The 57,671-nt window shown below is 61.3% G+C and carries 48 protein-coding genes and 1 riboswitch (2 of these 49 running past the window's edge); of the genes, 19 read left to right on the forward strand and 29 right to left on the reverse strand.

What is annotated here, in order from left to right; all coding sequences use genetic code 11:
- Both HY696_02475 and HY696_02480 read left to right on the forward strand, forming a co-directional pair.
- Nucleotides 1–8,690 carry the 3' portion of a hypothetical protein gene (locus HY696_02475; protein MBI4237269.1) on the forward strand. The gene continues 655 nt to the left of window position 1, outside the view, so 8,690 of the gene's 9,345 nt are visible here — the last part of the coding sequence; its start codon lies beyond the left edge, outside the window; the stop codon is at nt 8,688–8,690.
- 16 nt (nt 8,691–8,706) lie between these two features.
- A complete protein-coding gene (locus HY696_02480) occupies nt 8,707–9,375 on the forward strand; it encodes a hypothetical protein (GenBank protein ID MBI4237270.1) in 669 nt (222 codons plus the stop codon).
- A 19-nt stretch (nt 9,376–9,394) separates the two neighbouring features.
- Here the strand turns inward: HY696_02480 and HY696_02485 are convergent, their stop codons facing one another.
- The 3 genes from HY696_02485 to HY696_02495 all read right to left on the reverse strand — a co-directional run bounded on the left by HY696_02485 (nt 9,395) and on the right by HY696_02495 (nt 11,410).
- On the reverse strand, nt 9,395–10,147 hold the full coding sequence (locus HY696_02485) for a TerC family protein (protein ID MBI4237271.1): 753 nt from the start codon (nt 10,145–10,147) through the stop codon (nt 9,395–9,397).
- Nucleotides 10,148–10,160: 13 nt separating this feature from the next.
- Nucleotides 10,161–10,493, reverse strand: coding sequence for a hypothetical protein (locus tag HY696_02490; GenBank protein ID MBI4237272.1), 333 nt, complete (start codon nt 10,491–10,493; stop codon nt 10,161–10,163).
- A 74-nt stretch (nt 10,494–10,567) separates the two neighbouring features.
- The gene (locus HY696_02495; GenBank protein ID MBI4237273.1) at nt 10,568–11,410 is read right to left on the reverse strand and encodes a hypothetical protein; all 843 of its coding nucleotides are present in this window, start codon (nt 11,408–11,410) and stop codon (nt 10,568–10,570) included.
- A gap of 199 nt (nt 11,411–11,609) precedes the next feature.
- Between HY696_02495 and HY696_02500 the strand changes: the two genes are divergently transcribed.
- The gene (locus tag HY696_02500) at nt 11,610–12,242 is read left to right on the forward strand and encodes a biotin--[acetyl-CoA-carboxylase] ligase (protein ID MBI4237274.1); all 633 of its coding nucleotides are present in this window, start codon (nt 11,610–11,612) and stop codon (nt 12,240–12,242) included.
- Nucleotides 12,239–13,033: a type III pantothenate kinase gene (locus HY696_02505; GenBank protein MBI4237275.1), complete on the forward strand. Its 795-nt coding sequence runs from the start codon at nt 12,239–12,241 to the stop codon at nt 13,031–13,033. The genes HY696_02500 and HY696_02505 overlap by 4 nt, the downstream gene beginning before the upstream one ends.
- 14 nt (nt 13,034–13,047) lie before the next feature.
- Here HY696_02505 and HY696_02510 read toward each other — a convergent pair whose 3' ends face one another.
- The 3 genes from HY696_02510 to HY696_02520 form a co-directional block, all read right to left on the reverse strand.
- Nucleotides 13,048–14,733, reverse strand: a complete 1,686-nt coding sequence (locus HY696_02510; protein MBI4237276.1) for a sensor histidine kinase — start codon at nt 14,731–14,733, stop codon at nt 13,048–13,050.
- A 479-nt stretch (nt 14,734–15,212) separates the two neighbouring features.
- Nucleotides 15,213–16,625 carry an insulinase family protein gene (locus HY696_02515; protein MBI4237277.1) on the reverse strand — a complete coding sequence of 471 codons (1,413 nt, stop codon included), beginning with the start codon at nt 16,623–16,625 and terminating at the stop codon, nt 15,213–15,215.
- Between the two features lie 83 nt (nt 16,626–16,708).
- Nucleotides 16,709–18,217 carry an insulinase family protein gene (locus tag HY696_02520; GenBank protein ID MBI4237278.1) on the reverse strand — a complete coding sequence of 503 codons (1,509 nt, stop codon included), beginning with the start codon at nt 18,215–18,217 and terminating at the stop codon, nt 16,709–16,711.
- Nucleotides 18,218–18,312: 95 nt separating this feature from the next.
- Between HY696_02520 and HY696_02525 the strand changes: the two genes are divergently transcribed.
- A complete protein-coding gene (locus HY696_02525; GenBank protein MBI4237279.1) occupies nt 18,313–18,516 on the forward strand; it encodes a hypothetical protein in 204 nt (67 codons plus the stop codon).
- 245 nt (nt 18,517–18,761) lie between these two features.
- Here the strand turns inward: HY696_02525 and speB are convergent, their stop codons facing one another.
- The 14 genes from speB to HY696_02595 all read right to left on the reverse strand — a co-directional run bounded on the left by speB (nt 18,762) and on the right by HY696_02595 (nt 35,348).
- Nucleotides 18,762–19,649 carry an agmatinase gene (gene speB, locus HY696_02530; protein ID MBI4237280.1) on the reverse strand — a complete coding sequence of 296 codons (888 nt, stop codon included), beginning with the start codon at nt 19,647–19,649 and terminating at the stop codon, nt 18,762–18,764.
- Entirely contained in the window at nt 19,646–20,194 is a 549-nt protein-coding gene (locus HY696_02535; GenBank protein ID MBI4237281.1) for an arginine decarboxylase, pyruvoyl-dependent, read from the reverse strand. The genes speB and HY696_02535 overlap by 4 nt, the downstream gene beginning before the upstream one ends.
- Nucleotides 20,195–20,273: 79 nt before the next feature.
- Nucleotides 20,274–20,846 (reverse strand): hypothetical protein, encoded by a 573-nt coding sequence (locus HY696_02540; protein MBI4237282.1) that lies wholly within the window; start codon nt 20,844–20,846, stop codon nt 20,274–20,276.
- 243 nt (nt 20,847–21,089) lie between these two features.
- Nucleotides 21,090–23,930, reverse strand: coding sequence for a bifunctional metallophosphatase/5'-nucleotidase (locus tag HY696_02545; protein ID MBI4237283.1), 2,841 nt, complete (start codon nt 23,928–23,930; stop codon nt 21,090–21,092).
- An 8-nt stretch (nt 23,931–23,938) separates the two neighbouring features.
- A complete protein-coding gene (locus tag HY696_02550) occupies nt 23,939–25,417 on the reverse strand; it encodes a hypothetical protein (protein MBI4237284.1) in 1,479 nt (492 codons plus the stop codon).
- Nucleotides 25,418–25,600: 183 nt separating this feature from the next.
- Nucleotides 25,601–26,185, reverse strand: coding sequence for an aminodeoxychorismate/anthranilate synthase component II (locus HY696_02555; protein ID MBI4237285.1), 585 nt, complete (start codon nt 26,183–26,185; stop codon nt 25,601–25,603).
- Nucleotides 26,186–26,199: 14 nt separating this feature from the next.
- A complete protein-coding gene (locus tag HY696_02560; GenBank protein ID MBI4237286.1) occupies nt 26,200–26,664 on the reverse strand; it encodes a hypothetical protein in 465 nt (154 codons plus the stop codon).
- A 340-nt stretch (nt 26,665–27,004) separates the two neighbouring features.
- Nucleotides 27,005–28,492 (reverse strand): SpoVR family protein, encoded by a 1,488-nt coding sequence (locus tag HY696_02565; protein MBI4237287.1) that lies wholly within the window; start codon nt 28,490–28,492, stop codon nt 27,005–27,007.
- Nucleotides 28,493–28,497: 5 nt separating this feature from the next.
- A complete protein-coding gene (locus tag HY696_02570) occupies nt 28,498–29,601 on the reverse strand; it encodes a DUF444 family protein (protein MBI4237288.1) in 1,104 nt (367 codons plus the stop codon).
- A gap of 4 nt (nt 29,602–29,605) precedes the next feature.
- Nucleotides 29,606–31,720, reverse strand: a complete 2,115-nt coding sequence (locus tag HY696_02575; GenBank protein ID MBI4237289.1) for a serine protein kinase — start codon at nt 31,718–31,720, stop codon at nt 29,606–29,608.
- Nucleotides 31,721–31,838: 118 nt separating this feature from the next.
- Nucleotides 31,839–32,732 carry an MCE family protein gene (locus HY696_02580; GenBank protein ID MBI4237290.1) on the reverse strand — a complete coding sequence of 298 codons (894 nt, stop codon included), beginning with the start codon at nt 32,730–32,732 and terminating at the stop codon, nt 31,839–31,841.
- Nucleotides 32,725–33,510: an ABC transporter ATP-binding protein gene (locus tag HY696_02585; GenBank protein ID MBI4237291.1), complete on the reverse strand. Its 786-nt coding sequence runs from the start codon at nt 33,508–33,510 to the stop codon at nt 32,725–32,727. Before HY696_02585 ends, HY696_02580 begins: the two co-directional genes overlap by 8 nt.
- On the reverse strand, nt 33,507–34,310 hold the full coding sequence (locus tag HY696_02590) for an ABC transporter permease (protein MBI4237292.1): 804 nt from the start codon (nt 34,308–34,310) through the stop codon (nt 33,507–33,509). The genes HY696_02585 and HY696_02590 overlap by 4 nt, the downstream gene beginning before the upstream one ends.
- 504 nt (nt 34,311–34,814) lie before the next feature.
- Nucleotides 34,815–35,348 (reverse strand): hypothetical protein, encoded by a 534-nt coding sequence (locus HY696_02595; GenBank protein MBI4237293.1) that lies wholly within the window; start codon nt 35,346–35,348, stop codon nt 34,815–34,817.
- Nucleotides 35,349–35,708: 360 nt separating this feature from the next.
- Here HY696_02595 and HY696_02600 point away from each other — a divergent pair, with 360 nt between their 5' ends.
- The 6 genes from HY696_02600 to HY696_02625 all read left to right on the forward strand — a co-directional run bounded on the left by HY696_02600 (nt 35,709) and on the right by HY696_02625 (nt 42,416).
- Nucleotides 35,709–36,398, forward strand: coding sequence for a YggS family pyridoxal phosphate-dependent enzyme (locus tag HY696_02600; GenBank protein ID MBI4237294.1), 690 nt, complete (start codon nt 35,709–35,711; stop codon nt 36,396–36,398).
- Between the two features lie 140 nt (nt 36,399–36,538).
- Complete coding sequence (locus HY696_02605; GenBank protein MBI4237295.1) at nt 36,539–37,426, forward strand: hypothetical protein; 888 nt, start codon at nt 36,539–36,541, stop codon at nt 37,424–37,426.
- 36 nt (nt 37,427–37,462) lie between these two features.
- Entirely contained in the window at nt 37,463–37,774 is a 312-nt protein-coding gene (locus HY696_02610; protein ID MBI4237296.1) for a YggT family protein, read from the forward strand.
- Between the two features lie 88 nt (nt 37,775–37,862).
- Entirely contained in the window at nt 37,863–38,447 is a 585-nt protein-coding gene (locus HY696_02615; GenBank protein ID MBI4237297.1) for a hypothetical protein, read from the forward strand.
- A 3-nt stretch (nt 38,448–38,450) separates the two neighbouring features.
- Entirely contained in the window at nt 38,451–40,964 is a 2,514-nt protein-coding gene (locus HY696_02620; GenBank protein MBI4237298.1) for a serine/threonine protein kinase, read from the forward strand.
- 36 nt (nt 40,965–41,000) lie between these two features.
- Nucleotides 41,001–42,416, forward strand: coding sequence for a sigma 54-interacting transcriptional regulator (locus HY696_02625; protein ID MBI4237299.1), 1,416 nt, complete (start codon nt 41,001–41,003; stop codon nt 42,414–42,416).
- A gap of 206 nt (nt 42,417–42,622) precedes the next feature.
- Here the strand turns inward: HY696_02625 and HY696_02630 are convergent, their stop codons facing one another.
- On the reverse strand, nt 42,623–42,754 hold the full coding sequence (locus tag HY696_02630; GenBank protein ID MBI4237300.1) for a type II toxin-antitoxin system YoeB family toxin: 132 nt from the start codon (nt 42,752–42,754) through the stop codon (nt 42,623–42,625).
- Between the two features lie 22 nt (nt 42,755–42,776).
- Nucleotides 42,777–42,892: riboswitch (TPP riboswitch) on the forward strand.
- Here HY696_02630 and thiS point away from each other — a divergent pair.
- From thiS to HY696_02655, 5 genes are all read left to right on the forward strand, one after another.
- Nucleotides 42,880–43,083: a sulfur carrier protein ThiS gene (gene thiS, locus HY696_02635; GenBank protein ID MBI4237301.1), complete on the forward strand. Its 204-nt coding sequence runs from the start codon at nt 42,880–42,882 to the stop codon at nt 43,081–43,083. It overlaps the preceding riboswitch by 13 nt.
- A 73-nt stretch (nt 43,084–43,156) precedes the next feature.
- Nucleotides 43,157–43,927 carry a thiazole synthase gene (locus HY696_02640; protein ID MBI4237302.1) on the forward strand — a complete coding sequence of 257 codons (771 nt, stop codon included), beginning with the start codon at nt 43,157–43,159 and terminating at the stop codon, nt 43,925–43,927.
- Between the two features lie 19 nt (nt 43,928–43,946).
- On the forward strand, nt 43,947–45,287 hold the full coding sequence (gene thiC / locus HY696_02645) for a phosphomethylpyrimidine synthase ThiC (GenBank protein ID MBI4237303.1): 1,341 nt from the start codon (nt 43,947–43,949) through the stop codon (nt 45,285–45,287).
- A 15-nt stretch (nt 45,288–45,302) separates the two neighbouring features.
- On the forward strand, nt 45,303–46,268 hold the full coding sequence (locus HY696_02650; GenBank protein MBI4237304.1) for an NAD-dependent epimerase/dehydratase family protein: 966 nt from the start codon (nt 45,303–45,305) through the stop codon (nt 46,266–46,268).
- Complete coding sequence (locus HY696_02655; GenBank protein MBI4237305.1) at nt 46,258–47,133, forward strand: acyltransferase family protein; 876 nt, start codon at nt 46,258–46,260, stop codon at nt 47,131–47,133. The genes HY696_02650 and HY696_02655 overlap by 11 nt, the downstream gene beginning before the upstream one ends.
- Here HY696_02655 and HY696_02660 read toward each other — a convergent pair.
- On the reverse strand, nt 47,122–48,435 hold the full coding sequence (locus HY696_02660) for a glucose-6-phosphate isomerase (GenBank protein MBI4237306.1): 1,314 nt from the start codon (nt 48,433–48,435) through the stop codon (nt 47,122–47,124). The two genes, HY696_02655 and HY696_02660, sit on opposite strands and share 12 nt — an antisense overlap.
- Before the next feature lie 98 nt (nt 48,436–48,533).
- Here HY696_02660 and HY696_02665 point away from each other — a divergent pair, with 98 nt between their 5' ends.
- Both HY696_02665 and HY696_02670 read left to right on the forward strand, forming a co-directional pair.
- A complete protein-coding gene (locus HY696_02665) occupies nt 48,534–48,833 on the forward strand; it encodes a type II toxin-antitoxin system prevent-host-death family antitoxin (protein ID MBI4237307.1) in 300 nt (99 codons plus the stop codon).
- 12 nt (nt 48,834–48,845) lie between these two features.
- Nucleotides 48,846–49,256 carry a type II toxin-antitoxin system VapC family toxin gene (locus tag HY696_02670; protein MBI4237308.1) on the forward strand — a complete coding sequence of 137 codons (411 nt, stop codon included), beginning with the start codon at nt 48,846–48,848 and terminating at the stop codon, nt 49,254–49,256.
- Here the strand turns inward: HY696_02670 and HY696_02675 are convergent.
- From HY696_02675 to HY696_02700, 6 genes are all read right to left on the reverse strand, one after another.
- Entirely contained in the window at nt 49,242–50,633 is a 1,392-nt protein-coding gene (locus HY696_02675; protein MBI4237309.1) for an amidophosphoribosyltransferase, read from the reverse strand. The genes HY696_02670 and HY696_02675 overlap by 15 nt on opposite strands.
- 2 nt (nt 50,634–50,635) lie before the next feature.
- On the reverse strand, nt 50,636–52,849 hold the full coding sequence (gene purL, locus HY696_02680) for a phosphoribosylformylglycinamidine synthase subunit PurL (GenBank protein ID MBI4237310.1): 2,214 nt from the start codon (nt 52,847–52,849) through the stop codon (nt 50,636–50,638).
- 12 nt (nt 52,850–52,861) lie between these two features.
- Complete coding sequence (gene purQ, locus HY696_02685; GenBank protein MBI4237311.1) at nt 52,862–53,566, reverse strand: phosphoribosylformylglycinamidine synthase subunit PurQ; 705 nt, start codon at nt 53,564–53,566, stop codon at nt 52,862–52,864.
- A gap of 11 nt (nt 53,567–53,577) precedes the next feature.
- Entirely contained in the window at nt 53,578–53,817 is a 240-nt protein-coding gene (gene purS / locus HY696_02690; GenBank protein ID MBI4237312.1) for a phosphoribosylformylglycinamidine synthase subunit PurS, read from the reverse strand.
- A gap of 110 nt (nt 53,818–53,927) precedes the next feature.
- Entirely contained in the window at nt 53,928–54,656 is a 729-nt protein-coding gene (locus HY696_02695) for a phosphoribosylaminoimidazolesuccinocarboxamide synthase (protein ID MBI4237313.1), read from the reverse strand.
- A 12-nt stretch (nt 54,657–54,668) separates the two neighbouring features.
- The gene (locus HY696_02700; protein MBI4237314.1) at nt 54,669–55,967 is read right to left on the reverse strand and encodes an adenylosuccinate lyase; all 1,299 of its coding nucleotides are present in this window, start codon (nt 55,965–55,967) and stop codon (nt 54,669–54,671) included.
- 144 nt (nt 55,968–56,111) lie between these two features.
- Here HY696_02700 and HY696_02705 point away from each other — a divergent pair, with 144 nt between their 5' ends.
- Complete coding sequence (locus tag HY696_02705; protein MBI4237315.1) at nt 56,112–56,996, forward strand: hypothetical protein; 885 nt, start codon at nt 56,112–56,114, stop codon at nt 56,994–56,996.
- A 100-nt stretch (nt 56,997–57,096) separates the two neighbouring features.
- On the opposite strand, the gene HY696_02710 is transcribed toward HY696_02705, so the two are convergent.
- On the reverse strand, nt 57,097–57,671 hold the 3' portion of the coding sequence (locus HY696_02710) for a DUF4412 domain-containing protein (protein MBI4237316.1). 247 nt of this gene lie beyond the right edge of the window; only the last 575 of its 822 coding nucleotides appear in the window; the start codon falls outside the window, past its right edge — the gene reads right to left on this strand; the stop codon is at nt 57,097–57,099.

The following is a 57,671-nucleotide window of genomic DNA, read 5'->3' on the forward strand; positions in this document are numbered from 1 at the left end:
ACGCGGCACAATGGGAACGCCTGTGTGCGATATTGATGGACCCCGCAGTGGTGCGCGCCGTCGGCGCGACGCCGATCGTATTGCAATATGGATTTGTTCTGGAGTCGGCGGATGACGCCATGCATGCCCATGCCCGCGATGCAGTGGGGACGCTGGTTTCGAGTGGTTACGTGCAGGTGACGGCGGCGAATGCGGAAGGGGCCACGCTGCTGCGAGTTCAGCCGTGGATGATCTATGCACAACCGGTGCCTCTCGCGGTTGCTGCACCCGAACGCCATCGTTATCCGGAGGCGGTGGGGCGAGTGTTGCGGAGCGAGGAAGATGACGGCTCCGCGGAGTCGCCGCTTCCGGATCAACCCCATCGGGTCTTGGATGAACGCGGCGCGAGGGAGTACGAGGTGGCACAAGTGCGCGCGCTGTTGGAGCCAATTGATCCCGCCGTTCCAGTCGAGCTGACGTGTCCGCGCTCTTCACAACATCTCTATCCGCCCGCGCCTTTCTTAGGGATGCGTCGCCAGGCTGCCGTGACACTGGATGCGCGGGAATCGCCAAACGGATTTGGTGTGCATCGGATGGTATTGCACTTCGATCCGGCGCACGAGGGTGAGTTAGTGCGTGCCGACGTGACAGTGGCATTTGATGAATTACTCGAACAATCGGAACATCTAAAATTATCTCACTTAGATCCCAGTGCACGTACTTATCATTCCCTGGCCGTCGGCGCGCCGCCGGTGCCGGTCGTGATTAAGATTGTGAGTCGGCCGTCGTTGTCGTTGCAAGCGGTGTGGTCTGCGGCGCAGCTCTATTGCCGGCGGGCGCGGCAAGCGCGGATGTCGGATGTGACGATCGTCTACGGCGATCGCGTCATTACCGGCACCATCCCGGGGCGTATCTGGCGCAGCGGGGTGCCTCAACTGCCGGCCGTGGCGGCGGCTGCACCGTCGACTGATTCGGCGGATGTTGCCGCAACGGCGGCTGCCGAACACGTGCCGCCGGTCGCGGCGAGCGAAGGCCTGTCCGCAGATGCCGATGCGGAGCCACAATCCGGGGACGGCGCGTCGTTACTTCCGCCGCCTCCGCCGCCCCTACCGCCCGACGATGGTGGACCGGCGTCGCAACCGGAACCGCCGCGCGGTACTCCCGAAGTGCCTCGAGCCGTGCCGGTGACCACGGCCATTCCGCAACCTCCGCTGCGCACGGCGGTCATTGCGCAGCGCGGGATGCCGGATCCGATCACGATGCCGGAAGCCGTCCAAGAGGGCGGATTGGCGGCAGTCGTCGTGTGGCTGCAAGTGCAGACGGTGCGGCCGCAAGGTGTCATCACGATGTGGGCGCGGCGGACGGACGCCAACCTAGCACTACTGGCGGCCACTGCGGATCGCGGGATGCCGGTTACACTGATCGATCCGATCACAGCGGGCTATTTTCATCACGAACCGTCGATCGGATTCGACGTGGAAGTGAATCCGGATCGACTCGGCCATGTGGTGCGCGCGCTCTGCGCGGCTGCGGACGGAGACTTCGCTCCACTGCGTACGGATCCGCTGATGTTGACGTTGGCGCGGGTCGACGACCTGCCGGAGGCGGCGTTGCAACAATGGGTGACGCGTGCAGTCGCGCGGCTCCGCGACGCCGGATATGCCCAAGTGGTCGTGCGGACGGCGAGTGGCGCGGTGTTGGCGGCGAGTGATGCAATCACCGCAGTGATACCGGAGTCGAGTGACGATCCCTGGACTACCAACGGTGACGCTACAGATTCCACAACTCTGCAGACCATGATTGACGGAGATCTACGTAGTTCCCTCCCAGGCACGAGACTTATCCAATTCCACGGTACGACCGTGCCGGAGTGGTTGCGTGCCCGATTCGCCGCATACGAAACGGCGTTTGATGTGGCGGGATCCCAGAGGGGGCTGCTCATTGAAACCGATACGGAGCGCTACGAGTTTGGTTGTTCGGAACGGCTTCGACTCTGGACGTATCAGGTGCAGGCTGTGGCCCAACGGCACGGTCGGACCCTCACGAAAGCCGAAGCTGAACTGGTCGCCGAGGTCTTGTTGGCGCGCTATTGCATCGTTCCGCAATCGCCCGCCGCCGTCGCCGCAGCCAATCATTATCGCACCAGTCCGCTGGATGCCGCCGCGATGCAATCCTTTCGGGCGGAGGCCTTCCACTTTGCGACGCCGCATGTAGTGATGGCGACCCCGGTAATCCTGCGCCTGACTGCCGATCTCGTGCCGGCCGTTGCGACGCAAGATGCAGCCGCAGAACCGGCACCACCAACGCCTGACACCGTGTTGCCACCGCCAGCGCCTACTGCTGATGATGCCACGGCCGCGTCCACCCCCAGTCACCAGCCACTAGTCACCAGCCACCCCTCCGCAGTCACCAGCCCCCAGCCCCCAGTCACCCCTCCGCAGCCACTTCCGCTTGTGCAAACCCTTTGGGCCCGCATCGGCGCGACGGCACGGCCGGAACTTGCGTCGTTACTGGAACGCCTCTGGGTGATGGAACAGGCACGGCCCGGCGTGCCGTCGTGGGAGATCGCGGCCGACGGGGTGTTGACCGTGGCGCAAGCCGCCCAAGCGGTGCGCGTCAGCATCGCCGCAGCGACCGCGCACGATTGTGCGATGACCGATCCCGCGAGCCTGCGCTGGTTGCTCGATGATGTGATGCCGTCGCCGGAGATGTTCGGCGATCCGGCGACCATGGGGATGGACCAGTGGCCGACGATATGTATTACGCCGGCGGATTTTCGCGATTTGGTTGAGGCGGCTGTTAGCGCGGTCAAGGCCGTGTTGGCGGCGCCGCCGCCGGCAGATGCAGACGCGGCGCCTGGTCCCACGGCCCCCGCGCCAGATCCAACCGCGGCCGCGTCGGCCCCAAGCGCCGCGGCCTCGTCGCACTCCCACGGTTTCCAGCGCCGCGCACTGGTCCGTTATCGTCTCGGTATATTGCGGACCATTCAGCCGCCGGTCGTCGACGCGTCCGTGTTGACGGCGCTCGAACGACTGCCTCCCGATATCGCGTTCAGTCTGCTGAGTCACAACGACGCCGCCATGATGGCCGGCTTCCTGCGCGACCAACTTCCGCGTCCCGATCGGGACGGGGTCCCGCGCCTGGTCAAGCTGTTGTGGGCGTATTTAGGCTGTTACCAAACCGGCTATGCCGCCACGTTGGCAAAATGGTGGCGGACATTTGTGGCCGAGCAGATCGCACGCGATGCCACGCTGCAAGCCCGGCTGGAACAGCTCCGAACCTACGAGGCGGCCGATACGGTCAGCTTCAACGATCTCGATCCGGAATTGTTGCACGCTGCCGTGATGGTCGGCTTCACGGTGGCTGTGACCGCGGCGTTGCATCGCACCGGCGATACCAATCTGCTCCATATTCAGACCGCGTTGGAATCGATTCGCGACGTGAACTCCGCCCGCACCTGGGAGTCCGTGGCGGGCTTGTCGTTCGATGCGGTGCTGGCATCCGTCTCCGCGCTGGAACCGCCCGAAGAAAGCGATCGCGAGGCGTTCATCACGCTCTCCGGCGATTGGCCGCAACCGTTCCTCGTGACCGACGCCGCGCAGACGGCCCAACAGCGCCTCACTGCCAATGCCCCACGGATCAAGGCGCTGGTCGAAGCGATGGTCGCGGGCCATCCGGTGTACCACGGCGATATTCGTGCGCTTGATATCACGAAGCCGCCCGAGGAATCGGTGGCGCCGATCCAGCGGCGTTTCAAAACGAGTGATGGGCGACAAAAAATCGGGAATCGCCATTTGACGCTGGCCGCGCTGGCGGAAATCTACTGGGACTTGGTTACCGCGCCTGGCTGTCCCGGCGCGCATCTGCCGGAGCTGTTCGAGCCGACGCTCGCGGTGAAGCTCGATTGTCTCGTGGAACACCTCTTTGATCAGATCCGGTATGGCCGCACCCGCTTTACCCGGATGAGCCGCGCGGCCTTTGCGGCCAAGGCGAAGGAGTGGGACATTAATCGACTCCTCCCGGTGTTGCGCGGCGACAGCAATGCCGTTGCCAAGTTGCTCGGGACCAAACTCTTCTCCGATCACTGGCGGATCCTCTCGCCATTGGAACGCAAACGGTTCGTCGAAGGGTTTGCCCAGTTGCCGCTGGCCCAAGGCCCCGGGCCGACCGGCCGGCCAGCGCGCACGCGTGTGAGCCTGCACGAATTGGCGGAACAAGAGCGGGTCTTGATCGACTTCCTGCGCGCGCGGAACCTGCGTCTACAAGGACTTGGCGGCGAGGATATTTTTCATCTCTATGAAATTTACCGTTTCGTCACCCACGTCCGTTTCGGCCGCGACTATTCCACAGCGATGCACGAGCTCGCGTATCGATTAGGCGAACGACCCGACCCGAATCCGGATCCGGCCGCACGGATCACGGCGGAGACCGATCCGGTGCTGTTGGCCGTGTTGCGCCAGGCCTACAATTATTATCAGCGCCGGGAACAATTCGGTGCGCTGCCGGCGCGACTCCGGCCCGAGACGTTGAACTTGGCCCAATGGATCGGCGCGCAGTGGTTGACGGAGCGCAGTCCGGTCCCGACCGACGATCCGCAATTCCCGATCGATCCGCATGTGAAATTCCTGCTCGACGGCGCTCGTCTTGGCAAGACGCGCCAAATGTTCGCCGCGTGGCAACAGCTCATCGCGCGGGGCGAGGTTGAGGCCGATGGCGCCGTCCTCTATGTGACGCGTTCCACGAACATGGACGAAGTCGCGAAGGAGTTGCAACTGATCTGCAACGACGGCCAGGCCCCGTCGGTCGGGATGTTGCGCTGGGAAGAGGGACAGAAGGGCGTTGCGGTGACGGAAGTGGCCGGCAAACAAGTCCGGATCGTGCATTATCAGAATTTGTGGCGTCTCAATCCGTACGAATGGGAACGCGAGATCGCGAAGCGGCGGGCCCGAGCCGCGAAATTGCGTGCTTCCGTGGCGGATGCTGATCCGCGAGAGGCGAAGGGCGCACGTGCGTCGCAAGAGATTGCTGAACTCGATGCGGTGATCGAGAAATTGGAAGCGCAATTGCCGGCGCTGCGCACGCAGTGGGAGCAATTGCACGCCAATGTCGCGGTCACGATCGTCGATGAGGCCCAAGAGGCCGAAAATCCTTCCGAGGAGGTCAAACAAGCCAACGGGGTGCGCGATGCGATTGCGCATGTGCGGGGTCGGCGCGCGGAGGTTGGCAAGTCGCCGATGCGGCTCTGGTGGGCCACAGCGAGTCTCTATAATAGCGATCCGGGACATATCCAATCGTTGCTCGAAACGAGTTTCCCGACGCATGAGTTGTATCGGCACGGCGCGGCGTTCCGGGCCGCACATACGCACACGATGGATGGACTGCTGAAACTGCACAACGACCTGATGGGCCAGTTTTCGCTGCGTCGCACCGTGGAAGAGGTCTATGAAGTCGGCGAAGAAATTCCGGCGATTCGCGAAGTGCCGTATGCAGAGCTGGGACGGTACGAACATAGTCGCGAACAACTGCGCATTTATCGCGCGATCTATCTCCATTTCATGGAATGGGCGCGCGCCCGCAATGCGACGCTCCCGCCCGATAAACAGATCGATCTCGAGCAAGTCAATCCGTTGCAGATCTTCCAATTGATGGAATGGACCACGCAACATCCTGCATTGGTCGGCGGCTCGGACGATTCGCCGATGATCGCCGAGGCGGTGCGGATCGCGCGCGAGAATGCCGCGGCAGGCCGTAAAACGGTGATCGTGTGCCAATACACCGCCGTCGTCGATCAATTCCTCGCGGCCTTCGCGGCCGCCGATGTCGGCGCCGAGCGGTTCGATGGGGCCGTCGAGGGCCTGACCGACCAACGCTATCGTTTCGCCGGACGGCGGCTGGTCGCAGATCCGGCCGGGGTTCGCGTGCGAAAAGTCTCCGTCAATTTGGACCGCTTCAATAGCGATCCCACCGTTCCGGTCCTCGTCGCCAACGTGAAGAGTATCCGCGCCGGACTGCGGGTCAATGCCGACGATATTATATTGGCGACGGAACCGATCTCGGCCACGGAACGCTATCAATTGGTCCATCGCATCCAGAACTTGAACGCCTCGGGCGAGGCGAAGAAGGACGCCGTGCGGGTGATCACGATGGTCGGTGTACATCCGCCGCGCTTCCTGGACGACCTCGAGGATCCGGCGTTGATCGCGCTCTTTGAGGCCGGCTCGCTCGGCCAACTCATTCGGGCGTACGTCCAGGACAATCAGATCGTTTGGGAGTTGATCTTGAGTGGCGAAGTGAGTCCGGAGGGGATGGAACGCTTGTTACAGAAGAAAGTGATTGCCGGCGGCGTGTTGGATCCGCTGCGGCCACATTGGGGCGTCCGTTGGGGACGCCGCGATCCGGCGGTGGACGGCGCAGCGTCCCGCAAAACGGGGAAGCACACGGCGCATCTGTCACCGGCGCTCGCGCCCCTGTTGGACATGTGCGAGAACGGCGCCCTTACGCCGCGCGACAAAGAACGGGCGCGGCATCAAATCGCGCGGTTGGCGCGTGGATTCCAGAGTGCCGGCGTCGCGCCGCATCGTTTAGTCACCGTGATTCAGAAACTGGCGCGGCGCGGAGAACGCGGTTTTTCCTGGGCCGATCTGGATGTCGTGGTCGATCTGCTCGAAGCGAGCGATCTCTCGACGCGCGATGTCGTCTTGGCCCAGCTCCCTCGGGCCATGGAGGCGATCGCCGAAGCGGGGCTCCGCTTTGCCGAATTGGCGGAGCAGCTCCAACCTGAAGCCAGTCCGCTCGCGTTTCTCACGATCCCGGCGCTGCTGGCGGGCCGCTTATGGCACACCGACGCGGCCGGTGCGATCGTCTATTTCCGCTTCCTGTTGCGGACGCTGGCCGCCGTGCCGGACATCGCCGCGCGTGATGCATTGGCGCAGCGTCTCTTCGTGGCGTTGGCCCGATTCAGTAGCCGACCGGAAGACTTGTACGACGACACGCTGATGCAGTTGTTTGCGCGCCCGCGACGGGAGCCGCCGCTCGGACTGTCCGAGCAAGTGGCCGCATTGGAACAGTTGGCGGTGCTGCAGGTCGTCGATCGAGAGAACTTGCCCATGTTGCTTGCGGAAGGGAGCGGCACACTGGGCAATGTGGACGACACGCTGGAGAGTCTGCAAGCGGGCGGTGCCGGGACGTGGCAACCGCTGCTCCATGCGCTGCGTGTTGCGTCACCAGGCCCCAGACTGCTCGCGGCACTCGATGCCCTCGGCCGGCGCCCCGGACAGATTGAGGCCGTCGGCACGATGTTCCAGCGGCTCGAAGGGGCACAAGCGGGAGCCTATCGGCAACTCCTGTTGGCGACGCTGACTGAGAATCTTCCCACGTATCGTGCCGCAGCGCCCGGATTCTTGGCGGACGCGAAATCGCGCCGGGAATTTTGGGAACCGTGGGGACAGGAACGGACCACGGCCATGCCCGACCGCGTGGTGGGTGCCCAGGAAATGGTGACGCTGCTGCAACGCGAATACGAACGGCTGATGCATCATAAGTGGGGCTTAAGTCTCGAGCTGTTTGCCGCGTTGGAAGAACCATGGGTGGCCGAGGCATGGACACAATATCGGGACACTGAAGATCGCGAAGCGCGCGCGGCGCAGCACCACGCGGTGCAAGCGGATGTGGCACGCCTCAGCGGGCTCCGTTCCCAAGTCGAGGCGTTTTTCCAACCTCGTCGCCGCCGCCGCGCGAGCGACCCGGAAGTGCCCGCGATTGAGCTCTCCGCGGACGACCTGGCCTGTTTAGCAAGATATAGTGTGACACCGCCCGACCTGGTGAATGCCGAAGCCGTGCTGGTCTACGGTCAACAACTGACGACTTGGGCCGGCCGCTTGCAGCGCGTCGCCGACTGGATGGAATTGAGCCGCACGTTGCATCAGATTTTCCACGACGATGCGGACGCCGATCCCGCGGCCGCGTTGGCGGCCGTGCAGCGGCAGATTTGGGCATTGGAAGACCGTCGCGAAGATGGACAGGGTTCACTACTCGCGGATCGCGTGCTCGATCAGTTGCATCAGCTCCGCCGCCAACTGCAGGCGTTGATCCAGTGCGCGGCGCAGGAAAAAGCGTCGACCGCATTTGCCGACGTCTCAGTGACCGACACCGATGACATAGCCGTGCTCCATCTCTTCACGCATAGCAATGCAGACTTGGTCCCGCGCTTCCGTCGCGGTGCGCGCGAGCATCTCGACACGTTGCTCGACGTGGCCGGCAGCCGCAATCGGCGCTGGGTCGTGGTCCGCAGCCACGGTCGACCAATAGCCGTTGCCGTGGCGTCGGTGGAAAAGAATCAGCCTGGACGCCCGCATATCCACCTCGAATGGGCCTGGTTTGCTGGCGGCTATGACTTCCGCAACGAAATGCTGGCGCATCTCCAAGCAAAAATCGCCGATCGCGAGAACGTTGCGGCACAGGGCGGAACTCCGCAGCCGATGCAATACGGACGCGAGGGGCCGGGGAAAAAGACGCCGTTGCTGACGCAGCCGCTACCGTTTTCGCCGTTGGAGGTGAGCCGGATCCCGAGCCAAGATCGTGTCACGCTGTCGTCGACCGGCAGCACGGTCGGCGACAACACCGTCGAGGCCTTCTCGCGAATCAATCCTCAAGGGACGGAAAAACACGACGCCGTGATCCTGCGTAGAGTTGTCTCCGCGTCCGGTTCTTGATAGGGCGTGTGTCATCATGCAATCGCTCTCCATTTCCATCATCTTGTTGCTTACGTTGTGCGGCATACGCATCGCCCACGCCGTTTCCTGCCCCGGCGCGTGTGGAGTGCTGCAGCGGCAGCTCGGAGCGACGGCCGTCGTGACGCCGGAACACGTGCGTCCATTGCGGGAGTGGTTGGGGCGCGCGGTGGTGCAGGCGCACGGCGCGCAACAATTACGAGCGAGCGGGACATTGCTGGCGCGGGGCTATGCGCAGTTGATGGCGGGCGCGGTGGGCGAGGGCATCCAAACATTATTGCGCGCGGCGGAACCCCACGCCTCGCATGCGGCGCTGGATGGCGCGTATCTGGGTGTCTTAATCTTGTGGCCGGAATTGACGCCGACCCAGCAAGTGGATTGGGCGCGCGACCTGGCCGGCCGCTACGCGTTAGTGGCCGTGGGGGAGCGGCCGCAGCCGAACGGCGCGCCCCCGATACGTCTCCGCCCGCTGGATCTGCAGCGCCTGATTTGGCTCTACACCTCCGCCCAAGAACCGCGCGCGGTCCAACACTTTACTCAGCTGGGGCAGCGCTGGTTCCCGGAGGATCCCGCCTTTGCCCGGCAGGCGACGCCGTCGCCGCGTGTCGTGGCCGAACGTCCTACACCGCAAGCAACCGCACCCCACCGCGACCGGCGGGATTGGTAGGCCCGGAGGCGTGCTGCGCTCAATGTTTTGGACGTGTCACATCCGCTTCATACGGATGATGCAGCACCAGCGGACGATGGATTTGGCGGACGCGAATGTTGAGCATTTCAACGCCGAGAGAAAACGCCATCGCGAAATAGATATAGCCCTTGCCGACGTGTTGCCCCATCCCTTCCGCGACGAGCATCACGCCGATCAGCAGCAAAAAGCTCAAGCCCAACATTTTCAAACTCGGGTGTCGTTCCACGAAACGGCTGATGGCCCCGGAGAACGCCAACATCAGCAACACGGCGACGACCATCGCGACGACCATGACCCAGAGTTGCCGCGCCATCCCGACCGCAGTGATCACGGAGTCGAGTGAAAACACGAGGTCGAGCAAAATCAGTTGTACGATGATCAACCAAAACGCCGCGTGGCGGGATGACGTGCGGTCGTCCGGATGCGCGCGCTCCATCTTGTCGTAGATTTCGTGCGTGGCCTTCGCCACCAGGAACAGGCCGCCGCCGAGCAGGATCAAATGGCGTCCTGAGAACGCGTGGTCGAACAGCACAAAGAGCGGCGCGGTCAGTCCCATCACCCACGAAATGGCCGCCAATAATCCGAGGCGCATCAATAACGCCAATGACAGCCCGATCAGCCGCGCGCGTGCTTGCTCTGCGAGCGGCAGTTTGCCGACCAATATGGAGAGGAAGACGATGTTGTCGATCCCGAGGACGACTTCCATCCCGGTCAGGGCCAGGAGCGCAATCCAGGTTTCTGAGGTTGGCATTCCGATGTCGTGATTAGAACTGCTTTTGCAGTTCCTTGGTCCGGCCGATCGTCTTGGTAATGACGACCAACGCGTGGTCTTTTTGTCCGACCCGTGTCTGAATTCGACGCGCCACTGCGGCCTTTTTTGTGGCCTTCAGCTTGCCGACCAATGCGTCGCGCACGCCCGTCGTCTTGGTCTGCTGCCGCCCCAATCGGTCGAGCCGTTGCTTCAGATAGGTCTGAATGAAGGCCTTGTACGCCTGCTGAAACGCCTTCGCCCCCTCCGGCGACGTCCGTTTGACGCCCTTCTTGTCCGGGTTGGCCTTCAGAAAATCTGCCCACGTATATTTGTCATGGATCGCCATAGTAGCGGGCCTCTTAGTGGCCCCAGCCACGGCTGTCAAGCGGGTTGTGGATAACAAGTGGAAGCCCCACGGGTTTACATATTGCCGGGTGCGACGATTAAGCCGACTTGTGCCATCAAGTCGTGGTGGGCGTGATTACGACTGGAGATCCCGAGTCGGTGGAGATAGGCGTGGGCCGCTTCGTGGGCAAAGACCGTTGCGCCGTTGGACCCGGCGGCGACTCCCACATTGACGAAGATCCGCCCTGAACCGGAGTCATACAGTCCACCGGGGGCGCCATTGCCCGGCACGTCGAAGGCATAATAGATCGTCTTGCCATCTTCGGAGAGGAGGGTTCGTTCTCCCCCGAGGAGTGCAGTCGTCTTCTCCTGCGAACGTCGCCGTTCCAACTCCACCGGCGACACCCTCTGGAATTGTACGATTGTGGCATGGCGTAGTGCCGCAGTGGCGTGCGCTACCGCGGCCTGGTGTGCCTCGTCGGAGATAGTGGTTCCACGGGCCGTCAGTAGTGGACGGAGTCGGGTGGCGGCTGCGGGAAAGTCGCGAATGGCAGTGGCGCGGTGCGCTTCAATCCGGACCTCCAGCGGCGACAGTATCCGGACTTCAGTTTTTTCAGTCGTAGGGGGGACGGGGAGCGCCCTCCTGGTCGGTGCCGGCGCCGCGGGTCCTCCGGCCTGACTGGTCCCCACCGGCCTGGCCAGGATCGACTGCCGCACCCCTTGGCACCCCGCGACGCCGTGGAGCCGCTTGGCTGCAGCAGCCGCCTGTTCGGTTGTCAGCGCCGGCAGGCAGTTCGTTGCCCTATCGGCCGAACAAGTCCCATTCGCCGACACGGCAGCACCCAACCCCGCCGCGCGCAGACAACGTGCCGTTTGAGGCGTAGTGGGGGCAGTAATCGGCAGGCGCGGCGGACCCATATCCCTATTATCGACGGATTGCGTCCTCCAGTTGCCACGCATGAGCCCCCTGATTGACGCCGCAGCCCAGTCGGCCTATCAATCGCGCCTGGCATGATAATAACTGCATCGCAGGGGGACAGGTACCGTCGGATATAGGAAATATGCGGATTTGTCGGTACCTGTCCCCCTGCGAGGTGTTGAGGAATTGGCAGCGATTATGGATATGATCCTCCATCACCACGATTGGCTCGATTCCACGAACGACGAGGTGATGCGTCTGGCCCGTGCCGGGGCGCCGGAGGGGACGGTGGTGGTGGCCGATGCGCAACGTCGCGGGCGGGGGCAGGCAGGAAGGGTGTGGGAATCGCCGCCGGGGAGGAATCTCTATTTTTCGCTGCTGCTACGGCCCGCGCCGGAACCGGCGGCATGCACGGAGTTGACAGCCGTGGTCGGGCTCGCGCTCGCGGAGGCGCTCGAAACGGCGTGTCGCGGGGTCGCTGGTGGTGCGGCCGTGCAGGTCGGCCTCAAGGCCCCGAATGACCTGCTGCTCGCGGGGAAAAAACTCGGCGGTATCTTGACCGAAGCGGTGATTTGCGAAGGGCGCTTCGTCTCTGTCGTGGTCGGGTGTGGGATCAACGTCAACGCGAGGCCCGAAGATTTTTCGCCCGCGCTGCGCTCAACCGCGACCTCCTTATATATGTCGACGCAAGTCACATGGGATCGCCCGACATTGCTGACGACGCTGCTCGACCGTCTGACCCGCGTCTACGCGCACTATCTCGCCGCAGGCTTCGCGCCGCTCCGTACCGCATATGCCTCGCGCTTGGTGGAACTACGAGGCGCGCGATGACGCCGCCGATCGCCGACCTGTTCCTCGCCATCGACGTCGGCAATACGAACATCGTCTGTGCACTGCACGATGGCGTGCAATGGCACGCGCCGACCCGCACCGTGACCATGCCGGCGCTGTCCGATCCCGCGCTGGAAGCCATGCTCCGCGCGGTCTGCGCGGCGAGCCGCGTCGCTGCGACGCAAATTGCCGGCATCGGTGTCGCCAGCGTCGTTCCATCGCTCGACGCCGCGCTGCATACGGCCGTGCAACGCGTTTGCACCCGGTCGGCCGTTTTCGTGACACCGGCCAATTACCCGCATCCGATCCGCTATCCGCTCCCGCACGAAATCGGCGCCGACCGTTTGGCCGACGCGGCTGCGGCCCTGGCCCAATTTGGAGCGCCGGCACTCGTGATCGACTTCGGCACCGCGACCACGTTCGATTACCTCGACGCCAGCGGCGCGTACTGCGGCGGCCCGATCGCGCCCGGCGTGCACCTTTCGCAGGAGGCGCTGTCCCGCGCGGCGGCCAAGTTGCCGGAGATTGCGTTCGCGCGTCCGGCCGGCTTGATTCCGCATACCACGGTCGAAGCGATGCAAGCCGGACTTTACTATGGTGCCGTGGGTGCCGTGGACGGGATCGTAGAACGGATGTTGACCGAAATCGGCGCATCGCCGCAACTCATCGCCACCGGCGGCCTCGCGCCCGTGATCTGTCCGCATCTGCGCTATCCGACCACAATCGCTCCACTGCTGACGTTGGAAGGGATTCGGTTGCTTACGGCTATGAGGGCGTCAGAAAGTCCGTGACCAATTCGTTCCACTCACACCGCCGTCGCGCCGAAGTCGAGGCGGATCACGAGGCCGGTCGTTGTCATCTCGGAGGTGATCGTCCAGCCCAGCGCTTGCGCCACGGCGGCGAGGATCGGGTCCGGGCCAGGGCGGGTCCAGTCAATGTGCCGGTGGAGGTACGAGGCGTCCGTCGGATGCGTCGCGGATGGGTATTGCAGTGTGAAGATCGTGCCGTCCCAGGTCTGCGCAGCAGCCGAACGCAGCAACGGGGCGAGGAAGAGTCCGGCGAGTTCACTCCGTGCAGTGGTCACGCGATATTCGCGCGTGGCGTCGATCCCGCGAGCGTGAGTGCTGCGATTGCGCAGTCCCGTCACGCGGGAAGGGATGTCCCCCGATTCTCCGCAGCTGGGGGCCTCGCAGATACCGAAAGCGACTGCGGAGCATTTTTCGATCGCTTGTGTCCAACTGGAACTGAATGCGATCACGAGCGCTCGTGGTGCCGCGGTGAGTCCTTCCCCAATAGCCAACTCGGCCGCGCGCAGCTTTGCCTTCGTGACGCGGATCCAGTCGGAAACGCGCTGCCACTCGGCCTGATCCGTTCCCGCCCATTCCATCCGCCGACAGCAATCCGCGTATACAGTATCGACATAATCGAACAGTTGAACCGCGGCCTGCACCTTACCGGCGCTGGTGAAGCTGGAAAGCAGAGCGGGGAGGTCCGCGGCGCGGTATTCGATTTCGTCCGCGATGGAAAAATCGGGCGCGGGGCGGAACGAGTTGGCGGGGAATGTGAACGTGACGGTAGTCCCTTCTCCTACGGTCGATTCAATCGCCCACGCAATTCCGAATCGCGCGCACGTGGTGCGGATGCTGGCCCACCCCAGACCATGCCGATCCTCCGGCGCAACGGGCCGACCGTCGTGGATCCGCTCGCCGGCCCGCAATCGCTCCAACGCCTCCGGTGCAATCCCGGTTGCGTTGTCCTGGATGCTCAGGCGATTTCCGACGCGCTCCAGATCGATACAGACTTGCGTCTCCGAGCCAGGATGCGCGATCGCGTTGCGGATGCAATTTTCAGCGAGAGCGCGCACCGCCTCGGCCAGTTCCGCAGCCGCTAAGCTCAGATACTCCAAGCCATGGAATGCGATGGCAATTCGATCGCCAAACGCGGCTTTCAAGCGCTGCGCCAGCGAGCGGAGACTCGTCGAGGCTGGGGCGCAGAGGGCACGGAGGTCGTCCCAGCGGCCCCGCTCAATGTCGCTTGGAATATGCACATAAACATCCGTCACCCGATGCGCCACGTCGTGCGCGATGCGCTGAAGTGCCAGGTCAGGACCGGAACTCCACTGGCCCATGCCGTCGTCGATCCGCCGGCACGCCGGAAGCAGCGCCGTCTCTAACCACGCGAGCAGCTCCGCAGCCGTGGCGCCGCGATCCAGCCGGGAGATCAGTTCACGATTCGTCGCGGCTTCAAAGTCGAGCCACGCTGCAAGGAAGTCCGCCGGGTCCGATTGCGCAACCACGCGCTCGGCCGCGGCCATGAGACTGGCCGCCGTGACGACGCCGAATGAGTCCGTGTGCGCTGTCGTGGCTGCGCCGCCGTCCGTCGCCTCCGCAAAACGCAATGCGCGCGGCACTGCGGGCCGCACTGGCATGTGCGTTCCGTCGGCAAAGAGGAAACAGGAGACGGAGTTTGCCTCGAGATAGGTGCCTGTCATCCTGAGCGGAGCGAAGGATCCAATGGGTGACACTGGATTCTTCGCTCCGCTCAGAATGACACCCTTCAATTGCCGACGCCCCCCAATCGCCCCCCGATCACACGTCCCCCCAACCCGGCGAATGGTAAAAAAAGACGATCGTCCGTGAATGCCCATAGCAAACCGATTATCGGCATCCCTCTAACAAAGTTGCGTGGTTTCGAAGACCACGTTTGTGCCGTTTGATGAAGCAACCAGCTCTGGTTTCACCACAGCCGGGGCCGAGTGTCCCCGCGCCCAGGGGCTCTCGCAGCCGTTTTCTCCTTGCGTTATCTAATGACGAAAACGGCGAGGGTGAGCGCGCGGCGGCTCGATGCCGCCGCGATAGCGTACCCTGGAGGCCCCGGGCCCCTCCGCCCGGCCCTTGGAACGAGCACTGACCACGGCAGTCCGGATTACGCCGCAAGACCCGCACTCCTTAATCATTTAGCCAACACGCGCTAATCGCTGCCGACTTCGTAGCGCTGGACTGGAGTGGCGGCGTCTAGTTGGGGAGTGACGGCGTGGTCGTCGCCGACGACGAGGACGGTGAGGTTTTCCGGAGACAGGTATTGTTTCGCCACGCGGATGACGTCGGCCCGCGTGACCCGCTCGATCGCGGCGCGGAAGACTTCGATGTAATTCGGCGGATAGCCGAGAAAGACGAATCGCGCCATATCGCTCGCGACTTGATACGGGTCTTCGTACTGGAAGATCATTTGCTTCAAAACTGCGCCTTTCATCGCCGCGACTTCATCCGCGGCCACGCGTTCGCCGGTCGCCATCTCGCCGATGATCTTGCGGATACTCGCGACGGTGCGGCCAGCTGCCTCGACCCGTGTCTTCGCATGCGCTTGCAATACGCCCGGCACCGTCGGCGGACCGAAGCCAATTTGGGACCACGTCTCGTAGGCTAAGCCCTGTTCGGTGCGGATGGAGCTCGCGAGCCAGCTGGAAAACGTTGCGGGCGATCCGAGAATTTCGTTCATCACGTAAAGTGGAAAGCGATCCGGATTATCGCGACTGGTGGCTAATTGTCCCACATTGACGACCGCCTGCGTGATCGCCTTCGGCGCAATCCAGGTCCCCGGTTTGAAAACGGCCTCCACCGGCGGCGCGGTGCGCGCCACGACCGGACGTTCCGGATATTGCGCCATCAATTCTTCGACCTTCTTGACCAACGTACCGGTGCGAAAATCCCCCGCCGCGGCACACAACATTTGGGCGGGCGCAAAATGCGTGGCATGCAACGCCTTCAAGTCTTCCGGCGTGATGGCCTCGACCTGTGTCGGCGTCGGCGTACGGGCCCATGGACTTTCGCGGCCATAGAGCAATTTGCGGAACAAGCGCGCACCGAGGTGCGTTGGGTCGTCGTTTTGGCGTCGCACCGCTTCCAACAATTTCGCCCGAGCGACGGCAAAGCGCGCGGGATCGAACGCGGGCGCGTACAGCATTTCAAAGAGGAGTCGCAACGCCTCGTCTTGCGTGCCACTTAACGAGGAGAGCGCCACCGAGGCCTCTTCCCAACTGACTTGGGTGTCAATCGTGATGGCTTGGCTGTCGAGCAGTTCGTCGAAGATTTCCGGGGCATTCGTCTGCGTCCCGCCGGTACGGAGCAATGTGGCCATCAAGCCGTGCAGCCCGACCTTCTCCGCGGGATCGTGCACGCGTCCACCGGGATACAGTAGCCCGAAGCGAAATAGCGGGAGCAGCCGATCTTCCATGAAGAAGCAGCGCATGCCGTTTATTAATGTCCGCATTTCTATGTGCGGCGGCGCGAATTCCGGTGCCGGCGTCGCGGTGATACGCTCCAACAACGCCTTCGCCTCTCCGATCGCGGCGTGAGCCGGAAAGGCGAGAAAGTCAAAAATCAAAATGCAAAATGCGAATATCAAAATGGACTGCACTCCCCATTTTGCACTTTGCATTTTGCACTTTGAGATTTGCATTTTCCCCATCACGGTTTCCTCAGCACGGCCACGGTCCGTTGGGTCGGTTGCAAATAGGCGGCGGCCACCTTCCAGACCTCTTCCGGCGTGATCGTGGCCATAACGGTCGAGTGCTCCACAACGTAGCGCCAATCCCCCGCCACCGATTGAAAATAGGCCAACTGTTGGGCCAAGTTTTCGTTCGAATTGAGTCCCCAGAGGAAGTCCGCTTCCAGATTGGTCCGCGCCTTGGCAAGTTCGCTGATCGCCACCGGGACCTCGCGCAGCCGTTTCAATTCGCCTTCGATCGCGTCGATCACTTCGTCCGGATCGTGCCCCTCTAACGGCTGCGCCTCGATCAGGAACAGATTCGCCAGTCGGCCGCCCGGCGAACCGCTTTGGCACCGCACGGAACGCGCGAGTTGCAATTCTTGTTCGAGCCGGCGCCGCAACCGCCCGGTTTCGCCTTCACATAAAATTTGTTGGAGGGCATCGAAGACGTAATCGGCGCGGTCCGGCAGCGGCGGCTTGTGATACGCCAACATGACCGAGGCCCCGGCGTCGAAGCGGATCTCGACCCGTCGTTCGGCCAATTGTTCGGGTTCGGCTGGAAATTCCCGCTCCTGCTTCAATTTCGCCGGCAGGCCTCCGTAATATTTGCGAATCGCCGCCTTGGCCGCGCCGCGATCGAAATGTCCTACTAAGATGCCGACCATCTGGTTCGGTATGTAATGTGCCGCGTGAAATTGCTCGGCATCTGCCATCGTCAATCCGGCGATTTCGGGCATCGAGCCGATCGCCATGATCCGATACGGGCTGACTTGAAACGCGGTCCCGAGCAGGGCTTCGTACATCCGGCCCCGTGGACTGTTGTCGACCGAGGTGCGACGTTCTTCCATCACGACGTCGCGTTCGGCATAAAACTCTCGCATCACGGGATGCCCGACCATATTGGCGCTCAAGTACATCCAGAGCTCCAACATGTTGGTCGGGAGTCGCGCGTAGTAGCCGGTGATGTCCTTGCTGGTGAACGCGTTGACTTCCGCCGCGCCGTTGTCGTGGAGCAATTTCCAGACCTCGTTCGGAACAACAAAGCCTTGAGCGGCCTTGGCCAATCGGGCCCGCTCGGCGGCTAAGCGCTCCACTTCAGTGGAGTGTCCGGCCGCAGCGGCTGCGCCGAGCGTTTGGTCGACTGCACGAATCTGCTGAAACAGCGCCTCTTCTTGCACGGGGTCCGTGGTGCCGATCTCGCGCGATCCTTTGAAGGCCATATGTTCGAACATATGCGCCAGGCCCGCTTTGCCAGGGGTTTCGTCGATACCGCCCACCCGGACTTGCACCACGCCGGTAAAGACCGGCGCGTCGCCCCGCTCGACCAGCAGCCAGAGCATTCCGTTGTCGAGCCGAAATTCTTCGATCCGGTCGAGCAGTCGGTGCAGCTGGGCGTCTTTCCGCGCGCATCCGCGACCGCACCCACTCAAGCCGATTATGAGTCCCAACGCGAACAGCCAACGCAGACTGCGATGGACGGTATTCATCAGACTATTAGCTTGACATTTCATCGTAAATGGAACAATTTTTTATCTAAATTAGATGTTATTTAACTAAAATTATCATATATCAAACATATTCTATGCTCATTGAACTCGATACCAATCTCAAGGCGTTATGCCTCGATATCATTACGGAAAACACCGGGAGCGTCCACTTTACCCGACTGCTCTGCACTACGAAGGTCAAGTTGGATAGCATCGAGTGGGACATCGCCAATAAGATGTTAGAAAAAGGCGACGAGATGAAACACGCGCTCGGTCGCCACCAGTTCACCATAAACTAACCTCGGTTCTCTCGACTGGGCGGGTCCTGCCTGGGGGAGCTGTCGCGCCGGCCGTGGGGGCGGGTTTCCCCTACGACCTGAGACTGGCAGCTTGCACACCATCACAGAGATCGTCAAATCAGCCGAGATCGTATCCGAAGCCATGGTTAGCCACTCCCCAGCCCACACGGCCGGCGCGCCACTCCCCCAGTCACCCGCTTATTTGAGGTCAGGGCTTTTTCCCCTGAACATTGCTGGCTGCTCGCTTATAACAGGTGGCGCGATATCCCCCAATAGCCGATCAGTTTGTAGGCCAACTTGGCGACTGTGAAATTCGAGGTGTGGTCGTTTGCAGTTGGCGCCAGTTCGACGACGTCGGCGCCAACGACTTCGCGTTGTTGAAAGACGCGGCGCAGAAAACGGAGCAGCGGCCACCAGCCGATGCCGCCCGGTTCCGGGGTGCCGGTGGCGCGGATCAGGCTTGGGTCGATCCCGTCTACGTCGACCGTCAGAAAAATTTTCGCGGGGAGGGCCGCAATAGCTGCATCCATCCAGTCGTCATTCGCGGCCATTTGATACGCAAACCAACGTGGCAAGCGATTTGCTCGGATAAATTCGCGCTCCTCCGGGCAAATGCTGCGGAGGCCCACGCCGACTGTGGGACAACCCAATTCGACGATGCGACGCATCACGGACGCATGACTCCACGGCGAGTCTTCGTATGCCGCGCGCAAGTCGCCGTGCGCATCGATTTGCAGCACGCCGAGACCCGGATGGCGCCGCAGACAAGCGCGCACGCAGCCGGTGGTCATGGCGTGTTCGCCCCCGAGCGCTAAGGGCCATTGCTCGTTCGCTAAAATACCGCTCATTGCTGTGTCGATCCGCGCGATCGCGTCGGCCCCGACAACGCCGCTGAAATTGACCGCCGGCAACGTTTGCAGCCCGACCCGATACGGTTCGCAGTCGAGCTCTTCATCGTAGAATTCCACTTGGCAGGAGGCCTCGAGAATCGCCGCCGGACCAGCGGCCGTGCCCTGACCATATGACGTGGTTGCTTCAAATGGGACCGGTAAAATTCCGATGCGCGGGACGGCCGCCCCATCGTCGGGCGGATCCAGAAATGGCCGACCGCTGTTGTCAGTGGTGGCGCTCACGGAATGAAAATGGCCCCGGCGCAAACCGAGGTCCACAACCCGGTTTTGTCCCCGACTGCGGACTGGGTAATGTTCATCGTCTTGACGATGTCACCGGAAATGGTCCAAGTCTTGCGCCGTTCGTTCCACGACTTGTCTTTGTCGAAGCCGACACCCAACACTGTGGCCAACATTTCGGCCGCCAAGTCTTCGGCGTAATCGCCCGCTTGGCTGTCGGTCTGGCCGTAGGCCTTATGTTCAGAGAGATAGCCGTGATGACTGCGATCCCGCGGAATGGCCAGCCCGACCGACGCAGCGATCATCCGGTGCGCTTCATCGGTGGCGGTGTCGTACAGCACACAGAAGACGATCTGTCCCGGCTTCAACAGCTTCAGGCCTTCCTTGCGTGGGATGATGCGGCAGTTCGGCGGGAAGATACTGGAGACGCGGACCAGATTGAAATGCGCAATCCCGGCATCTCGCAACGCCATTTCGAAGCTTTGCAGCTTCTCTTTATGTTTCCCTACGCCGTTGGTCAAAAAACATTTCGTCGGTACGAGTGACACAGGCCGTCCTCCTTTTGCTTATGCTGTGGGGAGCGCGCTTAACATATACGGCCGGTCGGTCACTAGAAAAAAATGTCCGCTAAGCACCTGTGACGTGATCGGAACGCTTCGCGGCTGCTTCGGCTTCCGTTTCCAGTCCTCTGGTCAATTGCGCTGCCGTGGCTGTAACATCGGCTGGTGTTGGCGCCTGGGCCGCTTTGGCGCGACGGGCGGCACGATATGCGGCAATCCCCGCACCAGTGAGAACGAGCCCCGCCAGCGTAAAGACAACAATTTGCAGTCCGACTGGGATATCACCACCAGGACTGTTAGCTGGACGCCCGAACCTCGGGGCACCGGGCCATTCTCCATCGTTGAGTCCCACTAAAACGACGCCGGCCATCGCGCGCTGTGCAACGCCCGACACGGCCGCGCCCACCGAGCTCACCCCCGCGAGTTCCGGCACCGCATTCCAGAGCGTTCGCCCGACGCCGCCGCGCGGGACGACTCCCAGCAACGGACGACTATTCGCGACGAATCCTGCCGATACCTGCGGCACTGCACTGCCGCCACGCTTCACCAACGACACGGCGCGCGTCGCACCGCGATACGCACCCCGCACGCCCCGCGGACCAACCTGCACTTGCGATATCTGCCCATGTCCATATGCCATGTTGTCTCCTTTGGTGCGCAACGCTCCCTTCTCGGTCGCGTTGCAGTCATCGCTACTGCGGGCCACGGCTCCGCTGCCATCTGCTCCGCAATCCCTTCGGGCTTGCTGCGCGGAGCAGCTAAGCTGCTCCATGCGGCGCCGCCCTTACTTCTTTTCTCCCCTCACGCCTACACGAATTCCGCAGCGTGTCTGTGCCGAGATTGACTTTTGTCCGCTCCGGATTGATCAAACCATGGCACTCGATCAAAACGTCAGTGTGGGACTGTTGTAAACGACGGGGGCGGTCGGATCGATCCGGATGCGCGGTTCGGGGTCGGCGGTAACGGACCGCTCACGGAGGATTGCGGCGCGCAGCGCCTTTCGCACGGTAAAACCGGCCGGCCGGCTGGCATCGGCGCCGTCGCCGCGCGCCCATTGGGCTAACGGGAATTGCTCGCCTAAGCCAGTCTCCATGAAGTCGGGATACGACAATGTATAAACCGCCTCGGAATCGATCGGGGCCCGTTGACGATCCCGGACGATCTCGACGTCGGCCACTTGGCCGTCGCGATCGACGGCATAGTGGAGTCCGGCAAAATGGAGCAGCAATGGTCGGGTGCCGGAATCGAGGCGCGATACGGCAACGGCATATTTGATCAGCGCGCAGACTTGAGCCCCGGTGAGCGAGCAAATGTGCACCGGATTGTCGAACGGGAGGATTTCCGCCAATGCCGCCTCCGTGACCGGACCGGCGGGGATGCCATCGCGTACATTGCCACCGAAATTCACGCTCAGATCGGTCCCGGCCTGCCGTTGGACTGCGTCCGTGATGAAGTTCATCAGCGGCGTAGAGCGCGCAGACTTCCCCTCGAAGGCCAACGGGGCAACCGCCGTCCCAAGCACGGCGCTCGGGAGCGTTCCCTCCGCCACGATGGGTTGATAGTCACCACTCGGGACAATGGCACTGCGGTCGATATCGACGAGGGTATGCTGCACGTCTTGGAGGCTCCCGTCGGCGCGGAGCGCAAAATCGAGGACGCCCAGCCACAACGCATTCTGTCCCGCGTGGACGATATGCGTCGAACGCGCGCCATGCGAGACGACTGCGTGAATCAGGTTGTGGGTGTGACCGCCGAGAATCAGGTCGATGTCGGGCGTGGCGAGACGTTCGTCCCACGGCAGCCCCGCGTGCGACAACAGGATCGTTGTGACGGGGCGCTCAGGATACAACGCCTTGAAGGCATGAATCGTCCGTTGCACGGAGCCGACCAAATCGCCGCCCATCACGGCCGCGGAGCGATCAAACCCCTGTCGGGCATGGTAGCGCAATTCATGCGCCAAATCCGGTGTCGTGATGCCTAAGATGAGCACGAGATGATCGCCGAGTTCAGCGACAGCGCCTGGCAAGATTCGCGCGTCGGCCGCAAGTCGCGCCAACGAGGAATCGGCCGCAAATTGAAGATTGCCGCACAGCCACGAAAATTGCGCGCGCCGCATCGCCTGCGCCAACACGGACTCCGCTGCAGCCGTCGCCGTTTGCTGCACGGTCAGCGCCTGGAGCACGCGTTGCACTTCGGCCGCAGTGGCCTGCCCCGTTCGATAGTCGGCCATGACTTGAGCGAACAACGCCTGCAGCGCTTGCATGCCGCGCCGCAGATATTCGTGATCGTGGTAATCGAACTCATGATTGCCGATCGCGGAGGCGGTAAGGCGCATCGCGTTCAACAATTCAATCGTCCGCCACAGCCGATCCACCGACTCGCCCCCTTCGACGTTGTCGCCGAGGGCAAACGCGGCGTCGACCCCGCCATGCGTGCGCAACATATCGAGCACGGTGCCAAGCCGCGCCAGCCGCGCGACTTTACTGTGCGCATCTCCCATGTAGGCGAAGCGGAAATGCGTCCCGGTGGGCCGCGGCGGCAACGTCGCGGGATCCGCCAGGTCCACAACCACACGGCGGCTCGGCATGACCCGAGGACGGGCAGATGGGCCGACCGACGAAGTCGACGCAATCGGCGCGGGCGCGGGGCACCATGCCAATGCAGGATGGCAATGCAGCGGAAGCGCGGTATCGACGGCGCGGCGGCGGCGCTCGATCTCGGCCGCGAGCAACGGAAAAATTCGCCGCTGGAAGTCGCCCAACGACGCCATGTGGCGGCGTTCGACATACTCCGTGGACCACTGCATTGCCCGCGTCAGGAAATGGAGGCGCTTGCGCATATAGAGTTGCGGCAACCGCCATGAATAGCGAGGGTCCAACCAATCATCGAGCCGCTCCGCGCGCGTTCGGATCGCCTGGGCCAAGTCCGGCCGACCGATACGCCGGAAGCATTCCTGAAGCGGCGGACAATACGCATCGCGCTGCAATTCCAGCAGCCGGGCGAACAGCGCAAGGCCGCGCTCCGGGGCGCCATCCCGCAACTCATGGTGGAAGACGCACATTTCCATCCCGAAGGCCTCGAGGAGATGATCGATATTCAACAACTCGGGGCAGAGCGTGGAGTTGTCGCGCTCGAACCCGAGCGCCAACTGCGCCCGATCGAGATTCGCGCCGTGCCAATTGATACGGCGGAGTTTGTCGAAGTCGAGCACTACCGGCGCGCCGCTCGCGCGATCGAACTCGATATCCCATTCGCAGAGGTCCCGATGGAGCACGCCGCGACAATCCATAAACAGCATCGCCGAGACTAACAGCGGCAAGACCGACGGCTCGTCGAGCAACGCCACGCCGCGCGGATGGTCGCCGATGCGACACAGATTGGGACAATAGCGGGAGACCAGCAACGCCACGTCCGGCGCGGCATAGCCAAATTCCACGTGTTCGAGCTGCGGATGCCCGCGCACCGCCATCATCCCCGCCGCCACTTCCAGCACCGAGGCCTGCAACGGATCGCGGCGTCGCTCCGGGCGCCACAATTTGACCACGTACCGGCCGATCTGAACAACGCGACTATTTTGGCCGTTCGTCAGTTCGCGCGTATAGTGATCCGAGGATTCGAGCAGCTGTTGCAACTCGCGGGGGGACAGTGTCGTCGGATTCCGACCGATGGATCGGGGGCGGGCAGCGGAGCGCGGCGCTGTACAACGTGGAAAACGACCGGCCATCTGGCACCTCAGGGCGTGAGACGTTGGTACGGAATCACGACTTGCAACTCCCCCCCCGCCACGTCACTCACGAGCAGATTCACCCCCGGCCCGTGATTGACACCCGGCGCCATCCGCAGTTGCGCCGGGTTGAGGAAACGCGGCACCGCAGGCGAGAGATCCAGTTCCGCGCGAAAGAACGTCAACCAGGGCCCGGCCAACGCGGCCCGCTCGCTCAAGAGCCCATCGCCCCGCGCCGCCTGCACCACGGTAAGGAATGCGTGGCGACGCTGCGGATCCTGCAATGCCGCGCGCGTGAAGCCATGCGTGGCACCGCCGACCGTCAGACCAATGGTGTCCGCCGGATCGCCGGGGAGCACGCTGAGCCAATCGGAGACATGGGTCGCGGCCGGCGCCAGGCCTTGCCTGTGGTCTTTGGCGGCACGGCCGATGTTGAGATACGGCGAAACGCGGAGTCCCACCTGGCGGCCAGGCAACAAGAAACGGTGATTGGTCGTGCCATCACAGGCGTCGCTCTGCAGAAAGTCCCGGAGTGCTTGTTTTTCCGCGGCGGAGAGGAACGACGTTTCAATTTGCGTGAGGACCGCGTCGAGCAATCGCAGCGTCGCCTGCATCGCCGCGTTTTCGTTCTTCCGCAGCGGGCGCGTGGGTGGATTGTCCCGATCGGCAAAGTAGACGACGTCCACAAAGACCTCGGTGTCAGAGGTCGCGCCGCGGAGACACGCCTCGAAGGTCCGGGCCAACACAGTGGCCACGCGCTCCGGGCCCAACACGCGATACTGCCGCGTTTGGGTAGAGATCGACACCGACATGCGCCCAGCATGTAGTCCGGCGTTCGTTAATTGCTGCAGATCGCGATCCGCAAGCCGCAACGCCCCGTGCTGCAGCACGCCACGCACCCCGGCCGTCATGATCTTCACGCGACACCGCGTCGTCTCGGCCACCAGCCGTGCGAAGTCGCCAATCCCCTCTCCCGTCGCGCACTCCAAGTGCGCCGGATCGCTGTCGCGAAACGTCTCGATCAGCGCATTGGGGAATGCGGCCTGGACCGGCACTCCGTGCCGCGCACTCGCCTCCCGCAATGCCGTCAGCACCGCGACTGCGAGTGGCCAACTCACCGTCGCCACATCGGGGAGTGCCCCGGCATGGCAACCGGCACAGCGTTGGATACATCCCCGTTGTGCGTAGATTCCGAAGAGATTGGCAAGCAATCCCGGCATCTCCTCCGCGGCAAACAGCGAAAAGGCCCCGGCGGAGACCACGTCGCCGGCTATGGAGAGTGGCTTACCGGCAACCGGACCGCCGATCGCACGAGACGCGACGATGGTTGTAGGCAGATGCGTGTTTCGACGATCGCCATTGCCACCCAACGGTCCCCTCGTTGGGCAATGGTCCTGTGATGCGGTGGTTATTCGATAGACCAGCGGCTGACGTGGCACAACGTGATACCTGATGCCATTGCCAACGGACGGAGAGCGATTCGTCATGGGTGCTCCTGCAGCATGCGTTCAGTATCGGCCGCATCGAAAAAAAGTTGCCTCGCTAGGGGCATGTAAGCATTTCAAGCGCTGTCATTCTGAGCCGCAGGCGAAGAATCCCGCGAAATCCACTGGATCCTTCGCCGAACGGCTCAGGATGACGTCTCTTACCTATTTATGAGATATGCCAGATCAAATCCGATCATTCCCACCAACCGCCAGAAAATTCCTCAAGATGCGCAGGCCATCCGGGGTGAGATAAGATTCGGGATGGAACTGAAGGCCGAAGAGCGGCTTCGTCGTGTGTTGCAGCGCCATCACAATGCGACGGTCACTAGTCCACGCAGTGGCGTGGAGTTCCTGGCCGAGCGGGTCGCAGCGCAGCGAGTGATAACGGGCGGCGGAAAACGGCGTCGGCACGTCGGCGAAGAGAGAGTGTCCGTCGTGAATGACCGCACTGGTCTTGCCATGCATTGGGTGCGTGTCGCGGCGGATGCCGCCGCCGCAATATTCATTGATTGCTTGCATGCCGAGGCAGACGCCGAGCATGGGGAGCCGTCCCGCAAAACGCTCCAACAGAGTAAAGATCGCCGGATGATCGGCGGGCCGCAACGGCCCGGGAGACAGCACGAGATGCGTCGGCACAAACGCGGCGATGGCGTCGGTCAGCGCACTGCTTGCGCGTACCACTTGTACGACCGCGCCGAGCTGTTCCAACCCTTGCGCCAAGTTGTAGGTGAACGAATCGACGTTATCGAGCAGGAAGACTCGCACCATGGGCGGTTACCATACTACTCGCCGCTGACGTGATCCGACCGTGCCGACGCGGATGTGGCGATCCGCTCTTCCCGCGGGATCGGTGCTAATTGCGTCCGTCGTGCCTCATTCCGATTGGTAATAAACCCCCAAATTGCCAAACCGCCCAATACCAACGCTACGGCAGCCGGTCCGGCCCACCCATATGGAACAGATGCGACATCCTCGGCATATCCATCGAAATAGCCCAGCGGGAGCGCACCGAACGCCGCCAGTCCACCCATTGATTGAATGCCATGCTCCGGCGCAGCGGCGACGACGTTGCCCCGTCCCGTCACATTCGCCCAGAGGCCCGCTATGCGCTGTCCCAATCCACGCGCTAACGCCACAGCCGGACGCGGCACAGATGCCGTTCCCACACCACTCCCCGGCCGCACCAACAGCGCGCGCGCACCCACTCCACCGACCACGCCAGCCCTCCGCACCCCGCCGATCGCCATACTCAGCCCCTTTCCACGCAGCAGTTGTCACAAAAAAACAATGGGCAACCCCCTATTCCACCCCCACCCCGCGACGCAAGCACTTTTCCCAACACCCCGCAAACCAGCGCCAACAAACCATCAGCGAGACACACCACACACAACATCCCACTTCAACCTCCCCCACCAAGTAAAGGAGGTCTCAGTGCGAAGAATGGAGCAGCGCTCGGGGGCTGTGTGCGCGTGACGCTGGGATAGGGGGGCCCCGCTGTTGCGGGGGGGAAGGGTTGACCCTTCCCTCCTGCGTCACGCGCACCCGCTCCCCGGGGACTGCGGATCTCTTGAAGGAAGCAAAGCAGACCTACGGACGAAATTCTTTGTGCCCCTGCCCGTCATACGACAAGATCTTCGGCACCCCTTCCACCACCGACTCGATATTCACCGGCCGTCGCCAGATCCGAAACAGATTCTTCAAAGTTTCTTGCGCATAATCAAAACGGAGATCCACGCCGTCGTGTTGGTGCTTTAACAACAGCTCTCCGCGATTGCCGTAGTTGGCGTCGACTACGTCGATCGTCGGTTGTCCCGCGTTCGTCAATTGATTCAGCAGTTGTTTCTTGATCTTCTCGAACGTCCGATCGGCGATCTCGAATTGGTCGCTGCTCAAGTTGTACGCGTAGACAAACATCCGGTGTTCACGACAAAACTCCGGCGTCAGGAATTCGTCGAGAAACGTGATGTCGTTGTAGATCTTCCGTACTTCGAAAATTTTCTGCCTTCCTAATCCCAACTGCCGATCCCACTTCGCCCGCACGCGCATGTCGGTGCACTCGTCGTATTCCTTGCCGAATCGCCCGCGGTTCCACCGATCTTCAATATCGCGATAGAGCTCGATCCCTATCTTATACGGATTGATCCGCTGCGGCGTCATTGCCACCACGCCCGCGTGGTGATCGGCGTAATCGATCACCTCCGAATCCTTCAACGCCCGCTGCGTCATGATCGTACTGTGCCAATAGCTGGCCCAACCTTCGTTCATAATTTTCGTCTGGGCTTGGGGAGAGAAGTAAACGGCTTCTTCGCGCACAATGGAAAGGAGGTCACGTTCCCAACTTTCCAGCGGGGCAAAGTCGGTTAGGAACTGGAGTACGTCGCGTTGTGGACGTTCCGGGAAATTTTTCTCGCGTTGGCGTTCCTCGACTAATTTTTGTTGCTGCGCTTCCATGAATTCGGGCGGATTCAGGTAGCGTTCCATGTAGTGCCGCGCACCCGTGCCCAGCTTCCGGACCACCGGCGACGCGTCGCCTTCTTCATGTTCGACATGTTGGCGGGCTGGAGCGCGGCGAATGGCAGCGCCGTGGTAGTCGATTAAAGTTTCCAGCGAGAGACAGGCGTCGATGAACGCCTCGACTTTGTCGTAGCCGATTCGGTCAATGTAGCGCATCACGCGGGTGCGGTGATTCGCCATTTCGTCCATCATCTTCCGATTGGTGTGTCCGAAATAGACGTTGTTCTTGAAGAAGTCGGAGTGGGCGTACACATGCGCCATCACTAACTTTTGATCGACCAGATTATTGCTGTGCAGCAAATACGCGTAACACGGATCATTGTTGATCACCATTTCGTAGATCTTGGAGAGGCCGTACGTGTAACTCTTCGCCAGCTCTTCGTACTCCATGCCGAAGCGCCAGTGCGGATAGCGATTGGGAAAACCGCCGAACGCGGCGACTTCGTTGATCTGGCGCCAATCGAGCATTTCGAAGATCACTTCAAAAAAATCGAGTCCGTACCCGACCGCGTATCCGCGCAGTTCATCCCGCATCCGGCACAACTCCGGCGGCAGCGTCATCATGCCTACTTCCCCTTCCCGAGAAAATCCTTGATCGAGCGCGGAATGGCGTCTTTGTTCTCGATCCGCGAGGTGATCAGTCGATCGTGGCTCGGGAACCGCGCGGTCAGGTCGCGCATGAATTGGCCGCTCCCGTATTCGCTCTCCACTTGGCCGTAACAAAAGAGGTTCACGATCGGGAAAAATTCCATTTCGAGCAATTTCATGCACTCTTCGGTGTCGTTGCTCGACCAGTTGTCGCCGTCGGAAAAATGAAACGGATAGATGTTCCAGTCGGTCGGCGCGAATTGGCGATTGATCAGGTCGAGACAGAGCTTGTACGCAGACGAGATGATCGTCCCGCCACTCTCGCGGGTGTGAAAGAAGGTCTCACGATCCACTTCGCGCGCCACCGCATCGTGGATGATGTAATGCACTTCAACGCTCGCGTATTGTTTGCGCAGCCACGTATCGATCCAAAACGTTTCCAAACGAACGATTTCTTTTTGTTCGCTCCCCATCGAACCGGAGACGTCGAGCATGAAAAACACCACGGCTTTGTGGTGCGGTTGCGGGATTTCGCGATAGGTCCGATAGCGGCGATCTTCGCGGACCGGGATCACCATCGGTTTTTTCGGATCGTATTGGCCGGTCAGCAATTGGCGCCGCAGCGCTTGGCGATAGGTGCGTTTGAAGTGCTTCAGCCCTTCGGGGCCGGCGTGCGCGATGCCGGTGTAACGACGCCGCACGCTTTCGAGATCGGCGTGGCCGCGCGGTTCGATCTTCGGGAGTTCCAACCCTTCGCCGATAATGTCGGCCAATTCTTCAAAAGAAAGTTCCACTTCCAACATGTGCTCGCCGGGCGCGTCACCGGCCTTCGGATCGCTCCCCTCCGGCCCCGGTCCCAACGGCGTGCCGACGTCGCCCTGCCCCTGGCCCACGCCGCCGCGCTGTTTTTCTCCGTAAATAAAGCGGGGAATTTCGAGCTGCGGGATCGGGATCGTGACGAGCTCCTTCCCCTTCTTGCCGATGAGTTCGCTATTGGTGAGGAAGCGCTTAACGTCTTGCTTGATCTTGCCGCGAATGATCTGCCGAAAACGCTGGCTGTCTTGTTCGATTTTTTGGACCATTCGGCTACCTTGTTCCGCGTTCCTTGATATCGCCGCGCGCGAAGATCGACGCGACGAACTGGAGGACGTCGGTCGCACTTTCTTCGGTGTAGCCGTAGTTCTTGATCAGCCGCGCCTTCACGACATCGATTTTTTCCTGCGTGGCGCGGTCGACAATCCCGGAGACCAACGTGGTCAGCTTGATCGTGTCTTTTTGGTCTTCGAACAGCTTCAGTTCCAACGCCTTGTGCAGCCGTTCGTTCGTCTTGTAGTTGAAGCTCTTGCCGTCCAACGACAGGGCACCGATGTAGTTCATGATCTCGCGGCGGAAATCGTCTTTGCGGCTCTCCGGGATGTCGATTTTTTCTTCGATCGAACGCATCAGGCGTTCGTCCGGTTCTTCGTCTTGGCCGGTGAACGGATTCCGGACTCGTTCTTTCTGCGTGTAGGCCTTCACGTTGTCGATATAGTTCGCACAGAGCCGCGCAATCGCGTCTTCGTCGGCGCAGATGGCGCGCTGCACTTCGTTCTTCACGATATCTTCGTATTCGTTGCGCACCACGGCGATCAATTCCAAATACTTCTTTCGCTGTTCTTCGTTCTTGATCAGCGAGTGGTGCCGCAGGCCGCTTTCCAGTTCGCTCATCACCATGAACGGATTGATCGAGCGACTCCCGGTTTCCATGACTAAGCAATTGGAGAGTTTGTCCTGCACATACCGCGGCGAAACGCCTTCGAAGCCTTCGCGCATCGTTTCCTTACGCAGCTCCTTCACATTGTCTTCGGTGTACCCCGGTAACGTCTTGCCGTCGTAGAGTTTTAATTTTTGCAGCGGCGTTAAATTGGCCTTCTTCGGCTCTTCCAAGCGCGTCAACACCGCCCACATCGCGGCGGTTTCCAGCGTGTGTGGGGCGATATGTTTGCCGCGGATCCGATCCTTGCCGTAATCTTTTTGGTAGATCTTGATCTCTTCGTGCAGCTTCGTAATGTACGGAATGTCGATCTTCACGGTCCGATCGCGCAACGCTTCCATGTATTCGTTGTTGATGAATTTCCGGTACTCCGGTTCGTTGGTGTGGCCCAGGATCACGAGATCGATGTCGGTCTGCGCGAATTTCTTCGGCTTGATCCGATGTTCCTGCGACGCACCGAGCAGATCGTAGAGGAACGCGACATCGAGTTTGAGGATTTCGACGAATTCGATCAGGCCCCGATTGGCGATGTTGAATTCCCCGTCGAAGTTGAACGCGCGCGGATCCGAGTCCGAGCCGTATTCGGCGATCTTGCGATAATTGATGTCGCCGGTGAGCTCCGTGGAGTCTTGATTTTTTTCGTCCTTCGGCTGGAACGTTCCGACGCCGATCCGATCTTTTTCCGAGACCAACACGCGACGCACGCGCACGTGGTCGAGGACCTTGGCCATATCGCCGCGATAGTAGGTCAGGAGTTCGCGGAAGACGAAACGACACGGCGGGCACAGATCGCCTTCGATGTCGATCTGCTCGGTTTCGCTGAGATGCGTATTCATCCGTTCCAAGATCTTGGCGCGCGCTTCAGGCGGGAAAATTTTCAGCGGATCTTCGTGCATCGGACATGGCATTTCGAGTTGTTGACCGAACACGTTCCGCGTGTCGTTCAGGTCCTTCTTCAACCAACTGAACGTGTACAACACGCCTTCCGGCGTCCGAGAATAACATTCGAACCCCTTCTTCAACATCCGGACGATCGTGCTCTTGGAACTGCCGACCGGTCCGTGCAGCAGGATGATCCGTTTTTCCGTCCCGTAGCCGCGCGCGGCGGATTGGAAGACGTTGACGAGTTTCATCAAGGGGACATCGAGGCCGTACACCGCATCGAGACCCGCGCCGAACGGATCGTCGAAAAATTTGTAATGGATGATCTTCTTTTTATATTCGAAATATTCTTCGGTCCCGTACGACGTGATCATGTCGTAGATCCGCTGGAACGCGTTGCGCGCCACTTTGGGATTGGTCTCGACGATCTGGAGATAATCGGCGATCGAGCCTTCCCAATTGAGTTCTTCAAAATTGCGGATGTCGTGCATTCCAAGGACCGTCGACAAGAGCGTACTGCCTGCAGGGCGATTGCCGGCTGTGGTTGAGTCGTGGGAATGCGTCATGGGGCACCCTCCTTATGATGTTTCTTAAAGTGGTTCTGCGTTGTTATCTCGTATTGTACACACGCGTCGCGGGTGGCGCAACCGCCGATTCGGCATTTTTCACCCGCAACAGCATTTTTTAGTCCTGCGTTGAGCCGGCGTTGCCTAATGCGGCGCGTTCGTTTTCGCGAATCATGTCACGCACCACCGATTTCAACACCAAATTGCGGCCCGCCTTGCCGAACATGGTCCGCAGTTCTTGGTAAATCGAGTTGTCACTGAGCAACGCCCCCAACGTACCTTCGCCGCGGCGAATTTGCGCAGTCACGTTGCGGATGTCGTGGCTCGCCGACTCCAGATTCCGCATCACTTGGCCTAAACCCACACTCCCCGCCTCGCCTTCTAACTTCCCCGCCATCCGCCGGAAGCTGCGCGCCCCGGAAGCCAGATCTTTAACGATCATCGCACCGTCGGGATCGTGGAGCAGTGCGGCCAACATCCCCTCGCCCCGATCGACGGCCGCGACCAACTTTTGAATCGCTTGCATCGTCTGCTCGGCCTGGCCCATCAATTCGCGGATCGAGGCCCCTTGACTGAGCAAGTCGGAGCTCGGTTCCGTCTCGATAAAATCTTTATGCTTGAGCGGTTCATGCGCGGCACTGCCGACAGAGAGACTGATGATCTTGTCGCCCAGCAATCCCTGACTGGCGACACTGGCCTTGGAGTCGCGACGAATCCGGTCTTGGAACTGCGACGCGATTTCCATTTGGACGATCAACGCCTTGTTGTCGGCATCGGGGGAAAATCCAACCGCCGAAACCGAACCGACCCGCATCCCAGCTAATGAGACCGACGTCCCCGGCCCGATGCCGCCGGCATCCGGCAACGTACAATAGAGGCTGTATTTCCGTTCGAACCACGCGCGGTCGCTCCCGATCATGAAGATCACAAGCATCGCCAACAACAGCCCGGCCGAGACCAGGATGCCTACTCGGACTTGAATCGCGCGATCTTGCAACATCGCCTCAGGCATGACGCATCTCCCTCGTTGCCATGACTTTGTCCTCTTCGCCGAGATCGCCTCGGATGAAATTTTGTACCACCGGATTCGCCGACGCGCGCGCCGCGTCCACCGTGCCGACAAATTCAAGGCGGCGGTTATACAGCAAGGCCACGCGATCGGCTACCGTGAACGCACTCGCCATGTCGTGCGTTACTACAATACTGGTGACGTGCAACTGTTGTTGCAGTTTGCGGATCAGGAGACTGATGCGCCGCGTATTGGCCGGGTCGAGGCCGGTGGTCGGCTCGTCGTACAAGATCACGGCCGGATTGGTGGCAATCGCCCGCGCCAACGCCACGCGCTTGCGCATCCCGCCGGAGAGTTCGGCCGGCGCCATCGTCTCGATGCCGGGGAGCCCGATCAGCTCCAGACAATGTGCGACGATCTCCTGCACTTTCGCTTCCGGGTGTTGATAATGCTCGCGCAACGGATAGGCGACATTTTCATAGACGGTCATCGAATCGAACAACGCGCCGCCTTGAAACAACATCCCGATCTCGCGTCGCATCGCACGCAACTGCGCTTCGTCCATCCGGTGGATATCCGCGCCGCGAAATGTGACCAGACCGGCATCGGCCGCCAGCAGTCCCAAGATCAGTTTCAGTGCAACACTTTTGCCCGTGCCGGAACCGCCCAGGATTACGACCGTCTCGCCGGGATGAATCGCCAGGCTGAAATCGTCCAGCACCGCGCGACTCCCGAAGCGCTTCTGCACGTGGTCCAGTTGGATAATGGGATCGGCGTTCATAAGATAATGAAGAGTTTGGTGAGGAAAAAGTCGGAGATAAAGATCACGATCGAGGCATACACCACGGCCCGCGTGGTGGAGCGACCGACCCCTTCCGTGCCACCGTGGGTACGCAGCCCTTGGTAACACGCGATCATCGCGATGCAGAACGCAAAGACCACGGTCTTGCCAATGCCGTGCAGAAAGTCCTCCACAGAAACCGTCTCGACGATCTGTTTCAGATAGAAATGCGCGGTGACCTTCGCCTCCATCATCGCGATCACCATTCCGCCGAGAATCCCGATCACGTCCGCGGCGATGGCCAGGATCGGCGTCATCACCATCGTGGCAATCAGGCGCGGCGCCACCAGCTTATGCACCGGATTGGCGCCCATCGCCTCGATGGCGAGGACTTGCTCGGTAACCATCATGGAACCCAATTCCGCCGCGATCCCCGAGGCCACCCGCGCGGCAATCATCAGGGACGTCAGCACCGGCCCCAACTCGCGCGCGATCGCGAGGCCGACGATTTGTCCGGTGTAGAGCTTCAGGCCGAACCGGGCCAAGCCGACGGTGAATTGCAACGCGAGCACCATGCCGGTGAACGCGGCGATCAGCACGACGATCGGGACGGAGCGATTGCCGACGAAGAAGCATTGGCGGAGGATTTCTTTCCAATCCCAACGATAGCGGAACAAGGTGCGCACGGTGCGCCACGCCAGTTGGGTGACACCGCCGACCAATGCCGTGAGCACGAGGACTTCGCGGCCCAGAACCAAAAAGAAACTCGTCGCCTTCGGCGCTCGGAGGAGAGTGGTCATAGGGGACTCTTTGCACACTCACGACCGTTCGGCGCTTCACCACGGAGTGCCGGGGTTGTGGCGTGGGAGTCGCTCAGGGTACGCGGTCGCTGCGCCATCGAGGCGCAGCGCCGCTCACCCTCGCCGATTTCGTCATTACATTCGAATGGTGAAATCGGCTGCGAGAGCCCCTGGGCGACTCCCACGCCACAACCCCGGCCGTTCCATAACCATACCGGCGACCAATGCACCCTGTCGCACACCCGCGAGCGACTGAGCACAATCCGCTGACCCGTTCGATCCGGGGCATGGGCGAGACCATCCTCACCAGCTTGATGGAAGGGATACAAGGGATACAATGTGGAGCAATCGGGTTGCAGCACAGCCTCGAGGCAGGAGCGGGGGGGCGTCCTGCGGGCGAGTCTGAGCGAGCGAGGTCTCAGTGAGCCGAGCGCCGTAACGCGAGGCGAACGGCCCGCAGGACGCCCCCCCGCTCCTGCCGGGTCATAGATCCAATGTTCCGCTCTACTCAAAATGGAACCCCCGGACGAAGGTGTCGAAGGAGGGACGAACGTGGGCGGCGGTGGCTTCGGGGGCGGTGAGGATGAAGTCGAAGGAGCAATTGTTTTTCTTCACGACGACCGCCTCACAATACACCGGGACGCCGTCGATGCGGCGCACGGTGCGGGAGCGGTAGGCCTCGCGGCCGTCGAGCGAAAACATTTGATCGCCGAGTTCGCGTTCGAGCGGGAGACCACCGAACAATCCGCCCATCAGATTTTTCAGCGGGATGTCTTCGAAACTGCCGCCGCAGCCGGTGTGGAGCGTCAGCATTGCCCCGGTCGGGCCGTGGCGAAACGTCAGTCCGCTGGCGCGCGTGCGGTAACGCTGCCATGGCGTGGGCAACGCGCCGACGGTGAAGGCGCGATGATCGGTCAAGAAGACGGTGTCGTGGCGAACACTCAAGATGCGCGGACCACGGCTGGGCGCAAAGATGCAGCCGGTAAGCGTGAACAGGATGAGACTGAACCAAAGCGCCCCCAAGCGCGCGTATCGCATGGCGCGTTCATACAGAAGTGGACGGGGGTTGACAAGAGAGGTGCTTCGAATGAGACAGCTCGCCGGTATTGCCGCAAGCAATGACTGATCTGGGGACTCACACGCCGAGATCGCAACCCGGGGCGCAGGTTACCGCTATTCGTTGGGTGCCGTTCGCCTCGGGTTACGGCCCTCGGCTCACTGATACTTCGCGCGGCGGGGCATCATCACCATCGTGCCGCCGCGCTCAGAATCGCCCCCAACGAATAGCGGTAACCTGCGCCGTGCTTAAGCTATGGTCATTGCTCCCAATACCTCTTGCCCCCACAACACAAGGAAGCAAGCTGTCACATTTTTCGCTGAGGGAAAGGAATTCATGCCATGACTGGTACGATTACAGAACGTCTTGCAATGATCCGTGAACGCATGCGGGTGGCGGCGCGGCTGGTGGGGCGGGATCCGGACGCGGTTACGTTAGTGGCGGTGGGGAAGGGGCAGTCGGTTGAAGTGGTCCGGGCGGGGATTGCAGCCGGTGTGACGGACTGCGGGGAAAATTATGTCCAGGAGTTGGTCACGAAGGGGGCGGCGTTGGGGGAGGCAGTCCGCTCATGGCACTTTATCGGACATTTGCAGCGGAATAAAGTGAAGGCGGTCCTTCCTTATATAAGGTGGATCCACAGCCTCGACTCGCTGGCGCTGGCCGAAGTCATCGAGCGGCGGGCGACGCGTCCGGTCCGGTGCCTGATCGAGGTGAATATCGGGGGCGAGGCCAGCAAGTCGGGCGTGCCGCCGACCGGGGTACGCGCGATGGTCGAACAGCTACGCGGTTGCCGCAACATCGAACTGCGTGGTCTGATGTGCATCCCGCCGCCAGCCGACGCACCCGAGGCAAATCGCCCCCATTTCCGCGCCGTCGCAGCACTACTGCGCGCGATCAACGCAAGCGGCCTCACCCCCACTCCGCTCACCGAACTTTCTATGGGCATGAGCGACGACTTCGAGATCGCGATCGAAGAAGGCGCCACGATGATCCGGATCGGCACCGCACTGTTCGGTGCCCGAGCCCCTTAGCCGGGATCCGCAGCGCAATTACATCGCAGGGGGACAGGTACCGTCAAACCCAACATTTTCAGGTATCGGACGGTACCTGTCCCCCTGCGATGTTTTTTGTGTTGATTGGGATTGGGGTTGCGGCTAAACGTTCTGCGACGATGACGCCCACGAGCCATATCATAAAGGTCCCCGCACGACGCGTCTTTATGCCGGAAGGGCTCCACCCTACTGCGCCAATTGGGTACCGGTCGCCAAGCGAATTCCTGGCGGATCGAGACCCGGTGAGTGTCGGGAGTTTTGCCAGCTATGCGCACCGTTTCGCGGACCAGCCATTCGCGGTGGTCAGTTGGGGCGCTGCGGGGATTCGACTGGTCTCGCGCCTCGCGAATGAGGCGGCAGCGCAACGAGTGTTGGACCAGACGCGCGGCGGCGGACGTTCCCACACGATCGAACGCTTGATCCCTGACGCGGATCGATTGCAAGTCCTCACGACCCAGTCCGCGCCGACGGATCCGTTGATCGGGGCGACACTGCTGGAGGCCTGGGGCTATCTGACGGCCGCAGAAAATAAATTGCCAACGCCGGTCCAATGGCTCGCGATGACGTCCGCGCGCTTGTTTAGTGGTGGCATGGAATTTTTGGCCGCTGCGGAACTGGCTCCTCTTTGCGCGCCACCGCTCCTGCTGCCCCGCGGCTGCACTGCGTACCCTAGCGAAGTTGGGGCGATGGTCTATGTCAACGCTTGGGAATGGGTCCTGCCACTCGCACGGGAGGGCGCCGAGATTCCGCGCATCCATCCGCACGCTGCTGAAACCACCACAGCGGAATCTCCGCTCAGCGCAATAGGCCATTCCGCGCTCGTCACTGGGGCAATGCGTCGCGCCATCCCACGCCATAAGCCACAAACGGCCATCATGTTCCGCGGCGTCAGGGAAGAAGAGCCGCTTGCGTTGGACGATCGCGCGACACTGTCCCGCGCGGCGCCATCGGCAGCCGCAGAGGAAGAGCCAAGGCTGCGCGTGGCCAGCGGCGGACGACGTGGTTAGTGACAAACGAAGGCGCGTTATGCTAGGTCCGCGCGGATGAAATTCCTCGGCCTGCTGCTCACCTCTTTTGCGGAACTGACGAACATCGTGTTGGAAGTCTACATGTACCTGATCTTCGTCGCCGCGCTGCTCTCCTGGGTGCGGCCCGATCCCTACAATCCGCTGGTCCGCATCATCCGCCAACTCACCGAACCGGTCTTCTCGTACGCGCGTCGCCTGCTGCCGCGGGCGCTGAACAATGTCGGCCTCGATCTTTCCCCCATGGTCGTCTTGTTCGCGATCATCCTGCTCCGCAATGTGCTAGTGCGGCTCCTGTTCGAAATGGGCTTGGAACTCAGAGCCGGTTAAGCCGCCAGGCAATTCCCTTGCCAAGGTCCCAATCGCCCCGCTAAAATGGTGACTAGACACCCCAGAGCTGCTGGGGTAAGGAGTCGCCGTGGTAGAAAAAATCGATCGACCCGCCCCCGTCGCCCCGTGGACGATTAAGGCCTCCGGATCTGCGCAAGATCGCGGTGGCGGGCAGGGCTTTGCCCATGAAGAGGAACAAAGTTCGCCCGGTACGCCGGAGGGGTGGCAAAAATTTCATGCGCGGCAGGAATCGCGACGGCTGATGACCGTCCCGCAAGAGTCGATCCGTCACATCTGGTTTCGCAGCGCAGTCCTGCGCAGACAGCTCGCGATCGTCGAGGCCGACATGGAGTTGGAAAACGGCCACTTGCTGCGCGGTGTCCAATTTCTGCTGCCGCGACTCGATGACTATTTTCAGTTCAAGAGCTACGTGATCGGGCAAGAAGTGCCGCCGTTCATGGTGGTGCACGGGCCGCTGGTGGAAGTGAGTGTGCCCGCGGAATCGCGGCGCAGCACCGCCACCACCACGCACGCCACGCCACTTGCGTCGGCACCGCCGCAACGCTGGTGGTCGTTGTGGGATGACGAAAGCCAACGGATCCGACCCCTGGCCATCGGCTTGATCGCCGTCGGTTTGCTGGCCGTGATCGTAACGATACTCGCATTACTATAACTCATGGGCGCTTTCGAACCGAAACAGTTTGGCCGCTTTTATTTGCTGGAAAAACTCGCCGTCGGCGGCATGGCCGAGATCTACAAGGCGAAGACCTACGGCGCCGAAGGCTTCGAAAAACTCCTCGCGATCAAGCGGATCCTCCCCCACTGCTCCGCCGATAAAGAATTCATCCGCATGTTGGTGGACGAGGCCAAGCTCTCGGTCCTCCTCTCCCACGCCAATATCGTGCAGGTCTACGACCTCGGCAAAGTCGGCGAGGACTTCTTTATCGCGATGGAGTACATCAGCGGGGTGAATCTGCGCGACATTTTGTATCGCTGTCGCGACCGGAAAACGCTGATCCCGCCGGAGTTGGCCGTCTATATCGTCAGCGAGGTCTGCAAAGGACTCGACTACGCCCACCGCAAAGGAGACGGCAACGGGCAACCGCTCGGGATCGTCCACCGCGACATCAGTCCGCAAAACATCCTGATCTCATTCGAGGGCGAAGTGAAGATCGTCGATTTCGGGATCGCGAAGGCGGCAATGAACATCTCGCACACCATGGCGGGGATCCTGAAGGGCAAGATCGCATATATGTCGCCGGAACAGGCTCTGGGGAAGATCGTCGATTATCGGACCGATCTCTTCTCGGCCGGGATCATCTTGTACGAATGCCTGACCGGGCAGAAGTTGTTCAGCGGCGAGAGTCAATTCGAGGTCCTGAAAAAAATCCGGACGACGAAAGTGACCGACGCCAAATTGCCCGAAACGATTCCCGCCGCACTCCGCCAAACGCTGATCACGGCCCTCTCCTACTTCGCCAAAGATCGCTTCCAGAGCGCCGGGGACATGCAGAGCGATCTGACGCGGCACCTCTATTCGTCGTATGTGGATTTCACGCCACAGCGGGTCGCGGCCTTTGTCCGCGAACTGTTCGCCGAAGAGGTCCAACGACAGCATCAGCAGGCCCAAGCGCGGCATCAGCGTCAACAGATTACGGTTTCGATCACGCCGGCGGAAACGATCGTCCCGGGCGCCGCCGCCGCAACATCTGCCGCACCGTCGACACGCCCGCACGAATCGGCCGGGCCGTCGTCGCATACGCCGCCGCGCGGCCAACCGCTCACGCTGCATAGCGCCATCCCGGTCCCGCCGGAACGGTCGCTCGATTCCAATCGTTTCGCGTTGCGACCGTCGCGCGTCCGCACTGGTACCGTCGTGGCTGCGGCGTGCGTGTTGATCGCCGCAATCGCCGGCACGGCACGGTGGTGGAAACCGTGGCTGCAACACGACACGACACCGGCCGGATTCGGCACGTTGCGCGTCGCTTCACAACCGGATGGCGCGGAGATCTTGCTCGACGGCAAACCAATGGGGCAAGCCACACCGGCGTTGATCGAACAATTGCAATTGCACAAACTCTACACCGTCGCATTGACCAAACCCGGTTTCACCGATGTCTCCCAGCGGATCGAACTCAGTTCGGAGACGCCGGTCAATCTGGAAATGGCGCTGCGTCCCATTCAAGGTACGCTCGTGATCACGTCGGAGCCGGCCGGTGCGGCCATTCGCATAGACGGTAAGCTGACCGACCACCTCACACCGGCCACGATTGCGCAACTCGCGATCGGCACACCACTCCAGGTCCAACTCCAAAAGACTGACTTCCAGCCCAAAGAAACGGCGGTCACATTGCAAGGGGCCGAACCGCAATCGTTGACAATCATTCTCGAACCGAGCCAAACGGTGACCAGCATTCCGCTCGGCACGGCACCGCAATCGGTCAGCGCCACGGCCACACCACCGGAATCGCCGACCACGCCGACGCAGGAAAAAGTCGCGGCGCCGCCGACCACATCCGCGACGCCACCGACAACGCCGATCGCTGGACGAGAATCACCAGCGGTCACAACGCTCGGGAGCCTCCGCGTCGTCAGCGAACCGGCGGGCGCGATCGTGTATTTGAACGGACGGAATACCGGCGAACGCACCCCGGCCGTGTTGTCGCGACTGACGGTCGGGCGCCGCTACACCATCCAAGTCAAACGCGACGGCTACACCGGCTGGGCGCGCACCATCACGCTGCGCAGTCCGGAGACCGTGACGATCTCGCAACCATTGACCCGCGCGGTGCAACCCAGCGAACTCCCGAAGACCACGCCGCCGAGCACCACGCCACCCACCCGAGAAAAACCGCCGAGCATCGCCACGCCGCCGACGGAGTCCAAACCGAGCAAATCTGGTGTCTCCACGCGCACGGACTCGGTCGATCGGCAAGGCGGTGCGACCCTGCAACGGACGGTCACGACCGGCAACGCCACGTTAACGATCAGCAGCAAACCCCGTGGCGCGGCAGTGATGGTCGACGGCAAATCGTTTGGTCGCACCCCGCTCACGATCCGCGGTCTCGCCGGGGGACAAAATCATTCGGTGCGTTTGGAACTCTCCGGCTACGCGCCTTGGCACGAATCGGTGAATATCGGTGACGGACAAGAACGCATGGTACACGCGCCATTGGAGCGGGCAGAATGACACACGGGCACTGCATTATTAGAGGAGACGCATCTTATGACCGAAGCGAATGAATTGTTAAACCCTGCGGAACACGAATCGCAGACGCAGATCCTGAAGACCAGCGATGAAGGGACCGAGCCGGTTACGCTGCGCAAATGCCAACTGATTGTGTTGGACGGTCCCGACAAGGGGAAAAAAATCACCCTCCATAAACCGAAGACCTCAATCGGCAAACGAGAGACCAACGACTTCCTGCTGTCCGATAAAACCGTCTCCCGCAATCACTCCGAAATCGAATATACGGCCGACAGCTTCCTGTTGCATGACCTCGGCAGCACGAACGGCAGTTATCTGAACGGCAATCGAGTGAAAGAGGCGTACCTGTCGCCGGGTGACGTCATTAAGGTGGGCAGCACGCAGATCGAGTTCCGCGCGTTCGACGAGCGGGTCAAGATCGAACCGTCCGGCAACGAGCAATTCGGACTGTTGGTCGGTCGCAGTCTCAAATTTCGCCAGATCTTCGGCATTTTGGAACGGATCTCGTCCACCAATGCCTCGGTCATTGTCGAAGGAGAAACGGGCACCGGAAAAGATCTCGTCGCCCGTTCCATTCATGAACATAGCGCGCGGCGCACCCGCCCGTTCATTGTGTTCGATTGCAGCGCGGTGGCGCCGAATTTGATTGAATCGGAGCTCTTCGGTCACGAAAAAGGCGCGTTCACTGGCGCGATCCGCTCCCGACGCGGGGCCTTTGAAGAGGCCTCCGGCGGCACGATCTTTCTCGACGAGATCGGCGAACTGACGTTGGAGCTGCAACCGAAATTGCTCCGCGCATTGGAGCAACGCCAGATCCGGCGCGTCGGCGGCAACACAATGATCAACATCGACGTCCGCGTGATCTGCGCGACGAATCGCAATCTGAAATCCGAAGTGAATGAAGGCCGCTTTCGCGAGGACCTCTATTATCGGCTGTCGGTCGTGAAAATCGTGCTGCCGCCGATGCGCGAGCGGCCGGAGGATCTCCCGCTGCTGGTGGAGCGCATCTTACGGGACGGGAAGTTCAATCGCAAACCGGACGGCAATTTGCGCGTCACGCGCGTCGAGGATGATGCGTTGAAGTTGCTGCAACGCTATCAATGGCCAGGCAACGTCCGCGAGCTGGTCAACACGTTGGAACGCGCCAGCTCGTTCGTCGAAGACAACACGATCAGTCGCGCCCAGATCGAATATGTATTCCAATCGATGGAGCACGAAGAGGAAGGGACAGAGCGGCTAGTGATCGACAAACAGCTCCCGTTCAAAGAGGCGAAACAGAAGGTGCTGGAGGTCTTCGAAAAGGATTACCTGCAAGACCTGCTGCGCCGGAACAACAACAACCTCTCCGCCACCGCGCGCGCGGCCGGGATCGACCGGAAGCATGTGCGGAATTTGTTAAAGAAGTATGGGGTGTCGGTGAAGGATGAGGAGTAGCTCAGCGTAACGGCGATTCGTTCTTCCACTCGGTGGGCCAGGGGTACTGACCGGGGGCCGCAGGGTACGCTATCGCGGCGCCATCGAGGCGCCGCGCGCTCGCCCTCGCCGTTTTCGACTTTAGATTGCGCAAGGAGAAAACGGCTGCGAGAGCCCCTGCGGCCCCCGGTCAGCACCCCTGGCCGGTGTTTCTCCAAAGTCGGAACTCACTCATAATGCCTCCAGATGCGGATAATCTTGACGGTCTTTTGTGTCTTGAGGACTTGGTAGACGAGGCGGTGTTGGATGTTGATGCGGCGGGAGTGCGCGCCTGTGAGGTCGCGGAAATTGACATCGATCGGGGCACGGAGTAACTAGCGGCGCATTCGCTAGGGGTGTCCGCCGGGTGGGCCGGGGGGCTGAGAATGCGCGATGGGCGCATACCCTTGGAACCTGAACCGGTTCAGACCGGCGGAGGAAAGCGATGCTGGTCGAAGTCAACGGACAACCCCTGACCCTCCCGGATCCCTCAACGTCGCTTGCAACGCTGGTGCGCGAACAGTGTATGGGTGCCACCCATGTCGCAGTCGCAGTGAACGGCGTCGTCGTGCCCCGCTCGCAGCATGCCGAGACGCGACTCCAAGACGGCGATCGGATTGAAGTCGTGCAGGCGGTGGGCGGAGGATGACGGCAGTGCGTACGTGCGTAAGTGCGTACGTCTGGGGAGACATGTGGTGATGAATGCCCGTAAGGGAGCGATTATGGGATATACGATCGGCAATGTATCATTCACTTCGCGCTTGATCCTGGGAACGGGAAAATACGCGACGTTCGCGCTGATGCAAGAGGCATTGACGGCGAGCGGCACGGAGATGGTCACGGTGGCGATTCGGCGCGTGCAGCGCGACGGTCGACCGGAAGACAACTTGCTCAACTTCCTCGATCGGAAACGCTATCGACTGCTGCCGAACACCGCGGGGTGCTACACCGTGGAAGACGCGCTGCTCACGGCGCGTTTGGCGCGCGAACTGCTCGACACGCCGTTGATCAAGATCGAAGTCATTGGCGACGCACAAACGCTGTTTCCCGATAACGAGGCCACATTGGTCGCGGCACGGCAACTGGTGCAGGAAGGCTTTACCGTCCTCCCCTATTGCAGCGATGACCCGATCGTTTGTAAAAAACTTGAAGAGCTCGGTTGCGCCGCCGTGATGCCGCTGGCCGCGCCGATCGGCTCCGGGCTCGGGATTCGCAATCCACATAACTTGGCGATTATTTTGGAACGAGCCAAGGTCCCAGTGATCGTCGACGCCGGGGTCGGCACCGCGTCGGACGCAGCGATCGCGATGGAACTGGGTTGCACCGCCGTCCTCATGAACACGGCCGTGGCTGCAGCCCAAGACGCGGTGAAGATGGCGCAGGCGATGCGAGCGGGCGTGGAAGCGGGACGGCTTGCATATGAAGCGGGCCGGATACGCAAGCGCCTGTACGCGAATGCGAGTAGTCCGTTAACGGGAGTCGTCCAGCAATAATCAACCATGAGGAGATCCGATGCGCACGATGCACCACACGCAAATGCATGATGCCCGCCAAGGGATAATTACCGAAGCAATCGCCCGCGTGGCGGAACGCGAACAACAGCCGGCCGAGTTGATCCGCGCCGAAGTGGCGCGCGGCCGGATGATCATTCCCGCGAACATCAATCATACGAGCCTCGACCCGATGGGCATCGGGATCGCCGCGACGTGTAAGATCAACGCCAATATCGGCAACTCGCCGACGTCGTCGTCGATCGCCGAGGAAGTGGAAAAATTGCAACGGGCCATTCATTACGGGGCGGATACGGTGATGGATCTCTCCACCGGTCAACAGATTGACGAAACCCGCGAGGCAATCATTGCTGCGAGCACCGTCCCGATCGGCACGGTGCCGATCTATCAAGCCATTCAGAAGATCGGACGGATCGAGGAACTGACGGAACAAGACTTTCTCGACATCATCGAACACCAAGCGCAACAGGGGGTCGACTATCAAACGATCCATGCCGGCGTGTTGCTCGAACATATCCCCCTCACCCATCGCCGCATTACGGGGATCGTCTCGCGTGGCGGATCGCTGCTCGCCTATTGGATGATCCATCACGGCAAACAGAATCCGCTCTACACGCAGTTCGACAAGATCTGTCAGATCTTCCGCAAATACGATTGCGCCTTTTCGCTCGGTGACGGACTCCGGCCCGGCTGCCTGGCCGATGCCTCCGACGAGGCGCAGTTCGCGGAATTGCGCGTGCTCGGCAGGCTCACCGAACAGGCCTGGGCGCACGACGTGCAAGTGATGATCGAAGGTCCCGGGCACGTCCCGATGGATCAACTCGAGATGAACGTGAAAATGCAGATGGAGCTCTGTCACGAGGCGCCGTTCTACACGTTGGGGCCGCTCGTCACGGACATCGCGCCCGGCTACGACCACATCACCTCGGCGATCGGCGCGGCGATGGTCGGATGGTACGGCGTCTCGTTGCTCTGTTACGTCACGCCGAAAGAACATCTCGGACTCCCAAATGCCGACGACGTGCGCCAAGGCGTGATCGCGTACAAGATCGCTGCGCACGCCGCCGACGTGGCGCGCCACCGGCCGCACGCGCGCGATCGCGACGACCAGCTCTCGCGCGCGCGCTTTCAATTCGATTGGCCGACCCAATTTGCGCTCGCGCTCGATCCGGAGCGGGCCCGTGAATTTCACGACCAAGAACTCCCGGACGACTACTTCAAGAGCGCGCATTTCTGCTCCATGTGCGGTCCGAAATTCTGCTCGATGGAGATCACGCAAAAACTCCGCGACTACATCGCCTCTCGCGCCGAGACCGCGCGCCAGGCCGTTGTCGGACAATAAGGCAGAGGAGTCGTTGTGGCGACGATCGCAATCACCGGCACACGCGGATTTATCGGGGGGCTGTTGTTGGCGCGGTTGTGTGCGCAATCGCCCAGGCCTCGCGTGATCGCGATCGACCGCACCGCACCGGAACTGCCGCGTCGGAACGGATATCGCTTCGAAGGTTGCGACTTGACCGCACCGACTGCGGATCGGCAATTGGCGCGTATCTTTGCGCGACATCGCTGCGACGTCGTCGTCCATGCCGCACTGCATTCGCAACCGAAGCGGAACCAAGATTATTCGCACGAACTGCAATCGATCGGCACGTTTTATCTGCTCCACGCAGTGCAAGCGACCGGAATGCGCAAAGTCATCATCGCCTCGACGACTGAAGTCTACGGCGCGTTCCCCGACAATCCGAGTTTTCTGACCGAGTCGCATCCGCTGCGCGGACATACGCAAAGCAGCTATCTCCGCGATAAGGTCGAGATCGAACGCGAGGCGACCGCCTTTGCACGACGCACGCCGGGCACGGTCGTCACGATCCTGCGTCCATGCACGATTCTCGGACCGCGGATTCGCAACTATAAGACGCACTTGCTGAAGGAGCCGATCATCCCGACGGTGCTTGGCTTCGATCCGTTAGTGCAGTTTCTCCACGAGGCCGACGCGATCGAGGCCTTTGTGCTCGCCATCGAGCGCGACGCGCCCGGCGCGTTCAACATTGTCGGACGTGGCGTGGTGCCGCTGTCGCACGCGCTCGCGATGATCGGCAAGACTCGGCTCCCGCTCCCAACGCCGTGGCTGCGCGCGGCAACGTCGTTGTTGTGGCATCTCGACATCCGCAACACCCCGCCGAGTCATATCGAGTTCATGAAATATTCCTGCATCGGCGATGGCGCGCGCGCGACTGCAGCGCTCGGTTTTCAACCGCAATACACGCTGGCGGCCGTGTTGGAAAGTTTTCAACAAGGCTGGGGGATACGCCATGTCGCTTGAGCAGGTGTTCACCCGCGCCCAGCAAGGGTTGGAACTCGTCGCGCAGTTTTTTCAAGTGTCGCCGGCCGGAGCCACAGTCGACGCATACGGCCGCGACTTGGCCGCCATGGAACTGGCCCGCCCGTTTGCGAACTTCCTTTACGAAGATTATTGGCGCGTGCACGCGCGCGGACTGCAACATATTCCCGATCACGGCGCCGCACTGATCGTCGCGAACCACTCCGGTGCATTAGCCTACGACGCCGTGATGATTCATATGGCGATTTACAAATATGCACGCAGTCATCGGCTCACCCGATTCCTGGCGGAAAACTTTCTCTATTACCTCCCGTTTCTCGGCACGTTCATCAATCGACTCGGCGGCGTCCGCGCCTGTCCGGAAAATGCGGAGCGGCTGTTGCACGCAGGAGAACTGGTCGCGGTCTTTCCGGAAGGGGTGAAAGGGATCGGCAAGTTGTATCGGGATCGCTATCGGTTGGCCCGCTTCGGGCGCGGCGGCGCGGTGCGCCTGGCACTCAAATGCGGCGTCCCGATCATCCCGTGCGCGGTGATTGGCGCGGAAGAGATCCACCCCATTTTGTATCGCTCGTCGCTGTTGGCGAAACTGTGCGGCGTTCCCTATTTGCCGATCACCCCGACGTTCCCATGGCTCGGGCCGCTCGGTCTCGTCCCGCTCCCCTCACAATGGCTGATCCGCTTCGATCGCCCGATCAGTTACGCACAGTACAGCGCCGAGACGGCCGATGACCCGTTTGCAATCCACAGCTTGAGCGAGGCCCTCCGGGATCGGATTCAACGCTTGGTCGCAAAAGGCTTGCGGGAGCGGGAGCGCGTCGTGAAACAACGATACGCGCTACCGTTGTAACAGTTCACGCGTCAGCACCTTGCCCCGCTCGACACCGGGCTGATCGAACGCGTTGACTTCGTAGAGTTCACCGAGCAGTGCAATCATCCACTCGTACGCGAAGAGCAGTCCGCCGATGGTCGGCGCGTCGATGCGCGGCAGCGTGAGGCGCAACACCGGACGCTGTGCCTCGCGCAGCGCGATGCGGGTCGCTTCCGCCTCGGCCTGCAGCAATGCGAACAGATTGCGACCGCCCATGAAACTGAAGACCGGTTCGTCGGTGCGTGGGATCGTCAGCGCACAGTTGACCGTGGCGGTATCGAGCAATGTGATCATCTTGTTGTTGGGACCATCGACAAAGAGCTGCAACACGGAATGTTGATCCGTCGCGCCTAATGCCCGCAACGGCGTCTGGCCTTTTCCATCTTTGCCGATGCTCTCGGCGTGCAGTTGGACGTACCAATCAGCAAACCGTTGCAGACAATCACGATACGGCATCAGCACGCTGATCGGTTTGGCGTGGCGCGTGTCGAGCAGAAAGTGGACGGCGGCCAGCTGCGCGGCGAGGCCTTCACAGCCGGACGCGGCAAAACATGCTTCCGCCATCGCCCGCGCGCCGTCGAGCAAGGCGACGACGTCAATGCCCGCACACGCGGCTGGAAATAAGCCGACCGGCGTGAGGCACGAAAACCGACCGCCGACGTTCGGCGGGACGGAAAAACTTTGCAGCCCTTCGCAAATCACCATCGCCCGCAACGGCCCACTTGCCGGATCGGTGGTGACGACGATGTGTTCTTTCCAACGTTCGGAACCGAATTTCCGCTCCAATAAATCGCGGACAATCAGAAATTGTGCGCCAGTTTCGGACGTCTTGCCCGATTTGCTGATCACATTGACGAGCGTCTTTTTCCAATCGAGTTGCTGCAACAGCGGCTCGAAGCCATCGGGGTCGATGTTGTCGCACACGTGGACCGTCGGCATGGAGCGCCGATCCAGTCGATCCCGCGTCGTTTCCGACGCGTTCAACAACGCCTCTTGCAGCGCACGCAGTCCCAGCGCCGAACCGCCGATCCCGAGCACAACGACGTGATCGAACCGGTAGCGGACTTGTTGCGCCGCGGGGAGGATCACGTCCAACGGTCCCCGCTCCAACGGGAGATCGGCAAATCCGAGTTTGCCCGCCGCACGCCGCGCGCGCAATCGTTCTTGCGCCGCGCTCAACAGCGGACGGATTCCCTCCCATTCGGCGACCGTAATCCCATGCTCCGGCCCCACCGCTTCCGCCATCACGCCGTGACTATCGAGCTGTATCGTTGTTTCCATAGTGCGCCGGACCCTGCCGGAGCAGGTCTGGGTTGTCAAGCGCAGCAACGCCAAAAACACATCTTGCGAAACGTCTATTTCGTGACTACAATGACCACATGCTTAAAGGCCACAAAATAACAGTCGGCGTTCGCGAGGCAAAGGCCCAGCTCACAAAATTGATCGCACAGGCCAGGCGTGGTGCCGTCGTCGACATTACGTATCGAGGCAAGAGCGTCGTGCAGCTGACGGCGCTGCGGCAACAGGAGCTCTCCGGTGCGGCGCGCCTTCAGGCACTGGAAGAGCACGGCAGCATCACCTGCCGACGCACACCGGTTCCGCGGACACTGCGAGCCGCCCGACCGAGGCGAGGTCAAGACCTGCAAACGCTATTGCAGCGCGACCGCGAACCCCGCTAACAGGAAGATGTCATGCCCCATCCTGAGTTTCTCTATTGGGACGCCTCTGCAGTCATTTCCCTGCTAGTTGCCGATATCCATACGTCACATGCCCGCCGCGCGTTGCGGCCGACCGCGCATCATTTCGTCTCGTCACTCGGCATCGCAGAGGTCCTGGCCGTTCTCGCGCGTGCGGAGCGCTTGCCCCAACAACGCGCGTTTGTGCAACAAGTGCACGAAGGATTCTGGCACCAAACCCATCTCGCACCGAGCCTGAAATCGTTGGCCGCACTGGCGCGCCGGCACACCTTGCGTGGCGCGGACCTGTGGCACCTGGGCGCCGCGTTGGCGTTGCGGAAGGAACTGCCGGGACTCGTGATCATTACCTTCGACAAATCACTGGCACAGGCCGCGCGACACGAAGCTATGCTACTGAGCGACTGAAGCCGCCGCAGCGGCCATCATCGCCGGCGCGTCGCGGACGTCGAGGGGGTAGCGTCCGGTAAAGCAGGCATCGCAAAATTCTCCGGCGCTCGTTTGCGCGGTCCACCGATAGAGTCCGGCCTCGCTGAGATAGCCGAGAGAATCGGCGCCGATCGCAACACGCACTTGTTCCACGCTCTGCGCCGCAGCGATGAGTTCTTCACGCGTCGGGATATCGATCCCGTAAAAACAAGGCCACCGAGTCGGCGGCGACGAGATGCGCACATGGACTTCGGTCGCTCCGGCGGCGCGCACCATCCGGACGATCTTGGCGCTGGTCGTGCCGCGCATAATCGAGTCGTCGATGAGAACCACGCGACGTCCCGCCAACACGCCCCGCACCGGGTTCAGTTTCAACTTCACGCCGAAGTCGCGAATGCTCTGATCCGGCTCGATGAACGTCCGGCCGACATAATGGCTGCGAATCAGCCCTAGCTCGAACGGCTTCCCCAACGCGCGCGCGTAGCCGATCGCGGCCGGGGTCCCGGAGTCGGGGATCGGACAGACGACGTCGACATCGGCGGGCTGTTCGCGCGCCAATTCCGCGCCGAATCCGACGCGCACTTGATAGACATCGTGCCCGTACACGTGGCTGTCGGGGCGCGCGAAGTAGATATATTCGAAGATGCAGTGCGCGCGGCGCGGCGCGGACGCGAGGCGCCGACTGGTGACGCCATCCGGCCCGAAGATCACGACTTCGCCCGGTTCGATTTCTCGCACGAACGTGGCACGCACTAAGTCGAACGCGCAGGTTTCGGACGCGAGGATCCAGGCCTCACCTAAGCGCCCCAGCATCAGCGGGCGCCAGCCATGCGGATCGCGCGCGGCAATCAGTTGCGTCTCGCCAACAAAGAGCACGGAATAGGCGCCTTCGACTTGGCCCAACGCCTGGATGATCCGGTCGGCCAGCGGGACCGTCGTTGCTTGCGCCGCGATCAAGTGCATCATTACTTCCGAATCCATCGTGGATTGGAAGATGGAACCTTTCGCCTCCAACTGGCGCCGCAACGTCAGCGCGTTAGTCAGATTGCCGTTATGCGCGACCGAGAGCATCCCGCCCGCGTAATTGATCAGAAACGGTTGCGCGTTCTTCAGCGTCGAGCCGCCCGCAGTCGAGTAACGGGTGTGACCGATCGCGCTGGTGCCGGGGAGTTGAGCCAAGATTTCGCGGGAGAAATAATCGGCGACGTGGCCCATCCCTTTCTGCTGAAAGAGTTCACGCCCATCCGACGTCACCATCCCGCAGCTCTCTTGTCCACGATGTTGCACCGCGTGCAGACAGAGATAGGCCAAATTGGCCGCTTGCGGATGATTCCAGATGCCGATGATGCCGCACATCGTTAGTCGCCCTCCGGAGTGGAAAAGCCGAGGCTCCGCGCAAAGCCGTTCGCCCAGCCATCGTACAACGCCGCAATCGGGCAATCGACCCAATCGTTGATCACAAGTCGTTCGCCGCCGACACGACCGAGCGGCTGCACTGGGATACAGTGTTCTTGCGCGATCGTCGTGACGAGCGGGAGATCCATTGCCGACACAGCAAGCAGGATCCGCGCCGGCGCTTCGCCGAACAGCGCGGCATCCACACGGCCTTCGTGTGGGAATTGCACGTGAGCACCGATCGGCTGCGGCCCGCTCACGCAGCACTCCGCGAGCGCCACGGCCAAACCGCCATCGCTGCAGTCATGCGCGGCATGCACCAGACCACGCCGAATCGCGACCAAACAGGCGCGTTGCACCGCGCGCTCCCGATCGTAATTGAGTGGCGGCGGAGTCCCGCGCACCAGGCCGTGGATGGTCGCTAAATATTCGCTCGCGCCCAATTCCCCCCGAACGTCGCCAAGGAGCACGATGACGTCACCCGCCGTCGAAAAGCCTTGCCGGCAATGTTGCTGCACATCGTCGAGAATGCCGACCATCCCGACCGTCGGCGTGGGGTCGATCGCGTGCCCATTGGTTTCATTATAGAGACTGACGTTGCCGCTCACGACCGGGGTATGAAACTGGCGACAGGCCTCCGCCATGCCGGCAACCGCTTGTTCCAGCTGCCACATAATTTCCGGCTGTTCCGGACTCCCGAAATTGAGGCAATCGGTAATCGCTTGTGGCTCCGCGCCGCTACACACCAAGTTCCGCGCGGCCTCCGCGACGGCATGCGCGGCGCCTAACGCGGGATCGAGGTAACAGTAACGACTGTTGCAATCGGTGGTGATCGCGACGCCGCGTGTCGTCCCGTCAACGCGCAACACCGCCGCATCCGAGCCCGGCAACACGACACTCCGCGTCCCCACTTGTTGATCATATTGACGATAGACCCACGCCTTGCTGGCCAAGTTCGGACTGCCGAGCAGTTGCCGCAGCACCGCGTTGCAGTCGGTCGGCATCGGCACGGTCGAGACATCGAATTGTTGCGCAGCGGCCAACCACGCCGGCGGCGCGCTGGGACGTTCATACACCGGGGCCTCGTCGACCACCGGACCGACCGGGAGGTCGATCACCACGGCCCCGTGCTCCACCGCCACGACGCGTCCGCTCGCAGTGACGCGCCCGACGGTCGCCGCCGCCAAGTCCCATTTGGCAAACACCGCCAACACTTCCGCCTCGCGGCCGGCTGCCACCACGAGCAACATCCGCTCCTGCGATTCGGAGAGCATCAGTTCATACGGCGTCATGCCCACCTCGCGACGCGGCACGTGATCGAGAGATAATTCCAGTCCGCTCCCCGCGCGCGCCGCCATTTCAAACGAGCTGGAGGTCAATCCAGCCGCGCCCATGTCTTGAATCCCGAGTACGGCGCCCGTCTGCATCGCTTCCAGACAGGCCTCGAGTAGCAACTTCTCCATAAACGGGTCACCCACTTGCACCGTGGGGCGACGCGCCTCGTTGCCGTCGCCGAACACCGCGCTGGCCATAGTGGCGCCGTGGATTCCGTCGCGGCCGGTCTTGGCGCCCACATAGAGGACCGGATTACCGACGCCGCTCGCTTTACCGAAGAACAGTGCATCCCGACGTGCTACGCCGACTGTCATCGCATTCACGAGATTATTCCCGTTGTAACTCGGCGCGAATGCCACTTCGCCGCCGACCGTCGGCACGCCGACGCAATTGCCGTAGCTCCCGACACCGCTCACCACGCCGCTCACTAAATACGGCGTCTTCGGGTGATCCACCGCGCCGAAGCGGAGCGAATCGAGGATCGCAATCGGACGCGCGCCCATTGTGAAGACATCGCGCAAGATCCCACCCACGCCAGTAGCGGCCCCTTGATGCGGCTCGATGAACGACGGGTGATTGTGCGATTCCATTTTGAAGACCAGCACCAAGTCGTCGGTAAAATGGATGACGCCGGCGTTTTCCCCCGGCCCTTGGACGACTTGCGGTCCGGTCGTTGGGAATTGGCGGAGCAGCCGCTTGGAACTCTTGTAGCTGCAATGTTCCGACCACATCACCGAAAAGATCCCGAGCTCGGCGAGATTCGGTTCCCGGCCGAGCGAGGCCACGATCCGCGCATATTCGGCGGCCGTCAACCCATGTTGTTCAATCAGCGCTGGTTCCATAATGGTTCGACATCAAGTGCGCCGTGCGGCCAGCATGGAGCGGAAGACGCCCAATCCATCCACGCCGCCGAGCAACGAATCGGCCGCGCGTTCCGGATGCGGCATCAGCCCCAAGACATTGCCTGCGGCATTGCAAACGCCCGCAATGCCGTCAATCGAGCCGTTCGGATTGGCGTCCGTCGTCACCGCCCCATGCGCGTCACAATAGCGAAACACAATTTGACGCCGTTCCTGTAACGTCCGCAACGTGGCCGGATCGACGAAATAACTCCCCTGCCCGTGCGCAATCGGCATCGTGAGCGGCGGCGTCGCGTTGGCACCCACGGCGTACGCCGCCGTAAAGGGGCCGTCGGTCCGTTCCACTCGTAATCGCACCGGTCGACACGCAAACTGCAACGTGCGGTTCATCAGCAATACGCCCGGCAATAATCCCGCTTCGGTCAAGATCTGAAATCCGTTGCAGATCCCAAGCACCAACCCACCCAGCGCGGCAAACGATTGGACGGCGCGCATCACCGGGGCGTGGGCCGCGATCGCTCCGGCCCGCAGATAATCCCCGTACGAAAAGCCACCGGGAATAATAACCGCGTCGACCGGCGGTAATTTTTCCGCCTTGTGCCACACGAACTCGGCCGCCATGTCGCCACTGTCGCGCACTGCCCGCATGCAATCTTGATCGCAGTTACTGCCGGGAAATTGGATGATCGCACATTTCATAGCGGAAGCATTCATTCCACGACCAGCTGCGCCGTTTCGATGACCGGATTCACGAGTAATTGTTCGCACATGTTGCGCGCTACGGCCTCCGCCTCGCGCGCCGTGGCGATCGCCACATCCACTTCGATCAATTTGCCGACCCGCACTCCGCGGACTTCCGCAAAGCCCAACGTCGCCAACGACCCCGCAATCGCCTGTCCCTGCGGATCCAGCACCCCTTCTTTCAATCGGACTTCAATGCGGACTTTCATGAATCGATCCTCCTCAAAGCGGTGACTGGTGGCTCGTGGCTGGTGACTGGTCAACGCGACTCATGGTCCGTTCCCCAGCCACCAGTCACCAGCCACGAGCCACCCTTTTTTTACGACACACTCGCACACACAGCCTTATAAATCCGTTGATAGGCTTCCTCCACTTTTCCTAAATCGCGGCGGAAGCGGTCTTTGTCGAGCTTTTCTTGCGTCTGCGTATCCCAGAGTCGGCAGGTATCTGGAGTGATTTCATCCGCGAGCAGGATCTGCACGGCGCCCGACGGATCGCGATACCGACCGAACTCGAGTTTGAAATCGATCAACGTAATGCCGAGACCGGCAAAATATTTGGTGAGGAACTCATTCACGTCGCGCGCCAGCCGTTCAATCGTGACTAACTCCGCGTCCGTGGCCAACGCAAAGGCCCGCACGTGATCGGTATTGATGAACGGATCGCCCAATGCGTCGTCTTTGAAAAAATATTCCAACACCGGAAATGTCAGCGGCGTTCCTTCCGGCTTGCCCATCCGCTTGGCCAATGATCCGGCGATCACGTTGCGTTGCACGACTTCCAGCGGCACGATCTGACAGTTGCGCACCAACATGTCGCGATCGGTCAGCCGCTCCACAAAGTGGGTCGCCACACCGGCTTCATTCAATAAGCGAAACAGGATCGCGCTGATGTGATTATTCAGCACGCCTTTGTTGTGGATGGTCCCGCGTTTGGCGGCGTTAAACGCCGTGGCGTCGTCTTTAAAATGCTGAATCAGCAGTTGCGGATCGTCGGTGCGAAACAGAATCTTCGCCTTTCCTTCATATAGTTTGTCTCGTGGTTGCATACATGCGCTCCGTTACGTGTCGCCAAAGACACGGTGAAAGATCGGTGCGACGTGGCGTAATTGCCGTCGCGGATCGAAGGCCTGCGCAATCGCGGCCGGCGCAAGTCTTGTGCGGACGGTCGGATCCGACTCGACTAACCGGCGAAAATCTTCGCCGCCTTCCCAGGCTCGCATCGCAAGCCGCTGCACCACGGCGTACGCGGCTTCGCGCGTGCACCCCGCTGCTACCAGTGCGAGCAACAACGGCTGGGAAAAGACCAGTCCGCCGGAGGCGTTGAGGTTGGCCAACATGCGTTGTGGGTAGACTTGTAAACCTTCCAATAACTGCCGCAGCCGATCGAGCATGAAATCGAGTGCGATCGTCGCGTCGGGACCGATCACGCGTTCCACCGACGAATGGGAAATGTCGCGCTCGTGCCACAACGCGACGTTTTCGAGACTTGCGCCCGCGTACGACCGGAGCAATCGCGCCAAGCCGCACAAGTTCTCCGATAAAATCGGATTCCGTTTGTGCGGCATCGCCGACGAGCCCTTCTGGCCCTTGGTAAACGACTCTTCCACCTCCCGCACTTCGGTCCGTTGCAGATGGCGGATTTCCAACGCAACCGCTTCGACCGAAGCCCCAATCAGGGCCAACAACTGAAAACACTCCGCGTGTCGATCGCGCTGTACCACTTGCGTGGCCACGGGCTCCGGCGTCAGCTTCAGCTTGCGCAACACATATCGTTCCACGGACGGCGGCACGTGGGCATATGTACCCACCGCGCCGGAAATTTTCCCGACGGCAAGTCGCGGCCGCAAATCACGCAACCGCTCGCCGTGGCGCCGAAACGCGTCGTACCAACGCGCGAGTTTCAGCCCAAACGTGGTCGGTTCCGCATGGATCCCGTGCGTGCGGCCGATCATGATCGTGTCACGATGACGTCGCGCCAAACGCTTCAGCAGCCGCTGCAGTACCGTGACTTGCTGTTCGATCTGGGTGACGGCGTCGACCAGCTGCCACGCAAACGTGGTATCGACCACGTCCGACGACGTGAGCCCTACATGGAGATAGCGCCCCAGCGGGCCGACTTGCTCGGTGAGCGAGGTCAGGAACGCGATCACGTCGTGCTTCACGGTGGCCTCGATGGCCTGAATGCGGGCCACATCGACCTTCGCCCGACGCCGCACCGTAGTCACCGCCGCAGCCGGGGCCTTGCCTAAACGCACCCAAGCCTCCAACGCAAAAAGCTCCACGGCCAACCAGCGCCGATACTTCTCCTCCTCGGACCAGAGGGCGGCCATGGCAGGACGGCTGTAGCGAGGAATCATATGAGACATTCCATATAACTATTTAATTTATAACAAAGAAGTGACAATTAAATTATTGAGCGCCGGACCCGCATCACCCCTACCGCACTCCGTTGGAATAATGCAACGGTGAAACACGATTCGGAGGTGTGCTAAACTTTGGCCATGACAATGGGGAGGGCAAGGGGGACTTTCCTGCTGTGCTGTTTCTGCAGTTTCCTGCTGGGACACCCGCTCACCGCACGACCAGCCCCGGCCGACGAGTCGGAAGAGACCACGACCGAGTCCGACGCCAAGTCGGTCCCATACGAAGAGGACGCCGACGAACAGGGATTGTACGAAGACGCGCGGCCGGCGAAACCCGCTGCGGATTCGACGACGACCGCGTCCGAACCCGAGGACACCGACGACACACCACAGTCACCCGCGCCGACGACCGGTCCGGTCCAAACCAAACGCCCATTTCACCTCGAGGCGCAGTTCGTCCTCGACTATTACTTCTTCGGCAATCGCAATCACTTCACCGTGAAATACGCCTTCAAGTTAGACGACACCATCGCCGGACGTCCCGCAGTCGAGGGCGAACAATCCCCCGCGCCGCGCTCTCTGACATTGCGGGGCAACGCAGACGTCAAGACGGAGATCGACGGTGTGTTGGCCAAAGGGACCGGCACCGAGTGCTTGCTCGAAGTCAGCGTCCCGAAGGTCCCGTATAACGTGCTGTATCACGAGGCGTCGCCGGACCAGGCCCGCGTGACGCTCAAGAAAATCGGACCGGTGGCCGAAGATTGGGCCGCCAATTGCCAATTCAGCGACATGCCGAATAAACCGCTCCGCACCACCGGCGCGCCGGAACACTGGCTCAACATCGCGCTCGAACAACTCACACCGCTGCTGCAAGAACACGACATGCCGCTCTCCGACGTCTTCGAATCGGAGTGGACCTTCTCCATCCCCACACAACGCCGCGAAGATGCCCAAATCGGCGCCCTCGAAATCCGCGGCGAAGGGAAACTGCGGATCGACCCTCCGAAGGTGAAAGAGGAGTAAGGGCAGCGAAGCGATAGCGGAGCTATGGCCCGCGGTAGCAATGACCACACTGCGACCGAGGAGGGAGCAGTGTGTTCCAGACCGCGAAGGAAAAAGCGCTTCAGCGCGCCGCAGGCATCGGCGGCAGTGTCTGGAGGGTGAATCCGGCGGGAATCGCGAACAGCGATGGTTCCAGCGTGCGCTGTTCGACCGTTTTCAACAGTGTCGTCTGTTTGACCTGCCCTTGTTCGTCGTATTGCACGGTCTTTACGGGCACGCCGGGCAGTTCGCCGATGCCGTTGCCGTAGAGCGACGTCGGCGTGGATTGCGACATCGGGGTCACGAAGTGTTGACGATAGCTCTTCAGCACGGCGAGATCTTCGGCTCGCACTCCCAACGTCGCTTCAGCGGCCATCCATGCCTCGGCATGTTTTTTTCCGTTGACCGTGCCGACGTAATGGTCCGCGTTCCAATGGCCGATGGTCTCGCTCCCCACTTTGGCAAAAGTCGGCTGCGCCGGCGGCGGCATCGCGGTCCCACTTTGTTGGGCCATCATTTTTTCCACCATCTTGCGTTGTTCGGGCGGCAGTTGGGCCAACTGGGATTTCATTTGCTCCATTTGCGCTTTCATCTGTTCCAACGCCTTCTGCACTTGGAGCTGCGCGGCCTGGATTTGGGCTGGCGTCATTTCGGTGT

The sequence above is a fragment of the Deltaproteobacteria bacterium genome, assembly GCA_016210045.1.
In the GTDB taxonomy this organism is placed as follows: domain Bacteria; phylum UBA10199; class UBA10199.

Coding starts and splice junctions, on each gene's coding strand:
- HY696_02545 (MBI4237283.1), bottom strand. CDS start 23,930: ATGGCCGGTCGTTTTCCACGTTGTACAGCGCCGCGCTCCGCTGCCCGC.
- HY696_02675 (MBI4237309.1), bottom strand. CDS start 50,633: ATGTGCGGCATCATCGGCATCTGGAATCATCCGCAAGCGGCCAATTTG.
- HY696_02480 (MBI4237270.1), top strand. CDS start 8,707: ATGCAATCGCTCTCCATTTCCATCATCTTGTTGCTTACGTTGTGCGGC.
- HY696_02700 (MBI4237314.1), bottom strand. CDS start 55,967: ATGATTCCTCGCTACAGCCGTCCTGCCATGGCCGCCCTCTGGTCCGAG.
- HY696_02565 (MBI4237287.1), bottom strand. CDS start 28,492: ATGACGCTGCCGCCGGAGTTGTGCCGGATGCGGGATGAACTGCGCGGA.
- HY696_02695 (MBI4237313.1), bottom strand. CDS start 54,656: ATGCAACCACGAGACAAACTATATGAAGGAAAGGCGAAGATTCTGTTT.
- HY696_02590 (MBI4237292.1), bottom strand. CDS start 34,310: ATGACCACTCTCCTCCGAGCGCCGAAGGCGACGAGTTTCTTTTTGGTT.
- purL (MBI4237310.1), bottom strand. CDS start 52,849: ATGGAACCAGCGCTGATTGAACAACATGGGTTGACGGCCGCCGAATAT.
- HY696_02490 (MBI4237272.1), bottom strand. CDS start 10,493: ATGGCGATCCATGACAAATATACGTGGGCAGATTTTCTGAAGGCCAAC.
- HY696_02605 (MBI4237295.1), top strand. CDS start 36,539: ATGACGCCCACGAGCCATATCATAAAGGTCCCCGCACGACGCGTCTTT.
- HY696_02550 (MBI4237284.1), bottom strand. CDS start 25,417: ATGACGAATCGCTCTCCGTCCGTTGGCAATGGCATCAGGTATCACGTT.
- HY696_02640 (MBI4237302.1), top strand. CDS start 43,157: ATGGGATATACGATCGGCAATGTATCATTCACTTCGCGCTTGATCCTG.
- HY696_02540 (MBI4237282.1), bottom strand. CDS start 20,846: ATGGCATATGGACATGGGCAGATATCGCAAGTGCAGGTTGGTCCGCGG.
- HY696_02560 (MBI4237286.1), bottom strand. CDS start 26,664: ATGGCGATCGGCGGGGTGCGGAGGGCTGGCGTGGTCGGTGGAGTGGGT.
- HY696_02510 (MBI4237276.1), bottom strand. CDS start 14,733: ATGACAGGCACCTATCTCGAGGCAAACTCCGTCTCCTGTTTCCTCTTT.
- thiS (MBI4237301.1), top strand. CDS start 42,880: ATGCTGGTCGAAGTCAACGGACAACCCCTGACCCTCCCGGATCCCTCA.
- HY696_02620 (MBI4237298.1), top strand. CDS start 38,451: ATGGGCGCTTTCGAACCGAAACAGTTTGGCCGCTTTTATTTGCTGGAA.
- HY696_02665 (MBI4237307.1), top strand. CDS start 48,534: ATGCTTAAAGGCCACAAAATAACAGTCGGCGTTCGCGAGGCAAAGGCC.
- HY696_02505 (MBI4237275.1), top strand. CDS start 12,239: ATGACGCCGCCGATCGCCGACCTGTTCCTCGCCATCGACGTCGGCAAT.
- purQ (MBI4237311.1), bottom strand. CDS start 53,566: ATGAAATGTGCGATCATCCAATTTCCCGGCAGTAACTGCGATCAAGAT.
- HY696_02625 (MBI4237299.1), top strand. CDS start 41,001: ATGACCGAAGCGAATGAATTGTTAAACCCTGCGGAACACGAATCGCAG.
- HY696_02485 (MBI4237271.1), bottom strand. CDS start 10,147: ATGCCAACCTCAGAAACCTGGATTGCGCTCCTGGCCCTGACCGGGATG.
- HY696_02670 (MBI4237308.1), top strand. CDS start 48,846: ATGCCCCATCCTGAGTTTCTCTATTGGGACGCCTCTGCAGTCATTTCC.
- HY696_02555 (MBI4237285.1), bottom strand. CDS start 26,185: ATGGTGCGAGTCTTCCTGCTCGATAACGTCGATTCGTTCACCTACAAC.
- HY696_02570 (MBI4237288.1), bottom strand. CDS start 29,601: ATGGTCCAAAAAATCGAACAAGACAGCCAGCGTTTTCGGCAGATCATT.
- HY696_02595 (MBI4237293.1), bottom strand. CDS start 35,348: ATGCGATACGCGCGCTTGGGGGCGCTTTGGTTCAGTCTCATCCTGTTC.
- HY696_02705 (MBI4237315.1), top strand. CDS start 56,112: ATGACAATGGGGAGGGCAAGGGGGACTTTCCTGCTGTGCTGTTTCTGC.
- HY696_02500 (MBI4237274.1), top strand. CDS start 11,610: ATGGATATGATCCTCCATCACCACGATTGGCTCGATTCCACGAACGAC.
- HY696_02610 (MBI4237296.1), top strand. CDS start 37,463: ATGAAATTCCTCGGCCTGCTGCTCACCTCTTTTGCGGAACTGACGAAC.
- thiC (MBI4237303.1), top strand. CDS start 43,947: ATGCGCACGATGCACCACACGCAAATGCATGATGCCCGCCAAGGGATA.
- HY696_02600 (MBI4237294.1), top strand. CDS start 35,709: ATGACTGGTACGATTACAGAACGTCTTGCAATGATCCGTGAACGCATG.
- HY696_02495 (MBI4237273.1), bottom strand. CDS start 11,410: ATGGGTCCGCCGCGCCTGCCGATTACTGCCCCCACTACGCCTCAAACG.
- HY696_02525 (MBI4237279.1), top strand. CDS start 18,313: ATGCTCATTGAACTCGATACCAATCTCAAGGCGTTATGCCTCGATATC.
- HY696_02575 (MBI4237289.1), bottom strand. CDS start 31,720: ATGACGCATTCCCACGACTCAACCACAGCCGGCAATCGCCCTGCAGGC.
- HY696_02580 (MBI4237290.1), bottom strand. CDS start 32,732: ATGCCTGAGGCGATGTTGCAAGATCGCGCGATTCAAGTCCGAGTAGGC.
- purS (MBI4237312.1), bottom strand. CDS start 53,817: ATGAAAGTCCGCATTGAAGTCCGATTGAAAGAAGGGGTGCTGGATCCG.
- HY696_02660 (MBI4237306.1), bottom strand. CDS start 48,435: ATGGAAACAACGATACAGCTCGATAGTCACGGCGTGATGGCGGAAGCG.
- HY696_02655 (MBI4237305.1), top strand. CDS start 46,258: ATGTCGCTTGAGCAGGTGTTCACCCGCGCCCAGCAAGGGTTGGAACTC.
- HY696_02585 (MBI4237291.1), bottom strand. CDS start 33,510: ATGAACGCCGATCCCATTATCCAACTGGACCACGTGCAGAAGCGCTTC.
- HY696_02520 (MBI4237278.1), bottom strand. CDS start 18,217: ATGAATACCGTCCATCGCAGTCTGCGTTGGCTGTTCGCGTTGGGACTC.